This window comes from Streptomyces avidinii (genome assembly GCF_014650695.1).
Lineage (GTDB): Bacteria > Actinomycetota > Actinomycetes > Streptomycetales > Streptomycetaceae > Streptomyces > Streptomyces avidinii.
The window spans coordinates 268363-323549 of the sequence record NZ_BMVL01000008.1; the positions used below are offsets into that span (position 1 = coordinate 268363).

Below are 55187 nucleotides of genomic sequence, written 5' to 3' on the forward strand. Positions count from 1 at the left end.
CCCGGACCCCGCGCCTCAAACGCCGGCGAGGCCGGATGTGGCCCCGGCCGGTGGCCGCCCGGCCGGGGCCGGTGCGGGACGGCGGTCCGGGAAGACGCCGTCCCCGTTTCCCCGCCGGGTCAGACGGCCTGGCGGAAGCGGGTCGTGCGGTGGACCGGGTCCGTGTCGATGTGGGGGATCACGTGCTCGCCGATCAGCTTGATCGTCGTCATCGTGTCCTCGGGTGAGACACCGGTCGGCAGACCGAAGGACAGCTGGTCGGCCCCCGCCTGCTCCCAGCGCTTGCACTGGGCGCGCACCTCCGACGGGTCGCCGCAGATCAGCAGTTCCTCCGCGATCAACAGCTCGATGATCTCCGCGTTGTACTCCGGCAGGGTCTCGGGCCACTGCGGGATCGCCTCGGGCCGCGGGAAGGTGTCGTGGTAGCGGAAGACCAGCGACTGGAAGCGGTTCATGTTGGCGTTGACGGCGATCTCGACGGCCTTGTCGTGGGTCTCGGCGCAGATCGCGGTCGAGGTGACCATGACGTTGTCGTTGACGAAGGCGCCGATGGCCTTCGCCTCGCGGATGGCCGTCTTGTACTGGTCGAGGACCCACTCCATGTCGGAGACCTTCTGCACGCTGAAGCCCAGCACGCCGAGGCCCTTCTTCGCCGCCATGGCGTACGAGGACGGGGATCCGGCCGCGTACCACATGGCCGGGTGGGCCTTGCCGTACGGCTTGGGGAAGATCTTCCGCGGCGGCAGGGACCAGTGCTTGCCCTGGAACCCCTCGTATTCCTCCTGGAGGAACATCTTGGGGAACTCCGCGATGGTCTCCTCCCAGATCTCCTTGGTGCCGTTCATGTCCTCGATGCCGGGCAGGAAGCCGAGGATCTCGTGGCTGCCCGCGCCTCGGCCGGTGCCGAACTCGAAGCGGCCCTTGGAGAGGTGGTCGAGCATGGCGACCTTCTCGGCCACCTTGACCGGGTGGTTCACCGGGGCGAGCGGGTTGAAGATCCCGGAGCCGAGGTGGATGCGCTCGGTGGCGTGGGCGAGGTACCCGAGGAACACCTCGTTCGCCGACAGGTGTGAGTACTCCTCCAGGAAGTGGTGCTCGGAGGCCCAGGCGTACTTGAAGCCGGACCTGTCCGCCTGTATGACGTACTCGGTCTCCTCGATCAGCGCCTTGTGCTCTGCCTCGGGGTCGACCTTGGATCGCGCCTCAGGCACGTATCCCTGCACAAAGAGCCCGAATTCCAAGGGGGTTCACCGTCCTTTGGTTTCTGACGTTCCGTCAGATCTGATGTCTCGACTGTTCCATCGCCAGGGTGCGAGCGTCAATACCTGACGCTCCATCAGAGAATGCTGACGCCTGCCATCCAGCCCCCGTCGATCACGAACGGCTGGCCGGTGATGTACGAGGAGTCCTCGCCCGTCAGGAAGAGCGCCAGCTTCGCGATCTCCTCCGGCTGCCCCACGCGCCCCATCGGGACCACCCGCTTGTAGAGCTCCGCCATCGCGTCCCGCGCCTCGTCGGTCAGGTTCGCCGGGTCCAGCAGGCCCGGGTTGGCCATCGGGGTGTCCACGGCGCCCGGGCACATCGCGTTGACCCGGATGCCCTTGCCTGCGAGCTCCAGCGCGGCCACCCGGGTCAGGCCGAGGATCGCCGCCTTGGTGGCGGCGTAGGTGCCGACGTACGCCATGCCCGTGAGGCCCGTGTACGAGGAGGTGTTGACGATCGTGCCGCCGCCGGCCGCCTCGATCTCGGGGGCCACCGTTTTGATGCCGAGGAAGGCGCCCACCTGATTGACCTGGACCACCTGCTGGAACTCCTCCAACGGGGTCGCGGTCAGCTCGTTGAAGCGCAGGATGCCCGCATTGTTGACCAGGCCGTCGATCGGGCCGAAGGTCGCCTTCGCCACGGCGATCGCGGCCGCCCAGTCCTCCTCCCGGCTCACGTCCATCCGTACGTACCGCGCCCGGTCCTCGCCGATGTCCTTGGCCACCGCCGCGCCCTGCTCGTCCAGCACGTCTCCGAGGAGCACCGAGGCGCCCTCGGCGGCGAAGAGCCGGGCCTCCTGCTCGCCCTGACCGCGTGCCGCGCCCGTGATGATGACGACGCGCCCGTCCAGCTTGCCCATGGTCCGTCAGCCCCTAGTCGTTGAGGAGGGGGGCCACCTCGGCCCCGAAAGCGATGATCTGGTCGACGAGTTCGGCGCGGTCGCGGCTGCGGAAGCGGACCTGGATCTGGTCCACGCCGAGCGCCCGGTACTCCCGCAGGGACTCCGCGAGCGCCTCCGCCTTGCCGGTGAGGGTGCGGCGGCCGGTGTCCCAGCCGGGCTCGCCGACGTACAGCGCCTCGGTGATCGCGCCGAACTCGATGGGGTCGGTCACCCCCGCCGCCTCACGGAGCTCCCTGATCCGGGCGATCTGCTGCGGGAGCCGGTCGCGCGGGTCGCCCTGCGGGAGCCAGCCGTCCCCGCGGACCGCCGCGCGGCGCACGGCGGCGGGCGAGGAGCCGCCGACCCAGACGGGGATCCGCTCCTGCGCGGGCCGGGGCAGCTGGCCGAGGTCCTTGAAGGAGAACAGCTCGCCCTCGAACTCGGGATACTCCTCGGGGCCCAGCGCCCGGCGCAGCGCGTCCAGGGTCTCGTCGAGAACGGCCCCGCGGCGCGCGAAGTCCACGCCGAGGATCTCGAACTCCTCCTGCACGTGCCCGGCGCCCACCCCGAGGACCAGCCGGCCGCCGGAGAGGTGGTCGAGGGTGGCGTACTGCTTGGCGCTGATCAGCGGGTGGCGCAGGCCCAGGATCGCGACGTGACTCAGCAGGCGCACGTGCTCGGTGATGCCGGCCAGGAAGGACAGGGTCGCCACCGGGTCGTACCAGACGGTGCTCATGGGTCCGGCGAGCCGTCGCGGGATGGCCACGTGGTCACAGGTGGCCAGGTACCCGAAGCCGGCCCGGTCTGCGGCCCGCGCGATCTCGGCGAGATCGACGGCGGTGGCCGAGGCCTCCCAGGGTTCGGCGTAGAGGGTGCTCTGCGACTGGACCGGGAGCTGCATCCCGTGGACCAGCCGACCTTCCGGAAATACGCGCGCCATGGCGGGCCCGCCTCGCCTTCGTCTGCCGATTCGTCATATCGGTGCCGGGCCATCGTCGTAGCTGACGGATCGTCAGACAAGGGGTGCGACACACCCCGCGCGGAACGGGCCCGATCGGCAGGACGGGCCCCGGCACCGGTTCCGCCCGTTCCCCTCGCGCGATCCGCTCGCTAGGGTGCGCGCGTGGATCTGATGCTCACGCTGGTCAGCGGGATCGCCTGGACGGTCGTGTACGTGGAGGCGATCCGCGTCGGGCTGCGGGACCGGACGTACGCGATGCCCGTCGCCGCCCTCGCGCTCAACTTCGCCTGGGAGAGCACCTACGCGGTCCGCGAGCTCTCGGTCGGCGTCTCCGCGCAGGGCGTGGTCAACGTGGTGTGGGCGGTGGCCGACCTCGCGATCGTCTACACCTACCTGCGCTTCGGGCGGGCCGAGCTGCCGGAGTTCGTCACCCGGCCGCTCTTCGCCACCTGGTCCGTTCTGATCTTCGGTACGGGCTTCGCCGTGCAGTGGCTGTTCCTGGCGCACTTCGGCATGCACGACGCGACCCGGTACTCGGCCTTCCTGCAGAACCTCCTGATGTCCGGGCTGTTCATCGGCCTGTACACCGCCCGGCAGGGCCCGCACGGACAGTCCCTGACCATCGCCGTCGCCAAGTGGCTCGGAACGCTCGCCCCCACCCTGCTCTTCGGGGTGGTCGAGGACGCGCCGTTCATCCTCGGGCTCGGGATCCTGTGCAGCGTCTTCGACCTCGCCTACATCGGACTGCTGCTCCGGCCCCGGTTCGCCCGCGTCAGAAGCCTGCCGGCCCCATCACGATGACCGGCTTCGCCGCCGGGTCGAGGGTCTCCAGGACCTTCTTCATGGCGTCCTTCGGGATGCCGACGCAGCCCTGCGAGGGGCCGTCGTGGTCCACGTGGAGCCAGATGTTGCCGCCCTTGTCCTCGCCGTCCGGCATGACCGGGTCCAGCGGGGACCTGCCGGGCCTGCGGTTGAAGTCGATGGCGACGACGTAGTCGAAGGAGCCCGCCAGGGACTCCCCGTTCACACCGAGACCCGTGGCGACGAAGCCGTTGTCCCGGTCGTACGGGAACCGGGTGCCCGGGGGCTTCGGCAGCAGTCCGCCCGCATCGGTGAGCGCGAACACGCCCTGCGGCGAGGTCAGGTCACCGTACTCGCGTTCGACGGACCAGCCGTTGGCACCGTTGCGGGCGGGCCAGCTCTCGGTCCGCACCCAGTCGGCGCCGGCCGCGGGGCGCGTGTAGAAGGCGGCGGTGGACTCCGAGGAGTCCACCGCCCTCCCGGTGACCAGGATGAGCTGGCGGGACTCCGCCGGGATCCGGGCCCGGGTGTGCTCGCTGACGCCGGTCAGGCCCTGCTCGGCGGCGGCCCGCCGGGCGGCCTCCCGCTGGGCGTCGCGCGCGGCCCGGTCCGCGGCCTGCGGGCGGGCGTCCGCGCGGGCCTGCGGCCGCGCGGCGGCGGCCTTGTCCTGGTCCTGGGCCAGGTACGCCCAGCCGGCCGTGAAGGTCGCCAGGCCCAGGGCGGCGGCGAGGGCCACCCGGCGGGTCCTGCGGATCGGACGGGGCTTGCCGGACGGACGGGAGCGGGCTCGGGCGTGCTTGCTCATTCCTCCGACCGTACATCAGCAGGCCCTCGCAGCCCGGGTGGCTACGACGTGCGCGCCTCGTCGGAACTCGGGAAGCGCACACGGACGGTGAGACCGCCCCCGGGAGCCGGATTGGCCTCGGCGCTCAGCTCCGCCCCGTGCGCCCGTGCGATCGAGGCCACGATCGACAGCCCCAGTCCGGCGCCCTCACCTGCGGTGTGCTGCCGTTCGGCGCGCCTGCGGAACGGCTCCAGGAGCCCCGGCACGTCCGCCGGGTCGATCACCGGGCCGGTGTTCGACACCGTCAGTTCCCCTTGGGTGGAGGTGGACACGGCGATCCTGCCGCCGTCGCGGTTGTGACGGACGGCATTGATCAGCAGGTTCCTCAGCAGGTGCCCGAGCAGGGTCCGGTCGCCCGGCACGGCCAGCGGCGCGAGGGTCCGTACGACGGTCAGGCCCTGCTGCGGGCAGGCCGCCAGCTCGGCCGCCGCGAGCGCCGCCAGGTCCACCGGAGCGGTGGACTCCAGCCCCTGCTCCGAAACGGCGAGCAGCAGCAGGGACTCGATGAGGTGCTCGCTGGAGTCCGCGACCCCGATCAGCCTGTCCCGGATCCGCGCGACCTTCTCCGGCGACGGGTCCCCCGCCAGGCCGATCTCGGCGGCCGCCCGCTGCACGGCCAGCGGGGTGCGCAGCTCGTGCGCCGCGTTCGCCGCGAACCGCCGCTGCGCCGAGACGAGCTGCTCCATCCGGCCCAGCATCGCGTCGAAGGTGTCGGCCAGCTGCTTGAGCTCGCCGGGCGGGGCGTCGAGGGAGATCCGCTCGTCCAGGTTCTCCCCGGACAGGCGGCGCGCGGTCTCCGTGATCACGCCGACCGGGCGCAGCACCCGGCCGGCCATCCACCAGGCGAGCCAGATCGACAGCACGGCGAACACGGCCAGGGCGAGGAGGGAGTACATCAGCAGCCGGTGCCGGGTGGCGTCGGTGACGGCGTCCGAGAGGTTCTGGGTGTAGGCGTAGCTCTTGAGCTGCTCGGGCGTGGGCGTCTGGCCCGGGGGCAGCTTCCGCGCCGGTTCGCAGGGACAGTCCGGGGCGAAGGTCCGGCCGGGGACCGGCCCGGGCGACTGGAGGACGTAGCCCGGGCTGACGGTGCGGACGGCCCCGTTGACGCTCGCGTAGAGGCCCTGGCCGACCAGGAGGTAGACCAGCGCGACCAGGCCGCCGCCCGCGAGGAGCAGCAGCGAGCCGTACAGGGCGGTGAGGCGGCCGCGCTCGGTCCGCAACAGCCCCGTCGACGGGCCGGACCGTGTGGGACGGAGCCGCGTCCCCCGGCGCAGCCGCATCCGACGGAGCCTGATCCGGCGGAGCCGCACCCTGCTCGGCCGCACCCTGCCCAGCCGCATCCGGCGCCCGCTCACCGGGCCGCGATCCGGTAGCCCGCGCCCGGCACGGTCTCGATCAGCGGCGGCTCGCCCAGCTTGGCGCGGAGCTTGCTGAGGGTGACGCGGACGGCGTTGGTGGAGTAGCTGGTGTCCTGCTCCCACACCTGCTCGATCAGGTCGTCGTTGCTCACGACGGCGCCCTCGGCGCGCAGCAGCGCCTCCAGCACCGCGAACTCCTTGCGGGACAGCGCGAGCCGGTGCCCGTCGCGGGTGGCGCTGCGCCGGGCGGTGTCGACGGCGACCCCGGCGCGCTCCAGCACGGGAGGCAGGGCGGGGCGGGCCCGCCGGCCGAGGGCCAGGACGCGGGCGAGCAGCTCGTCGTAGGCGAAGGGCTTGGTGAGGTAGTCGTCGGCGCCGAGGCCGAGGCCCTCGACGCGGTCCCGTACGGTCCCGGACGCGGTCAGCATCAGGACGCGGGTCAGCAGCCGCTCGCGCACCACCTGCCGGCAGACCTCGTCACCGTGCAGGCCGGGCAGGTCGCGGTCCAGGACGAGGACGTCGTACTCGCCCAGGCGCAGCAGTCGCAGGGCCTCCGGGCCGTCGCTCGCCTCGTCGACGGCCAGCGCGTCGCGGCGCAGCCCCTCGGCGATCATCTCCCGGAGGAATTCCTCGTCCTCCACCACCAGTACGCGCATGGCGTCCTCTTTACCCGAGATCGGCATTTCGCCGTTGTAAGCAGGGTGCGAGAGGGAAGCGAAAGGCCCTTTCACCGCAGGCTCGAGGCCATGAAGCGATCCCTGATCATGACCACGGCCGCGGTCGTCACCGGGCTGACCCTGTTCGCCACCGCCTGCGCGAACGACGCGTCCGCGGGGAAGAAGGACTCCTCCGGCGGTTCGAGCGGCACCGGCAGCGGCAGCAGCGGCGGTGACGGCTCGGTGGCCGACAACGCCGTGAAGATGCGCCAGTGCCTGCGCGAGCACGGCATAGACGTGCCCGACCCCGAGCCCGGCCAGGACCCGCGCGGGATGACGCTGGGCGGGGACGCCGACCCGCAGAAGATGCAGGAGGCCATGAAGGCCTGCGGGATGAGCACCGGCGCCGGCAAGGAGCCCACGCAGGAGGAGAAGGACAAGGAGCTGGAGTGGATCCGGTGCATGCGCGAGAACGGGGTCGCCCTCAAGGACCCTGAGTACAACGGCGGCATGAAGAGCGCCACCGAGATCCCCAAGGGCCAGGAGAAGGCCTTCGAGGAGGCCCAGAAGAAGTGCGAAACCGCCCGATGAGGAAGCGGTCCAAGTGGCTGCTGGGCTCGCTGGCCGCCGTACTGGCCGTCTCGGGCGGCGGCTGGGCCGTCATCGATCGGCAGCAGGGCGACACGGACGGGCAGGAGCGGCGCGCGGCCGGCGGGCTGCCGCCGGCCACGGCACCGGTCGAGCGCGGCGACCTCGGCTCCGGCCTCCAGGTGGAGGGCACCCTCGGCTACGCGCAGGAGCGCAAGCTGAACGCGGGCGGGCCCGGGGTGCTGACGTGGGTCGCGGGCGAGGGCTCGGCGGTGGAGCGGGACGGAAAGCTCTACGAGGTCAACGGCAGGCCGGTACGGCTCATGTACGGGTCCACGCCGATGTACCGGCCGCTGAAGGCCGGCGACAAGGGCGAGGACGTCAAACAGCTCAAGCGGAACCTGCAGGCCCTCGGCCACGGCACCGGGCTCGACCCGGAGGACGGGGTCTTCACCGCGGGCACGGCCACGGCGGTCAAGCGGTGGCAGAAGGCGCACAGGGCGGCGGAGACGGGCGAGGTCGGCAAGGAGGACATCGCCTTCGCCTCGGGACCGCAGCGGGTCCGCGGGAACGACGCGGCGGTCGGTGACGAGGTGGGACCGGGCAAACCGGTGCTGACGGTGACGGGCACCGAGCGGATCGTCCGCTTCCAACTGGAGCCGGCCAAGGCGGGCGCGGTGAAGTCCGGCGACCCGGTGACCATGCGGCTGCCGGGAGGCGGCGGCGCCACCGGGAAGATCGACTCGGTGGGCGGCGCGGCGCAGCCCGACGACAAGAACGGCGGCGGCGCGGGAGGCCCCGGTGGCGGAGACAAGAAGGCCGAGGTCGAGGTGATCGTGACCTTCGACAGGCCCGCCGAGGTGAACGCGCCGGACCAGTCCCCGGTGACCGTCGGCCTGACCGGCGAGACCCGCAAGGGCGTGCTCTCCGTACCGGTCAACGCACTGCTCGCGCTCGCGGGCGGCGGCTTCGGCGTCCAGGTCGTGCAGGACGGCCGGGCCCGCGAGGTCCCGGTCGAGCTGGGCATGTTCGGCAACGGCCGGGTCGAGGTGACCGGCGACGCCCTCAAGGAGGGCATGCAGGTGGGGATCCCCAAGCTGTGACGGACATGACGAGAGCTCACCTGACGACGCATCCGACCACGCTTCCGGCGACGCACCCGGCCACCGGTCCGACGGCGCGTCCGGACACGGTCGTGGAGCTGACCGGGGTCACCAAGGAGTACCCGGGCGGGGTCGCGGCCCTGCGCGGGGTCGACCTGACCGTCACCGCCGGGGAACTCCTCGCCATCGTCGGCCCGTCGGGATCCGGCAAGTCCACCCTGCTGCACATCGTCGGCACCCTGGACCGCCCGACGGCGGGCGGCGTACGGATCGCCGGGTACGACATCGCGGCCCTCTCGGACCGTTCACTGTCGGCCCTGCGCTCCCGGCACGTCGGCTTCGTCTTCCAGTCCTTCCACCTCGTGCCCGGCATCAGCGCCCGCGCGAACGTCGCCGAGGGGCTGCTGTACAGCGGCCTCTCGCGGGCCGAGCGGCTGCGCCGGGCCGCGGAGGCGCTGGAGCGGGTGGGCCTCGGGGACCGGATGGACCACCGGCCGCACGAGCTGTCCGGCGGGCAGAAACAGCGCGTGGCGATCGCCCGCGCCGTCGCGGGCGCACCGGACCTGCTGCTGGCCGACGAGCCGACGGGAGCGCTGGACACGGCGTCCGGGGAATCGGTGATGGAGCTGCTGCGCGAGCTGAACCGGGACGGGGCCACCATCGCGGTGATCACCCACGACCAGGAGATCGCGGCGAGCCTGCCGCGGCAGGTGCGGATCCGCGACGGGGAGATCGTCGCGGACCGGAGCCCGGCGGGGGTGGCGTCATGAGCCGCGCGAGGGCTCGTACGCGCACGCAGGTCCGGCGGTTGACGCCGCCGAGGCTGTCCCCGCGGGACGTCCTGCACGTCGGATCGGCGGGCCTGCGCGCCCGCCCGATGCGGGTGTTCCTGTCCGCGCTCGGCATCGCCATCGGCATCGCGACGATGATCGCGGTGGTCGGGATCTCCTCCTCCAGCCAGGCCGAGCTGTTGCGGGAGCTCGACCGACTCGGCACCAACATGCTGGTCGCGAAGCCGGGCGAGGGCATGTTCACCGGGCAGGACACCAGGCTGCCCAAGGACGCGCCCGGCATGATCTCCCGGATAGCGGGGGTCGAGTCGGTCGGCACCACGGGCGACGTGGCCGAGTCCGTACGCCGGTCGGAGAACATCCCGAAGGGGGAGACGGGCGGCATCGTGCTCAAGGCGGCCAAGGACGACCTACTGGGCACCCTGCGCGCCCGGATGGCGAGCGGCACCTGGCTCAACGCCGCCACCGGCCGCTTTCCCTCGGTGGTGCTCGGGGACGTCTCCGCGCGCCGGCTCGGCATCACCGAACCGGGCCAGCAGGTCTTCATCGGCGGCCGGTACTTCACGGTGATCGGCATCCTGGAGCCCGTCCCGCTGGCACCGGAGATCGAACGCTCCGCACTGATCGGCTGGGACGCGGCCGAGCAGCTTCTGGGCTTCAACGGTCACCCGACGGCGGTGTACGAGCGCTCGGCGGACGACCGGGTGGCGGCGGTCCGCACGCTGATCCCCCGGACGGCCAACCCGCAGACCCCGAGCGCGGTGCAGGTCAGCGACCCCTCGGCGGCGCTCCAGGCGAAGGCCGCCACGGAGGGCGCGTTCAGCACGCTGCTGCTGGGCCTCGGCGGGATCGCGCTGCTGGTGGGCGGGGTCGGCGTCGCCAACACCATGATCATCTCGGTGCTGGAGCGGCGCCACGAGATCGGCCTGCGGCGGTCCCTGGGTGGCACCAAGGGCCAGATCCGGATCCAGTTCGTGACGGAGTCCCTGCTGCTGTCCGGCCTCGGCGGCCTGGCGGGCATCGCCCTGGGCGGCGCGGCCACGGCGGTCTACGCCCGCGCGGGCGACCTGCCCTGGGTGGTCCCGCTCTGGGCGGTGACCGGCGGCTTCGCCTCGACCCTGGTGATCGGCACTCTGGCCGGGCTCTACCCGGCGGTGCGCGCGGCCCGGCTGTCCCCGACGCTGGCCCTGGCGGCGGGGTAGGGGACGGGGTCGCGGGACCGGCTCCGGGGGGACGGGCGGGCACAGGGCGGCAAAAGGCCAGGTGCAAGCCCGTCCCCCGGACCCGATCACCGGCGTACATTGAATCGATGAGGCGAACTCCACGTCACGCGGCGCGCGTTGTCATCCTGTCCCCCACCGGATCCGTGTTCCTCTTCCGCGAGGACAACGTGGAGGTGGGCATCCACTGGCTGCCGCCCGGCGGCGGCATCGATCCCGGCGAGAGCCCCGAGGACTGCGTGCGGCGCGAGCTCCGCGAGGAGACCGGCTGGACCGACCTGGAGCCCGAACGGCTGCTCTGCACCTGGGAGCACGACTTCACGTACCAGGGGGTCCCGGTCCGCCAGCACGAACACATCTACGTCACCACGGGCCCGCGCCGCGAGCCGGTCCTGGAGGCCCCGGACATCCACTGGCGGTGGCTCTCCCCGCAGCGCCTGGCCGCCCTGGGCGAACCGGTGTGGCCGCCGCGCCTGCCGGACCTGCTGGCCGACATCCCGGCGCAGCCGGTCCACCTGGGGCTCCTGGCCTAGGTCGTCTCTTCCGGATCTTGTCGGGCCCGCAAGATCCGAAAGAGACGACCTAGGGCTTCTTCGCGGTGGCCTTGGCGTAGAGCGAGGCCGCGTACTCCCCGAGGACCGTGCTGGTCGACACGTCGTCCGTGTCCCCGCCCGTGAGGATGCCGATGATCTTCCCGTCGCGGGCGATCCACGCGCTGCCGCTGGTGCCGCCGGGGAAGTCGGCGCAGTCGAAGCGCTGCTGGGTCGCGCTCTCGCGGACGGCGACGGAGGTGCAGGTACGGGGAACCCCGCGGTCGGCGGGGTAGCCGGTCACGGTCACTTCCTCGCCCGCACGGCCGCTGGTGTCGAGCACGGCCGCACCGGTCACGTCCTCGACGGTGCGGCCCTTGTCGTCCGGGGCGAGGCGGGCGAAGGCGAGGTCGTAGTCGTCGTCCGTCCCCTCGGCCCAGCGGTCGTCCTCGAAGACCTGCTCGATCTTCCATGTGCCGTACGGGGCGACCCCGTTGGCGTAGGCGGGGGCGAAGACGGCGCTGCCGCCGCTCTGGTCCCCCTCGAGCAGACAGTGCCCAGCCGTGATGATCATGTTCCGGCCGGGGCTGCTCACCACGGTGGCCGTGCAGAAGTGGTCACTGTTCAGGCCGTCGGTGAACAAAGCCCCGGTGAAGGCCGCGGGCCCACCGGGCGGCGGCGTGACGGCCGGCGGCAGGGTGCTGCCGGGCGGGGCGGAGAGCTGGGGCTTCGCCGCTTGCGATCGCGACGACGGCCCCGTCGGCGACGCGGTCGGCGCGGCCTTCGCCCGCGCGGACGGCACCGCTTCGGGCGGCGGCACCAGCTTCGCCACGGCGGCGGACGCCCCCAGAGCCGCGACCGCACACAGCACCGCCGTCACGACGGTCCGCTTGTCCACCGGCATGATCATCCTTCCGCTTCACCCTGGCGAAGCATGCCCCGGCGGCGGGGGTGGGTGCAAGAACGCGGACGGCTCCGGGCTCCCCCGTCACACCGTTTCGACCTGCAGGTTGCACACGAATCGCAGGCCGGGGCGGCCGTCCAGGTCGACCCCTCCGACGGGCACGAACCCGGTGCGGGCCAGCACCGCGCGGGAGCCCGCGTTGTCGAGCGTCGTGACCGCCCGCAGCGCGGTCAGCCCGTACTGCGTGACCGCCAGCCCGCACGCCTTCCGTACCGCGGCCGTGGCCAGTCCCCGGCCCGTGGCGCGCTCGGCGATCCGGTAGCCGAGTTCGGCCGAACCGTCGGCCACGTCCACGAGGTTGACCCGGCCCACCACTTCCCCGGCGCCGTCCACGAGCACGTGGAAGAAGCACGCCCCGGTGGCCTGCTCGGCCATCAGCGCGGCGTGCCGCTCGTCGAAGTCGGCGAAATAGCGGTCGCCGCGGTCGGGCACCGCGGCGGCGAAGTAGGCCCGGTTCTCCCGCTCGAACGCGAGCAGGGCCGGGGCGTGGTCGAAGCTCAGCGGCTGGAGTTCGGGCATGGCTCGATGCTAGGCCGTCGCCCCGCCGCCCGCCCCTCGTAGATCTCGGCGTCAACTGCACTGCCAGTGAGCGCATTTGCCGTATTGATCTATCATCGCTTCGATTTTCGCCGCCCGTGCCGGCACGGGGCGGGCGCGAACCGGTTTCGACGAGAGGCAACACGTACGTGCGACTGACAGGCAAGCACCGGATATCCCTGGTCGCCGTGGCGGCCGCGGCCGCGATCGTGGGAAGTCTGCAGCTCCCCTCCAGCGCGTTCGGCACCGAGGACACCGGGATCACCGTGCCGCCGGCCGCGGAGGGTACCGATTCCCACGCGGCCGACTCCGCCGTCCACGGGAGCGACGGCACTGCCTTCGAGGACGGCGTCATGTCGCTCGGTGCGGAGCCTTCCCGGACCGCCGCACGGGCGGCCGCGGCGGCCGCGGACGCCGAGCCCGCACCTCCTCAGGGCGAGGGGTGGAAGCTGAGCGGTGCGACCAAGTGGCTGCAGACCGGCTACACGATCAAGTTCTACGACCAGAAGTCCGCGGACTGGCTGGCCCCGTACGTGCAGGCCTCCGCCGCCGACCTGCGGCGCATCACGAACCTGCCGGTCACCGTCGACACGAAGCCGGTCGGCTGGGACTACGTACGGCCCAGGGGCGAAGTGATCGTCGGCGTCCTGCACCGCCCCTGCCTGCCGCCCGCCGGGGAGGGCAGCATGGGCAGCACCGGCTGGAAGGTGGTCCGCGACGGGTCCGGCAGCGCCAACCTGAGCTGCGGGTTCACCAGCTCCTCGGTGGCCGCGACCGTGACCAGCGGCCACGCCTACATCGACAGCGAGTTCTTCACCTCGGCCGGCAAGCCGACCGCCGCCATGGGCGAGACGTACATGCGCAACCACATCAGCCACGAGCTCGGGCACACGCTGGGCCTGACGCACGCCAACCGCAGCCTGGAGAAGAGCGACTGCGTCAAGGGGAGCGACTCCGGGCAGTTCCCGGTCATGTGCTCGCCCGCGTACGCCTACCAGGACAAGCGCGCCGGCACCTACGTCCAGCAGTTCGACGTCCAGGGCCTGCGCCGCCTCGCGGCCGGCGCCGGAGCCGCGCTCTCCCCGCAGGGCCGGGTGACCGGAATCGGCGCCAAGTGCCTGGACGTCAAGGGAGGCAAGGCGGCCAACGGCACGCAGATCCAGCTCTACACGTGCAACGGCTCCGTCGCCCAGTCGTGGATCCTCGGCAAGGACGGCACCTTCCGCGCGTTCGGGAAGTGCCTGGACAACGCGCGGAACGCGAGCACCAACGGCAACAGGATCAGCCTCCACGACTGCAACGGATCGGCCGCACAGCGCTGGTCCGTCAACGCCAAGGGCCAGATCGTCCACGTGGCATCGGGCAAGGTCCTCGACGTGACCGGCGGCGCCACCGCCAACGGCACAGCGGTCCAGCTCCACACGGCGAACACGAACAAGCGCCAGGTCTGGGTCACACCGAAGTGACCCCGCCCCCGCGCAGCGCCCCCGGGAGCTCTCCCGGGGCGCTGCGCGTCACTGTCTAGGTCGATTGCCCGATCCCCCCGCCCCTCCTCAGAACGCACGCTGGTGCGATGAACGGTGGGGAAACGGGACGGGTCCTGCGGGACCGCAATGCTGGTCTCTATCTGTCCGGGGTGGTGGTCTCGGGCTTCGGGACGACCGCGATGTGGCTGGTCGCCGGGGTCTGGGTGAAATCGCTGACCGGCTCGGACACCCTCGCGGCGCTGACCGTGTTCGCCCTGTGGGCGCCGGTGCTCGCCGGGCCCGCTCTGGGGGCGCTCGCCGACCGGCTGCCCCGCCGGCGGCTCCTGGTCGGCGTCGGCCTCCTGATGGCCGCGCTGCTGCCCGTCCTGCTCCTGCTCGACTCCGCGGACCGGGTGTGGCTGCTGTTCGCCGTCCTCTTCGCCTACGGGGTCTGCGGCGCCCTCCACGACGCGGCGGAGGCGGCCCTGGTGCCGCAGGCCGTCGACGTCCGGCTCCTCGGTGACTTCAACGGGCTCCGGATGACGGCCAACGAGGGCATGAAGCTCCTCGCGCCGCCGGTGGGCGCGGCGCTGTTCGCCCGGTTCGGCGGGGCGTCGGTGGCTCTGCTCGACGCGGTGACGTTCGCGCTGGCAGCGGGACTCTTCGCGCTGCTGCGGGTTCGCGCGGAGCCGCCGGAGCGGAGCGCAGGCACAGGCACGGGCACGGGCGCGCGCGGCTTCCCCCGGGTGCGGGAGGGGGCGCGGGAGCTGTGGGGCTCACCCGTGCTGCGGCCGCTGGTGGCGGGCGGCGCGGCCGTGATGTTCCTGGCGGGGCTGAACGGCGCGGTGATCTACGCGGTCGCCGACGACGTGCTGGGGCACGCGCCCACCTATGTGGGGGTGTTGTACGCGGTGCAGGGCGCGGGCTCGGTCCTCACCGGGCTCGTGGCGGGTCCGCTGCTGCGGCGGATGCCCGAGCGGGTGTTCGCGGCCGCGGGCACGGCCCTGTTCGCACTGGGCATCGCGGGCCGGGCGCTGCCCTGCGACGCGGTGGCGCTGGTGTGCAGTGCGGTGATCGGGGCGGGGCTGCCGTGCGTGCTGATCGCCGCGCTGACGGCGGTGCAGCGCGAGGTCCCGAACGCGGTGCTGGCCCGCGCGGCAGCCACGGCCAACACCCTGATCTTCGTACCGAACGCGCTCGCCCTGGCACTGGGGGCCGCCCTGGTTGCCTTCGTGGACGTACGGGTGCTGCTGCCGGTGCTGGCGGTGGCGGGACTGGCGGTGGCGCTGCTCCTCGCGGCCGGGGCCCGGGCCGGGGTCGCGGCCGGAGCCGGGGCACGGGCCGGGCGGAAGTGACGGCCCGGGCGACCGCACGGGTAGCCGTAGGGGTCGCCGCACCGGCGGCCGTAGGGCGTGGCCGATCGGGGTGGGCGGGCCACGCCCTACGAGGGCGGGCTCAGGCTCCCGGCCCGGCCCACAGGCCTTCGGCCGTGAGCCCGAGCAGGTCGATCGCGTTGCCGCGCACGATGCGGTCCACCACGTCCGGCGACAGGTGGCCCATCTGCGCCTCGCCGACCTCGCGGGACTTGGGCCAGGTCGAGTCCGAGTGGGGGTAGTCCGTCTCGTAGAGGACGTTCGCGACGCCGATCGAGTCGAGGTTCTTCAGACCGAAGGCGTCGTCGAAGAAGCAGCCGAAGACGTGCTCCGCGAAGAGCTCCGACGGCGGGCGCAGCACCTTGTCCGCGACCCCGCCCCAGCCCCGGTTCTCCTCCCAGACCACGTTCGCGCGCTCCAGGATGTACGGGATCCAGCCGATCTGGCCCTCCGCGTACATGATCTTCAGGTGGGGGAAGCGCTCGAACTTGCCACTCATGAGCCAGTCGACCATCGAGAAGCAGCAGTTGGCGAACGTGATGGTGGAGCCGACCGCCGGCGGTGCGTCCGCCGAGGTGGACGGCATGCGGGAGGAGGAGCCGATGTGCATGGCGATGACCGTGCCGGTCTCGTTGCACGCCTCCAGGAAGGGGTCCCACTCGTCCGTGTGAATGGAGGGCAGGCCCAGGTGCGGGGGTATCTCGGAGAAGGCGACCGCGCGCACGCCGCGCGCGGCGTTGCGGCGGACCTCGGCGGCGGCCAGGCGGGCGTCCCAGAGCGGGACCAGGGTGAGGGGGATCAGCCGGCCGCGGGCGTCCGGGCCGCACCACTCCTCCACCATCCAGTCGTTGTAGGCCCGGACGCCGAGGAGCCCCAGCTCGCGGTCCTTGGCCTCGGTGAAGGTCTGGCCGCAGAAGCGGGGGAAGGTCGGGAAGCAGAGGGCCGACTGGACGTGGTTGACGTCCATGTCCGCGAGGCGCTCGGGAACCGAGAAGGAGCCCGGGCGCATCTGCTCGTAGGTGATGACTTCCAGTTTGATCTCGTCGCGGTCGTACCCGACAGCCGTGTCGAGCCGGGTGAGCGGCCGGTGCAGATCCTCGTACACCCACCAGTCGCCGATCGGGCCGTCGTCGCCCTTCGCTCCCATGACGGGGGCGAACTTGCCGCCGAGGAAGGTCATTTCCTTCAACGGGGCGCGGACGACGCGGGGGCCGATGTCGCGGTACTTGGACGGGAGCCGGTCCCGCCAGACGTGGGGGGGCTCAACCGTGTGGTCGTCCACCGAGATGATCTTCGGGAAGGTCTCCATGGCTCATACGGTAGCGCCGATCTGACGAACCGTCAGCTAGTTGGCCGGTGATCGGTCAAGGACGGGCTGACGTCCACGCGCGAGACAGGGCAGACTGACCACTAAACCGAACGGAAGGCAGGGGGACGACAGATGGACGGCGTACCGGCCATCCCGAGCCCGCGGAAACGCCCCGGGGCCCCTACGGCTGCCCCCGCGCCCCGCTCCGGGACAGGTACGGCCGGAACCGGTGCGGACACGGCAGCGCCGACCGGGCCCACCACGGGCAGGGCCACCACGGGTGCGGCCTCCACGAGCACGTCCGGTACGGGGGCGAGCACGGGCGGACCCGGCTCCGGCACTGCCGGGACCGCGACGGCCACCGCGGGCACGACCGGCCGGACCACGACCGCCACGGCCACGACCGGCACGGACAGGCCCGCCACGGACAGGCCCGGCACGGGCACGACCGGCACGGCCATGACCGGCACGGGCGCGACCGCCACCGGCACTGGCGGGTCCGGCACGGGCACGGCCCGCGCGGGCGGCGTCATTGCCGGGTCCGTGCCGCGGGTGGCCTCCTCCGCGGCTTCCTCCGCCGCGGCCTCCTCCGCCGCTGCTTCCGCCCCCGGGGCGGCTCCGGCAGGTGCCCGCGCCGAAGCCACCACCGCAGACGTCGTGGCCCACGGCCCCGGCGAGTCCCGTTTCGCCGTCCTCGGCCCCGTCCGCGCCTGGCGCGGCGCCGAGGTCCTGCCCTCCGGCACCCCCCAGCAGCGCGCCCTGCTCGCCGTACTCCTGCTGCGCGACGGCCGCACCGCCACCGCGCCCGAGCTCATCGACGCCATCTGGGGCGAGGACCCGCCGCAGCAGGCCCTCGCCACGATCCGTACGTACGCCTCCCGGCTGCGCAAGGTCGTCGCCCCCGGGCTGCTCGTCACCGAGTCCGGCGGATACGCCATCCGGCTGCGCTCCGCCGCCACCCTCGACCTCGGCGTCGCCCGCAGCCTCGCCGCCGACGCCGAGACGGCCCGCGCCGCCGGTGACCGCGCCCTCGCCCGTACGCTCCTCGCCCGCGCCCTCGACCTCTGGGAGGGCGAACCCCTCGCCGGGGTCCCCGGCCCGCACGCCGAGACCGAACGCATCCGGCTCGCCGAATGGCGCCTCCAGCTGCTGGAGACCCGCCTCGACCTCGACCTGGAGGTCGGCCAGCACGCCGAGGCCGTCTCCGAGCTCACCGCCCTCACCGCCGCCCACCCGCTGCGCGAACGCCTGCGCGAGCTGCTGATGCTCGCCCTCTACCGCAGCGGCCGGCAGGCCGAGGCCCTCGCCGTCTACGCCGACACCCGACGCCTCCTCGCCGACGAGCTCGGCGTCGACCCGCGCCCCGAACTGGCCGCGCTGCAGCAGCGCATCCTGAACGCCGACGCAGATCTCGCCCGCGCGGAGGACCCGGCCCCGGCCGCCGCGACCGTTCATGTGAGGCCGGCCCAATTGCCTGCGACCGTGCCCGACTTCACCGGCCGCTCCAGCTTCGTCGCCGAGCTCGGCGCCATCCTCGGCGGCGGCGCCCAGGACCAGGTCATGGCCGTGTCCGCGCTCGCCGGCATCGGCGGCGTCGGCAAGACCACCCTCGCCGTCCACGTGGCCCACGCCGCCCGCCCGCTCTTCCCCGACGGCCAGCTCTACGTCGACCTCCAGGGCACCGAGGCCCGCCCCGCCGAACCGGAGGCCGTCCTCGGCTCCTTCCTGCGCGCCCTCGGCACCCCCGACACCGCCATCCCGGACTCCGCCGCCGAGCGGGCCGCGCTCTACCGTTCCACCCTCGACGGCCGCCGCGTCCTGGTCCTCCTCGACAACGCCCGCGACGCCGCCCAGGTCCGCCCGCTGCTGCCGGGCACCGCCGGCTGCGCCGCCCTCGTCACGAGCCGGGTCCGCATGGCGGGCCTCGCCGGGGCCCATCTCGTCGACCTCGACGTGATGAGCCCCGAGGAGGCCCTCCAGCTGTTCACCCGCATCGTCGGCGAGGAGCGGGTGCGCGCCGAACGCCAGGCCGCCCTCGACGTCGTCGGCGCCTGCGGCTTCCTGCCGCTCGCCATCCGCATCGCCGCCTCCCGGCTCGCAGCGCGCCGCACCTGGACCGTCTCCGTGCTGGCTGCCAAACTCGCCGACGAACGCCGCCGCCTCGACGAGCTCCAGGCCGGCGACCTCGCCGTCAAGGCCACCTTCGAGCTGGGCTACGGCCAGCTGGAACCCGCCCAGCAGCGCGCGTTCCGCCTCCTCGGCCTCGCCGACGGCCCCGACATCTCGCTGTCCGCGGCAGCCGCCGTACTGGACCTGCCCGAGTACGACACCGAGGACCTCCTCGAAGCCTTAGTCGACTGCTCCCTGCTCGAATCCGCCGCCCCCGGCCGCTACCGCTTCCACGACCTCGTACGGCTCTACGCGCGTGCCTGCGCCGAGCGCGACGAGCAGCCGCCGAGCGGGCGCGAGGCCGCCCTGGACCGGCTGCTGGACTTCTACCTGGCCACCGCCTCCGGGGTCTACGCCCTGGAACGCCCCGGCGACCGGCTGCCCGCGCACCTGTCCGACACCCACTACCCCGGGCTGGTCTTCGCCGAACCGCGGGCCGCCCTGGACTGGCTGTACGCCGAGGCCGACCCGCTGCTGGCGTGCGTACGGCAGGCCGCCGCGCGGGGCGGCGAGACGCTGGTCCTGCGCCGGGCCGTGGACCTGCTGTGGGCGGCGAAGGACCTGGCGGAGTCCGGGGCCAACTCCCGGCAGTACGAGTCCGCCGCGGTCGCCCTGCGCGACGCGGGCCAGGCCGCCAAGGACCCGTACGCCGAGGGCCGCGCCCGCACCACCCTCACCAACGTCCACCTGGTCGCGGGCCGCTTCGCCGAGGCCGACGACGAGGCCGCCCGGGCCACCGTGCTCGCGCGCGAGGCCGGCGACCCGCTGCCCATGTGCTGGGCGCCCAACGACCGCGGGATCATCGCGCTCTACGAGGGCCGGCACGCGGACGGCGAGCGCTACCTGCTGGAGGCCATCGAGTGCTTCCGCGCCGACGGCAACAACGTCGGCGAGGCCAGCGCCCTGTGCAACCTCTCCCGCATTCACGTGGAACTGGGCCGCCTGCCCAGCGCGATAGACCTCGCCCAGCAGGGCATCGCCATCTACGACCGGATGGGGCTGAGCCTGCGCCTGGCCAACGGCCGTTACGCGCTGGGCATCGCCCTCACCCAGGCCGGACGGCTCGGCGAGGCCCTCGCACAGCTCGCCGAGGCGCTGTCGCTGTTCCACGAGAACCGCCAGCCGCTGTGGGAGGGCGTGACCCACTTCCGCCTCGCCGAGGCCCATCTGGCGGCGCGCCGGCCCACGCTGGCCGCCTCGCACGCCGAGCAGGCCATCGCGCTGCGCGGCATCGGCGGCGAGTGGCGGCGGGCGACGGTGCTGACGGTGCTCGGCAAGGCGCTGCGACGGCTGGGGCAGACGGACCGGGCGCGGGCCTGCTGGCGGGACGCGGAGACCGTGTTCAAGCAGCTGAGGTCGACCGAACTGGGCGAGGTACAGGCCCTGCTGGCGGCGGAGATCGCGGCCTGAGCTGCGGGGACGCCGGTTGAACGTGGCGTTCATCGTTCGTTTATCGCCGTCCGACACGATAGGTGCATCGACCCGGCGCGTCGGGGGACGCTCGGGCCGGTTGGTGGACTACCCGTTCGGCGGTCATCGGGGGAATCGCCGAACGGGCCCAGCCCTACCCACCCATCAGGAGAACCGATGACGACGAACGAGAACCTCAAGCCGCTCGACAACCACGCCTCGGGCGTCGAGATCGAGACTCTGGACAACCACGCCTCGGGCATCGAGATCAAGCCGCTCGCGAAGGAGCCGGCTCCGGCCGGCACCACCACCACCACGGACGAAGAGATCCAGACGCTGGACAACCACGCGTCCGGCCCGCGTCCGTAGCACGCGTACGACGTACGGGGGGATCCACGGGGGACCACCGGGGGGGGATCCACGGGGGGACAACGGGGGGACAACGGGGGAACGGCGGTCGCGGTGGCCCGGAGGGGGAGCCACCGCGACCGCCGCACGCGTGCGCCCGGTCCGGAGCCCGGCGGCGGCATAGTCTGGGGGTGTGTTCTCCTCCCACGGGCCGAGCGTCCGCGAACTGGCAGTGCAGGGCCTCTCCTCGGTGGAGCGGGGCTACGACCTCCTCGCGCCGAAGTTCGACCACACCCCCTTCCGCACCCCGGACCGGATGCTCGACGCCGTCGAGGAGACCCTCGCCCAGGTGGAGGGCGGTTTCGACGCCGGCCTGGACGTGTGCTGCGGCACGGGCGCGGGGATCGACATGCTGCGCCGCCTGTGCCGCGACCGGATCACCGGGGTGGACCTGAGCGCGGGCATGCTCGCGGAGGCCGGGCGCGCGCACGCGGACGACGACCGCGTGGACTTCGTCCGGGCAGACGCGCGGGCCCTGCCGTCCGCCCTCGCGCAGACCTACGACCTGGCGGTCAGCTTCGGCGCCTTCGGCCACTTCCTCCCGGCGGAGCGCCTCACGCTCTTCTCCGGCATCCACGCCGCCCTGCGCGAGGGCGGCGTCCTCGCCTTCCCGATCGGCGCCCCGCTCCCGCTCGGCTCACCGCTGTGGTGGGCGACGACGGGCTTCGACGCGGCGATGCGGGTCCGCAACGCGGTGTGGCGTCCCCCCTTCGTCATGTACTACCGCACCTTCCCCCTGGGCCCGGTCCGCGAGGACCTCCGGGCGACCGGCTTCACGGTGGAGACGCTCCCGCTGGAGCACTTCGGCCGCCGGCCCGACGGAGCCCCGCACTGGCGGCTGGTCCTGGCCCGCCGCACCTGAGGCCGCCGCACCTGAGGCTCCGCGCCGCCGAGGGGGCTTGGCGGAACGGCTGCGTCACCGGCGGGACACCGTGCACAATCCGTGAGGAGCCGTCAGCAGCCTGCGCACCCCCCTCACTCCATGGAGCAGCCGGTGTCGTCACAGGAAATGCTCATCACCCTCACCCCGCAGCAGGCGACCTACGGCGTGATCCTCCCCGTGGAGCTGCCGACCGGCACGGTCCGCCTGCGCATACCGTCCTGCCGGCACGGGGATCTCGTCCGGGTCCGCGTCGGCGCCCAGGAAGTCCTGCTGCGCGTCCACGTGACCGGGGCGGGCGCGGCCTGGATCGCGGGGGCCGGCGGGGTCACGCCGCCGACCGCGGCCACGGCCGCCTTCCCGGCCGGGGCGGGTGCGACACCGCCCGCGCCCGTTGCGGGGACGCCCGCGCGGACGGGCGGCGGACGCGGCGGCCTGGTGGCGCTCGCCGTCGCCGCGGCCCTGGTCCTCGGCTTCTTCCTGCTGGGCGACGGCGACGACCACGGCCGGGACAGCAAGTCCTCCGCCGAGGCCACGCCCACCTGGTCGTCCTCCTGGACGCCCTCGCCCTCGCCCTCCCCCTACGACTCCCCCGACGACTCCCCCTCGTCCGGATCGTCGGCCCCCGGCGCCGCCGCCACCCCGTACAGCCCCGAGGCGATCGCCGGGGCGAGCCCCGAGCCCAGCCCGTTCGACCGGGGCACGTGCCTCAACGGACAGCTGCCGGATTCGACGACGCCGCGCAGCGTCAGCGGTGTCTCGGAGGTGCCCTGCTCGGCGTCCGACGCGCACTACCGGGTGATCGAGAGCATTCCCGGCACCGCGGACCTGGACAGCTGCAACGACAACCCCAAGACCCAGTACGCCTTCTCCTACCGCTACATGCGCGGCTCCACCGTGCTCAACCAGTACGTGTACTGCCTGGTCGGCATCGGCTCGTACGCCCGCTGAGCCGGGTCCGGCCCCGGCGGGCGTACGGGCTCAGGAGGCGCGCAGTTCGCGTTTGAGGATCTTGCCGCTCGCGTTGCGGGGGAGTTCCGTCACGAACTCCACCGCGCGCGGGACCTTGTAGTTGGCCATCTCGCGGCGGGACCAGGCGATCAGGTCGTCGGCGGTCAGGGTGGAGCCGGGGCGGCGGACCGCGTAGACCTTGCCGACCTCGCCCAGGCGCGGGTCCGGGATGCCGATCACCGCGACGTCCGCGATGTCCGGGTGGAGGCCGAGGAGCTGCTCGATCTCGGCCGGGTAGGCGTTGAAGCCGCCGACGATGAACATGTCCTTGATCCGGTCGGTGATGCGCAGGTTGCCGTCCTCGTCCAGGACCCCCACGTCACCGGTGTGCAGCCAGCCCTCCGGGGTGATCGCGCGGGCGGTCTCCTCGGGGTCCTCGAAGTAGCCCTGCATGACGTGGTGGCCGCGGACCACGATCTCGCCCGGCTGCCCGGCCGGCTGCGGGCGCCCATCCGCGTCCCGGATCTCCACCTCCGTGTCCGGGACGGCCCGGCCGGAGGTCGAGGCGACGGTCTCCGCGGGGTCGCCCCGGCGGCACATGGTGACGATCCCGCTGGCCTCCGAGAGCCCGTACGCCGTGAGGACGACTCCGATGTGCAGCTCGCCGCGCAGCCGCTCGACGAGCCGGAGCGGGACCACGGCCGCGCCGGTGACGACCAGGCGCAGGGCGGAGAGGTCGTGCTGGCCGCGCTGGGGGTGGTCGAGGAGCGACTGGTGGAGGGTGGGCGGCCCGGGGAGTACGGAGATCCGCTCGGCGGCGACGTTCGCGAGGACGGTGTCCACGTTGAACACGGGCTGCGGGACCATCGTGGCCCCGCGCATCAGGCAGGCGATGATCCCGGCCTTGTAGCCGAAGGTGTGGAAGAAGGGGTTCACGATCAGGTAGCGGTCGCCCTCGCGCAGGCCGGCGAGCTCGCTCCACACGTCGTAGCAGCGCAGGGACTGGGCGTGGGTGATGACGGCGCCCTTGGGGCTGCCGGTGGTGCCGGAGGTGAAGATGATGTCGGAGGGGTCCTCGGGGCGGATGGCCCCGGCGCGCTCGCTGACCGCCGCGGCCGGTACGCCGTCCCCGCCCGTGAGGAACTCCTTCCAGGTGCGGAAGGAGTCGGGGGCGTCGTCGGAGAGGACGACGACCTGTTCCAGGTGCGGGAGTCCGGGCAGCGGGCCGGCGCCCGGGCCTTCGGCGGCCGCGCGGCGCAGCGAGGCGACGTAGGAGGTGCCGAGGAAGGTGCCGGTGACGAAGAGCATCCGGGCCCGGCTGCGCTGCAGGACGTACGCGGCCTCCGCGCCCTTGAAACGGGTGTTGAGGGGGACGAGCACCGCGCCCGCGGAGACGGCGCCGAGGGCGGAGACGATCCACTCCAGGGTGTTGGGGGCCCAGACGGCGACCCGGTCGCCGGGTTCGATGCCGGCGGCGATGCAGGCGGCGGCGGCCCGCTCGACGCGTTCGCCCAGCTGCTCGTAACTGATCCGGGCGCGGCCGTCGACGACGGCCTCCCGGTCGGCGTACTGTGCCGCTGCCGCCCGGACGAGCCCGGCGATGCTGCCCCAGCGGAGATCGCCGCGGAGATCCCCTGGCTGGTCCCCGGGCCGGTCCCCGCGCAGGTCTCCGCCTACGTTCTCGCGCCCGTGGTCGACCATGCGTGCCACCTTCCCGCAGACCCAGTAGCTGACTATCCGTCAGATTAGCTGTAGCCTTCGCGGCTGTCAGTACTGGCGCACCCCGGAGGTGGCGATGGCGGCAACGCTCAAGGACGCGACGGCGATAGTCGGCATCGGGCAGACCGCCTTTGCCAAACAACTCCCCCAGTCCGAAAAGGAGTTGGCCTGCCGGGCCATCCTGGCGGCCCTCACCGACGCCGGCATCGAGCCCTCCGAGGTCGACGCCTTCGCCTCCTACACCATGGAGGAGACCGACGAGGTCGAGGTCGCCAAGGCCATCGGCGCCGGCGACGTCACCTTCTTCTCCAAGATCGGTTACGGCGGCGGCGGTTCCTGCGCCACCGTCGGACACCTCGCCGCCGCCGTCGCCACCGGCCAGGCCACCGTCGGCGTCGCCTGGCGCTCCCGCAAGCGCGGCTCCGGCCCCCGCCCCTGGAAGAACACCGCCGTCCAGCTGCCCACCCCCGGCCAGTGGACCAGGCCCTTCGGCCTGCTGCGCCCCGCCGACGAGATCGGCATGCTCGCCCGCCGCTACATGCACGAGTACGGCGCCACCCGCGACCACCTCTTCAACGTCGCCATGGCCTGCCGCAACCGGGCCAACGCCAACCCGGCGGCGATGATGTACGAGCGCCCGCTGACCCGCGAGATGTACATGACCTCTCGCATGATCAGCGACCCGCTCTGCCTCTTCGACAACTGCCTGGAGACCGACGGGGCACTGGCCTGCGTGATCGTCTCCGCCGAGCGCGCCCGCGACTGCCGACACAGGCCCGTCTACGTGCACTCCGTCGCCCAGGGCCTGCCCGCCCAGCACCACGGCATGGTCAACTACTGGAACGACGACCCCCTGTCCGGCCCCGCCTGGACCGCCGCCCGCCACCTGTGGAAGCAGGCCGACTTCCGGCCCCAGGACGTGGACGTCGCCCAGATCTACGACGCCTTCACCCCGCTGATCCCGCTCTCGCTGGAGGGCTACGGCTTCTGCGGACGCGGCGAGGGCGCCGCCTTCACCGAGGGCGGCGCCCTGGAGATGGGCGGCCGGCTCCCCCTCAACACCGGGGGCGGCGGCCTCTCCGAGGCGTACGTGCACGGATTCAACCTGATCAACGAGGGCGTCAAGCAGCTGCGCGGCGTCTCCACCTCCCAGGTGCCCGACGCCGCGACCTGCCTGGTGACCGCCGGCGAGGGCGTACCGACGTCCGCGATCCTGCTGAGGAGCTGACCCCGATGACCATCGCATCCGAAGCCGCCGCCGAGGCCGCGGCCGAGCTGCTCCTGCCCGTCCCCGACGCGGACGGCGCCCCCTTCTGGAAGTACGCCGCCCGCGGCGAGCTCCGCGTCCAGGCCTGCGCCGCCTGCGGCCGGCTGCGTTTCCCGCCCCGCCCCTGCTGCCCGCACTGCCGGTCCTTCGACAGCGAGTGGCGCCGGATGAGCGGCCGCGGCCGCATCTGGTCCTACGTACGGCCGCACCCGCCGCTGCTGCCCGCGTACGCCGCCCAGGCCCCGTACAACGTGATCCTCGTGGAGCTCGCCGACGCCCCGCACATCCGGCTCGCCGGAAATCTGGTGACCTCGGCCGACGCTCCGCTCGACTCGGTGGACCCGGGCCGGCTGCGCATCGGCGCACGCGTCCAGGTCGTCTTCACCGAGACGGGCGGCATGGCCGTGCCCCGCTGGATCCTGGAGAAGTCATGACCGTGCGGGTGGAACGGGACAAGGCGACCGGGGTCGCGGTCGTCACCCTCGACCGGGAGCACCGGCACAACGCCATCGACCTGGCAACGGCGGCCGAACTGAGCTCGGTGTGGCGGGAGTTCCGGTACGCCGACGAAGTACGGGCGGTGGTGCTGACGGGCGCCGGCCCGACCGCCTTCTGCACCGGCATCGACCGCGGCGTGGACGTGCCGCAGCCCGCCTCGCCGTACTCGGCGGACGACCCGCTGATCGCCATCGGCCCCAAGGCGGGCGACCTGTGGAAGCCGGTCGTCGCCGCCGTCAACGGCATGGCCTGCGGCGGGGCCTTCTACCTGCTGGGCGAGGCGGAGTTCCTGATCGCCTCCGAGACGGCGACCTTCTTCGACCCGCACACCACCTACGGGATGGTCAGCGCCTACGAGGCCGTCTACATGGCGCAGCGCATGCCCTTCGGCGAGGCCGCCCGGATGTCCCTCATGGGCACCGCCGAACGGCTCTCCGCGCGCCGGGCCCACGAGATCGGCCTCGTCTCGGAGCTGGCCGCGCCCGACGGGCTGCTCCCGGCGGCCCTACGGGCGGCGGAGACCCTGGCCGGCTTCCCGACGGAGGCCGTGCAGGGCACCGTACGGGCCCTGTGGTCGGCGAAGCAGGCCGCACTCCAGCAGTCCCTGGCGCAGGCCCCGGCGCTGATCGCGCTGGGCAACCTGGCACCGCAGCGGCAGGCGGAGCTGTTCGGCTCGCGACGGCCCGGTACGGAGTTCAGGCTGCGCTGACGGGCCCGGCGGCGGGCCTCAGGATGCGAGCGGCCGGTCGAGCCGGCACGTCTTGACCTCGGTCGCGCGCGCGGGCTCCTTGAGCGGAACGCTGATCACGCGGCTCTCGCGCGCGCCCAGGGTCTCCTTGACGACGGTCGACTCGACGGCGGCGCCGTTCGCGCCCTCCCGGTACAGGTTCACCACGAAGGTCGCCCTGCGGTCCACGTTCGAGGTGAGCCTGACCGTGGTGACCGGCGTGCTGCCGGCGCAGGTGACCACGACCGCCGTGGCCGGGGCGCCGGTCGCACTCGCCGAGGGCGACGCGCCGGCCGTGCTCCTGCTGCCGCTGCCGTGGCTCTTCTTCTTGTTCTTGGAGCTGGAGCACCCGCCACCACTGCTGCTGCTCTTGCTCTTGCTCTTTCCACTGCTGCCGCTGCTGCTGCTCCCGCCGTGCGACGAGAAGCCGGTCAGTGCGAACACGACCGCCACCAGCACCGCGGTGAACCTGATACGACGCCCAGCCACCATGGCCCGAAACCTCTCCCCCGGGGACAACGGCGGGCCACGCTACCAGGCACCGCGCACGCCGTCAGGGCTCCTGACGTGCGGGCCCCGGGGGCCGGGCGTAGCGTCGGGACCGAGACCCCTGTATCGGAGGGCCGGGCATGATCCGCAACGCACTCGGCTCCCTGATGGGTCTGATCGGAGCGGCGGCCGCCGTCTGGAGCCCCTTCCGTGCCTGGTACGACGGCCGTCTCGGACGCGACTACCGCGTCCAGGAGCTCTTCGGCTCGACCGGGATCACCGATCACCGGGCCACCCTGCTCGGCTCGATCCTGCTGCCGTACCTCGTCGCCGCCGTCCTCACCCTGTGCGCGGTCCTGCTCCGCTCGCGGCTGCTCATGGCGCTGGCCGGGGTCGTCGTCCTCGGCTTCAGCATCCTGTGGACGGTCCGCCAGGGCCAGGCCGTCGGGAGCCTCACGGTCGGCGACGACGGCCGGGGCCTCGGTGACGGCCTCGCGAGTGCCTTCGGCGCGGGCGCCCTGATCCTCCTGGGCGCCGTGGTCATGCGCGGCCGCCCGGCCCGCAGCACCCGCCCCCTCCCTCCGACGACGCCCGCCTAGGGGTTCTTCGGCGCGATCTGCGGCTCGGCCATCACCGCACATCGCCGCAGATCGCCACAGCAAACAAGCACAGAGAGGCCGAACCAGCTTCTCCTCGTCCCGCATCGACCCCAACTGCTGACCCCTCCCTGCCGTGTTGTCGGACGCTCGTGCAAGGATGATTCGCAGAAGCTTCGGGGGAATTCCCATGAGCACGGGGGTGCGGGAAGCATGTCTGTCACGGTGCCGGACTGGGCGGACACACTGCTGGATCTGATCGGTGTGGCCTGGCCGAATGTGGACGAGGACGCCTACCGGGACATGGCGGACTCGCTCCGGGAGTTCGCCGAGGACCTGCTGGACGACGGCCAGCTCGCGAACAACCACGTCGAACGCCTGCTCTCGGCGAGCAAGGGCGAGTCGATCGAGGCCCTGAACAAGCACTGGAACACGGTCAAGGGCAAGCACTTCAGGGACCTCGCGTCCGCGGCCCGCACCATCGCCGGCGCCATGGACCTGGCCGCCGACGCCGTGGTCGCCATGAAGTCCGCCGCCCTGGTCCAACTCGGCTACCTGGCCACCGAAGCGGGCATCGCGCTCTCCCTCATACCCGTCACCGGCGGCCTGTCGATGCTGATCGGCGCCGGTGCCATGCGCGCCACCCAGGAAGTCGTCAAGCGCCTCATCAAGGAGTGCATGGAGGAGGCCGTCGGCTACATCGTCTCGGCGATGACCGAGCCGGCCGTCGCCGCCCTGGAGGGCATGGCCGCCGACCTCGTCGTCCAACTCGGCTCGATGGCCCTCGGTTTCCAGGACGGCGTGGACCTCGACCAGGCCAAGAACGCCGGCAAGGACGGCTTCAAGGAAGGCGTCCAGTCCGGCAAGGAATCCCTCCACCTCGCCTCCGCCGGAGGCGGCGGAGGCGGGGGCGGGGGCGCAGGCGGGGGCGGGGGCGCAGGCGGCACCGGCCTGGTCGACCTGCACATCGAGCACTCCGAACACGACCGCGCCGGCACCCGCCTCAACACCGTCAGCACCGGCATCCACGGCAAGACCACCTCCAAACTCACCAAGGCCAAGTCCCACCACGGCCGCACCCGGGGCCGCGACTCCATCGCCCAGGCCATCGACCCCGTCGCAGACAAAGCCCTCGCCGCCCTCACCAAAGCGACCAAGGCCATGGGCGACCACGTCGGCACCACCCTCCCCAAGGCCGTCAAGCAGATCTCCACCGACCACAAGAAGAACGACCAGGCCCTCCACGACGACTTCAACCGCCTGAAGAAGGACACCACCGGAGGCGGCAAGGGCGGAGCCGGCGGGGGCGGCAAACCGCCGACCGGCGGAGGCGGTGGCGGCGGCACGGGCGGCGGAGGTGGTGGCGGCGGCCGCCCCCTCGACCCCCAGCCGGCCTCCCACGGCCGCTCCTCGGCCGGGATGAAGCATCACCGCCGTGACGCGCTGGACGTCAGCCATCTCGACGAGCAGCAGCGGCACGCCCTGCTGCGTCACGAGGCCAGCCAGCTGTCGGAGAACGCGCAAGCAGCCCGCGGACAGCAGCCCCCCGGCAAGGAGCGGCTCAAGAGCGGCTGTTCGGGCGCCTTCCTCCACGACGATGTCATCACCTCCCACTCCAGCTCGCAGAAGTACAAGGACGGCCAGGAGAATCCGCGCGCGCACCCTGTCGTACAAGACCTGTACGACGACATCGCCCGGCGTGCCGACAACGGGGAATTCCCCAAGGGTCGTGGGCACGGCCGATGTGCGGAGGTGTCCTTGGTGTCGGACCGATTGCATCAGATGCAGTCGGAGGGGCGGAGCATCACGAACCTCGACGAAGCCAGGGAAGCCCTCAAGGGGAGCGTCATGCATACCGTGACCATCGGCGAGCAATTCGACGAGAACAACAACAAGATCCCGCACAACAGCTATATCCCACCGTGTCAAAGCTGCAAGCACGCGATGCCCGCACTCGGAATATCATTGCTGAGCTGAACGCACCCCGGAAGACGCGCACCGAAAGGCAGTACAGCAGTGAGACCACCAGCTCCGCGGGCAGAAGTCGAGGCATGGCTCCGGGACAACGGCTGGCACCCCGGTCACCGGGACCGGGAGGCGGCCGAGCAGCTCATCGAGGCGCGCGTCCAGGACTCCGTGCGGCAGGGCTTCCCGCTGACGCCCTGGGGAGAGGTCACCGATTTCGTCAGCCGCTACGCCGGCCTCGTGTTCCCCATGCCCCGTGCACCCGAGCGGAAATTCGTCCCCAATCCGACCATGGGTTACGCGGATGACGCCGAGGACATCGTCGAACTGGCCACGGACCTCGGCCGCAAACTGTTTCCCGTGGGGTACGAGACGGTCGAGGCGGGAATCGTCCTCATGGACGACATCGGGAGGTTCTTCTACCTCCACCACACGGGCCCCTACTTCCTCGGAAAGGACGAGGCCCAAGCCCTCTCCAGCCTTATGCGAGGCGATCAGGACGAAGTGGACGCCTACTATGTCTGACGACATGCCGGGCGTGGCCGCCTCGCTCCTCGTCCAGAACACCGTACTGAGCCACACCAATCTCAGCGGGGACGGAGCGCCCCGCCTCCACCCCGCCGTACAGGGCTTCTTCGACGCGCTGCCGCCCGCGCAGCGGGAGCCGTTCATCGGCCTCTGCGCCGAATCCGCCCTGGTGTCGGACCAGTTCTACGCCTTGGACGCCCAGCGCGGCGGCGGTGAGGTCACCACGCTCGACGAGGCCCTGCCCCATTTCGCCGGGGCCGCCATCGTCGCGCGCAAGATCCGCCCCCAAGGGGATCCCGAGCACGGGACCGAGTCCGTCGTCTGCCGCTCGTGTTCCGCGCTTCTCGACCGGCTCGGTATCGATGTCCTCCACGACGAGTGACGTCGACGTCCTGACCGCCGCCGGCTGGCTTCCCGGGAGGGACGCCGCCGGCCCTGCCATGCGGGCGATCCTCGAAGCCTGCGCGGTGGTGGATCCGCGTGTCGGCGGGGCGGGCTGGAAAGTGTTCCCGGCCGCCCGAGAGGCGTTGCGCGCCTACCACGGCCTGCTGGTCCGGCCCTCGGGCCCCGGCCTGGACGTCGCGCCGACCGGGGCGGTCGTGGACCCGCGCGAGGCCGCGTGCACCGTGGGCAGCTTCCACCGCCTCGGCGCGGAACTCGGTGTGCTGCTCTTCCCCCTCGGCCGGACCGACGCTGACGCCCCGCTCGCCGTCGACGAGCTCGGCCGTCTGTTCAGCGTGGACCACGGGGGCGCCCGGCTGCTCGGGGAGAGCGTGGCCGAGGGTCTGACCTCACTCGCGCGGGGGCGGATGCCCGTACGGCTCACTGCTCGGCGGGAGGCATGGACCCTCGGGCCGCTGCCCGCCGACGATCTACTGCTCGAAGCGGTCAAGGCCGCGCTGACAGCCGTCTACGTCCTGCACCGTCACGGCGCGTACAGTGCCCGCGCCGTCCGGCTGCGCGCCACCACCCTGCGCGGGATCGGTGCGCTCGCCCTCGACCGGGTCTTCCCGCTGCCCGGAGGATCGCTGGAAGCCGCAGCCGTTCCTCTGGCGCGGGACATGGCACAGGCGCTGGAAGCCGCGGGCATCCGTACCCGGGGCACCGAGCTGCAGCTGTCCGTGCCGCCGCCGCCCGCCGTCACCGGGCCGCCCGCAACCTTCGCGTGGGCCCTGACCGTGGGCGCTTCCGCGGCCCACCCGTCGACGGCCGACCTCACCCTCACCGGCGGCGCGGGGGCCTCCGTCGGCGAAGCCGCCGCCACCTTCGACGCCTGCGTCGCGGACCTCGTCCGCCCGACCGCGCCGGAGATCGTGGCGAGCCGGACCGTCCGGGACCACGGTCCGGACCGGGTCGATCACGCCGTACCGCGGGCCGCGCGTCTCCCCGAGGGCTGCGGCCCCGCGATCGACGGCGCCGCCGACGACCTGTGAGGCCACCCCGCCGCACGGCTCGGGCGCGCGCCCGACGGGCTCCGCCCGGACATGGCGGCGGCCCCGGCCCCCGGGAGGGGGCGGGGCCGACCGGCCGGGCAGGCGGGTGGGAATCAGGCAGCGCTGACGACGCCGGAGGCCGCGATCTCGACCTTGCCCTTGGGGGCGCCGGACTGGGAGCCCAGGGCCTCGATCTGGTCCACGAGCGCCTGGCCCTCGACGACCTCGCCGAAGACGACGTGCTTGCCGTCGAGCCACGAGGTGACGACGGTGGTGACGAAGAACTGCGAGCCGTTGGTGTTGCGGCCGGCGTTCGCCATCGACAGCAGGTACGGGCGGTCGTGCTTCAGCTGGAAGTTCTCGTCCTCGAACTTCTCGCCGTAGATGCTCTTGCCACCGGTGCCGTTGTGGTTGGTGAAGTCACCGCCCTGCAGCATGAACTGGGGGATGACGCGGTGGAAGCCCGAGCCGGCGTAGCCGTAGCCGTTCTGGCCGGTGCACAGCTCACGGAAGTTGCGCGCCGTCTTCGGGACGACCTCGTCGAAGAGGGCGAAGACGATGCGGCCGGCGGGGGCGCCGTTGATGTTGATGTCGAAGTAGACGTTGTCGCTCATGGGGTCCATCCTGTCACTCCCGGTGCGGTGCGCTGTCCGGCGGGGCCGCAGCCCCGCCTCCGCGCAGGTCAACCGCTCGTACGGGTGCCCGTGCCCTTGGCCGCGTCCAGGGCGTACACGCAGCGGTCCTTGCTGCATGCGTAGACCACGCCCGCCTCCGCCACCGGGGAGCCCGTGATCTCGCCGCCCGTGGCCAGCTTCCAGCGCAGCTGGCCGCCGGCCGCGTCCAGGGTGTACAGGCAGTGGTCGGCCGACCCGAAGTGCACACGGCCGTCCGCGACCGCCGGAAGGCCGGTGATCTCGCCGCCCGCCGCGAACCGCCACTTCGGGGTGCCGGTGACCGCGTCGAGCGTGTACAGCGCGCTGCCCGCGCCCAGGTGGACGTTGCCGTTCGCGACCACCACCGGGTCCGAGGACTGCCGTGCCTCCGTCGCGATCCGCCAGCGGTCCTGCCCGGTGGCCGCGTCGAGGGCGTAGACGGTGCCCAGGTAGTCGACGAGGTAGACCCCGCCGCCCGTGATGGCCGCGCCCGGCGCGAAGGCCGGGGGTGCCAGGAAGACCGCGGGCGCCTCGAAGTGCCAGCGGACCCGGCCCGAGGCCCGGTCCACCGACAGGACGCGGGTACCGGCCGCGATGTAGACATTGCCGTCCGGCGCCGGAGTGACCCGGACGGGCACGTTCCCGCAGGAGGCCGCGTCCCCGATCGGGTAGGACCAGGACTCCCGGCCGCTGCGCGCGTCCAGGGCCCGCAGCCGGGCGTCCTGCCACACGTACACCGTGCCGTCGTGGAGGACCGGAGCGGCCTCCAGGGTCTCGAAGTCGCTCTGCGCGCCGGTCAGCTCCCACAGCTTGTGGCCGCTCGAACCCTCCCGGCCCTGTACGCCGCCCCCGCGCGTGGCGGTGACGACCGTGCCGCGCTCGGCGCGCACCGCGTACACCCAGGCGTCGGTGGACAGCCGCCACCGCTCGGAGCCGTCACCGGCGTCCAGCGCGTAGAGGGACGGGCCGTCGGAGGCGTGGATCCGGCCGTCGGCGACCGCCATGGACCAGGCGACGTCGCGGGTCTTGAACTGGCGGCGGCCGCTCGCCACGTCCAGCGCGTGGACCTCGAAGGAGGTCACGTAGAGCAGGTTCCCGGCGACGGTCGGGGTGCCCCAGACCTCGTTGGACATGCGGAAGCGCCACGGCCGCCAGCGGCCGCTGTCCGGGGCCGGGCCGGGGCCCGGCACGGAGCCCGGTACGGGCTGCACCGCCGAGGGCGTGGCCACCGACCCGCCGGGCGGGCGGATCCAGCCGGTCGCCGAGTCCGAGGCGGCCGCGGAGGCATGCGCTGCCGGGGCCGCGGCGCTCGCGCGCGGCCCGGGCCCGATCGGCACCGGAGAGCCGCCCAGGCGCACCGGCTCGCCCGAGGGCACCGGCGACATCGGCGGGTGGTGCGGGCGCTGCGGGACGGCCTGGCCGGTGCGCGGGTCCACCCACGAGTCGGCCCCGCGCGGTCGGCGGTGCGTGGCGGCCTCGGAGGCCGCCCCCCGGCCGACGGAGCGCGGGCCGGGCGCCGGCACCACGGGGGCGGGCGGCGTACGGTGCCCCGCGCGCCGGGCCTCGATCATCGCGACGGCCCGGGCGGGCAGCCACGCCGAGGCGGTCCCGCTGTCGTCTCCGCCGTCGAAGAGGTGCGGGGCGAGCTGCGCCTGCAGGTCGGCCGGGGTGGGCCGGAGCGTGGCGTCCATCTGCATGCAGGAGTCGATCAGCGGCCGCAGCTCGGCGGGCAGCCCCTCCAGGTTGGGGCCCTCGCGCAGCAGCATGAAGACCGTCTCCACCGGGTTCGCCCCGTGGTACGGCGGGTGCCCGGTGGCGGCGAAGACGAGGGTGGAACCGAGCGAGAAGACGTCGCTGGCGCCCTTGACGCTGCGCGAGTCCTTCGCCTGCTCGGGCGACATGTAGGCCGGGGTGCCGACGGCGACGTTCGTCATGGTCAGGCGGGTGTTGGACACCCCGCTCGCGATACCGAAGTCGATCACGCGCGGGCCGTCCTCGACGACGAGCACGTTGGACGGCTTCAGGTCGCGGTGGACCAGGCCGGCGCCGTGGATGGACTGCAGGGCCTCGGCGATCCCGGCCGCGAGCCACCGTACGGCCTGGGCGGGCATGGGCCCGCACTCGTTGACGATCTCCTCCAGGGAGGGCGCCGGGACGTACGCGGTCGCCAGCCACGGCACGGCCGCCCGCGGATCGGCGTCGACCACGGCCGCGGTGTAGAAGCCGGACACCGCGCGGGCCGCCTCCACCTCGCGCGTGAAACGGACCCGGAAGAGCTGGTCCTCGGCGAGCTCGGTGCGCACCGTCTTGATCGCGACCCGCCGTCCGGACGCGGACCGCGCGAGATAGACCAGCCCCATGCCGCCGGCGCCGAGCCGTCCCAGCACCTCGAAGGGGCCGATCCGTCTCGGGTCGTGCTGCGTCAGCTGCTCCACCACTCGCCTCCACACCCATCCCCGTACGGGCCACTCACCGGGCCCGCTTCCACCGGCACGGGGCCCTGCCCCGTGCAGCGTCTCACCCCGGGCGCCGCCCGGGTCGAGCAACCCCGATTCTGTCAGGCCCGGACCCGGTCCGGCCCCGGCACGTCGAGCAGCGCGGTGTGATCTGCCCGGCGATCCCCCCGCGCGCCCTACGCGTCGGGCTGCGTGCGGGGCTCCGAGAGCAGCCCGAAGACCGCCCCCTGATTGTCGGCGACGACCGCGATCCGCCCGTAGGGGGTGTCGAAGGGGTCGGCGGTGACCCGGCCGCCGAGCCGCTGCACGGTGATGACCGACTGGTCGCAGTCCGGTACGGCGAAGTAGGCGAGGAAGTGCGCGGGCATGATCTCGGGGAAGGCGTCGGTGATCAGGCTGCGGCCCAGGACGGCGGTGTCCGTGCCGGGGGCGGCCCCGGGCGGGGACCAGATGCGGTACTCGACGCCGGCGTCGTCCTGGTCCTGCGGGACGTAGCCGAACACCTTGGCGTAGAAGACGTCGACGGCGTCGCGGGCCCGCGTGTAGACCTCGCTCCAGCAGTACGTGTACGGCTCCTGCTGGGCCTCGAAGCCGTGGTGGGTGCCCGGCTGCCACAGGCCGAAGACGGCTCCGCCGGGGTCGGCGGCCATCGCGGCGGTGCCGTACGGGCCGACCGGCATCGGGTCCATGACCATCTGGCCGCCGGCGGCACGGATGCGCTGGGCGCAGGCGTAGGCGTCGTTGGTGTAGAGGTAGATCCCCCAAACGGTGGGCATGCGGCCGTCGGGCTTGGGCGCGAGGGCGGCGACGTTGCGGCCGCGGCTGTAGGCCTGGGTGTAGTGGCCGTACTCGGCGCCCGCACTGCCGGCGAAGGTCCACCCGAAGAGCTCACCGTAGAACCGCTTGCCCGCCTCGACGTCCGGAAGCGAGGCGTCCACCCAGCAGGGTGCGCCTTCCACGAATGCGGCCATGGGCCCGTTTCCTTCCGTTGTGCGGGGGTGTGTACCCTCCCACCTCTCCCAGCCATGATCTGCCCGAAAACTTGTCCACAGCCTGTTGATAAGACTATTCGGGGGAAACCTTGCGGAACCGGGCGACACGCCCGGGACGGCGGCGGGGGCGCACAAGGCCCGATTTCCGGCTGGAATGCGCCCCCTCGGCCGGCCGGGAGCACCTTCCGCCCAGGCCAGGGACCCCGTAACCCCATTTGCAGGCGGCCGAATAGCGCGCCGATCACCCCTCGGTAAGCTGACGGCATGACAGGACAAGTACGCACCGTCGACGGGCGTGTCGCCGGCCGGCGCGGCCAGGCGACGCGGCAGAAGCTGCTCGACTGCCTCGGCGAGATGCTCAGCTCCTCGCCGTACCGCGACGTCAAAGTGATCGACGTCGCCCGCAAGGCCGGTACCTCCCCCGCGACCTTCTACCAGTACTTCCCGGACGTCGAGGGCGCCGTCCTGGAGATCGCCGAACAAATGGCCACCGAGGGCGCGCAGTTGACGTCGCTCGTCGAGGGCCGGACCTGGGTCGGCAAGTCAGGCTGGGCCGCCGCCGAGGAACTCGTCGAGGGCTTCCTGGAGTTCTGGCGCCGCAACGACGCGATCCTGCGGGTCGTCGACCTCGGTGCAGCCGAGGGCGACAAGCGCTTCTACAAGATCCGCATGAAGATCCTGAACTCGGTCACCAACTCCCTCACGGAATCGATGAAGGAGCTCCAGGCCAAGGGCAAGGTCGACAAGGACATCAGCCCCGCGGCGATGGCCGGCTCGCTCGTCGCGATGCTGGCCGCGGTCGCCTCGCACCAGAAGGGCTTCCAGACCTGGGGCGTCAAGCAGGCCGAGCTCAAGCCGAACCTGGCACTGCTCGTCCATCTCGGCATCACGGGCAAGAAGCCGACGAAGTAGCGGCGGACCCCCGGACGTCCTCCAGGGGCCCGCCGTCCACTCCAACCGCTCCGATCACGCCTGCGCTCACGCTGATCGCACCTGCGCTCACGTCTGAGATCACGCCCTGAAATGACGCCCTGCGATCACGTCTGAGATCACGCCTGAGATCAGCGACGCTCCAGGCGGAACAGCCGGATCTCGCGCTCGATGCGCGCCTGGTACGTCGCATACGGCGGCCAGAACCTCAGCACCGCCTGCCACGCCTCCGCGCGTTCCTCACCCGCCAGCAGCCGGGCCCGGACGGGGACGTCCCGGCCTTGCCAACTCACGTCCGCGTCCGGGTGCTTGAGCAAGTTCCCGGTCCATGCCGGGTGCCCGGGCCGGCCGAAGTTGGAGCCGATCAGGATCCACGTCGTACCGCCGTCCTCCGGCATGCAGGCGAGCGGGGTGGTGCGCGGCTCACCGGTTCTGGCGCCCTTGGCGGTGAGGATCACGCCCGGCAGCATCTGGGCACTGAGGATGACCTTGCCGCGGGTCAGCTTGTGCACCGCCTTGTCCACGGCGGGGATGAAGTGCGGCGCGATCTTGGCGAAGAGCTTGGTCGAGGAGACCTTCTGCATCAACTTGACGCCGGGAGCCATCAGACGGCCACCTTCTCCGGTGCGGGCGGGAACGGGGGCGGGGGCGCGGTGGAGGCGGATGCCGCGGCCGGCGACGCGGCCGGGTCCGCCGCTGTGTCCGCCGCTGCGTCCGCCGCTGTGTCCGTGTGCGCGGTCGGGGCACGATGTCCCGGCGGGACAGCCGCGGCCGGGTCCGTGAACAGGCCCGCACGGTCGGCGGCGTGCGCCCGCAACCGGTGGACCGGGCCGAACAGCAGCTCGTCGGCCGCCGCCCGCTTGAAGTAGAGGTGCGCGTCGTGCTCCCAGGTGAAGCCGATGCCGCCGTGCAGCTGGATGGCCTCGCCCGCTGTCACCCGGAGGGCCTCCAGGGCCTGGGCGAGCGCGAGGCCGCCCTGATCCGGGTCCCAGGCGGCGTAGTAGGCCGCCGAGCGGGCCGCCTGCACCTGGACGTACAGGTCGGCGAGCCGGTGCTTGACCGCCTGGAAGGACCCGATCGCCCGGCCGAACTGCTCGCGCTGGCGTACGTACTCGACCGTGCGGGCGAGTGCCCGGTCCGCCGCGCCGACCGCCTCGGCGGCCAATACGGCGGAGACGGTACGCCCGGTCGCGGCGAGCGCGGCCGCCACATCGGCCCCTTCGTCGCCGAGCAACTCCGCAGGGACGTCCCTCAGCTGGATCCGGGCCTGCGGCCGGGTCTCGTCCAGGACGGCCTGCCGCGTCCGTACGAGGCCGGGCGCGTCCTCCCGTACGAGGAACAGCAGCATGCGGCTGCGCGCGAAGCCGCCGGTGTGCGCCGCGACCAGCAGCAGCCCGGCGCTGTGCCCGTCGAGCACCTGCGCGGCCTCCCCGTACAGCCGCCAACCGCCTCCGGCGGCGTCGGCGTCGGCGCGGGCCTGGACGCCGCCCGCGCGGCCACCGCCGGCCCACAGCCCGGAGGCGTCCTCGCCGGTCAGCGCGAGGGCGGTGGCCAGCGCCGCGCCGCTGACGGCGAGGGTGGCGGTCAGCGTGCCCGTCGCGAGCGGCGGAAGCAGCGCGGAGCGCTGGGCGGCGGTACCGAGCGCGGTGATCAGCGGCACGCACAGTGCCGCGGTGGCCAGCAGCGGCGAGGGCAGCAGCGCCCGGCCGGTCTCCTCGCAGGCGAGCGCCAGGTCGGCGGGGGTGCAGCCGACGCCGCCGTACTCCTCGGCGACGGCGATGCCCGGCAGCCCGAGCTGCCGGGCGAGCTGCTGCCAGAGCTCGCGGTCGTGTCCGGCGGTGGTGCGGACTGCGGCCTTGACCTCGTCGGGGCCGCAGCGTTTGCCGAGGATCTCGCGCAGGGTACGGCGTATCTCGTCCTGCTCCGCGGTGAAGGCGGCATCCATCTCGGGCTCCTCCCGGGGGCACCTCCCAGCGGCGGCCGGAAGGTATCTGACGGGCCGTCATGTTAGGCCCGGCGGAGACAGATGCACAGGGGGCGGCGGGGGCGGGTTGCGTGGAGGGGTCTAGCATCTGACGTAGCGTCAGATATACCGTCCCTTCATGCCTGGACTCACATCTGGACCCACATCTGAACCCACGTCCCGCCCCCGCCGGAGGGTCGCGGTGGTCGGCGTCGCCCTCTCGGACTGCGGACGGGTCGACGGCCCCACCCCCTACGCCCTGCACGCACAGGCCGCCCGGCGCGCCCTGGCCGACTCCGGCCTGGACCGCTCCGTCATCGACGGCTTCGCCTCCGCCGGCCTGGGCACGCTGGCACCGGTGGAGGTCGCCGAGTACCTGGGCCTGCGCCCCACCTGGGTCGACTCCACCTCGGTGGGCGGCTCGACCTGGGAGGTCATGGCCGCCCACGCGGCGGACGCCATCGCCGCCGGGCACACCAACGCCGTACTCCTGGTCTACGGATCCACCGCCCGGGCGGACATCAAGGCCCGGCGGCGCACCTCGAACCTCTCCTTCGGAGCACGGGGACCGCTGCAGTTCGAGGTCCCGTACGGGCACACGCTGATCTCCAAGTACGCCATGGCCGCCCGCCGCCACATGCACGAATACGGGACGACGCTGGAACAGCTCGCCTCGGTCGCCGTACAGGCCCGCGCGAACGCCGCCACGAACCCGGACGCGATGTTCCGCGACCCGATCACCGTCGAGGACGTACTCGGCGGCGACATGATCGCCGACCCCTTCACCAAGCTGCACTGCTGCATCCGCTCGGACGGCGGCTGCGCGGTCCTCCTGGCGGCGGAGGACTACGTACCGGACACCGCCAAGGCACCCGTCTGGATCCTGGGGGCGGGTACGTCCGTCTCCCACACCACCATGTCGGAGTGGGAGGACCTCACGGTGTCCCCGGCCGCCGTCTCGGGCCGCATCGCCTTCGAACGGGCCGGCCTCACGCCCGCGGACGTGGACCTCGCGGAGATCTACGACGCCTTCACCTACATGACCCTGGTCACCCTGGAGGACCTCGGCTTCTGCGCCAAGGGCGAGGGCGGCGCCTTCGTGGAGAAGGGCCGCCTGCTGCGCGACGGGGAACTCCCGGTCAACACCGACGGCGGCGGCCTCTCGGCCTGCCACCCCGGCATGCGCGGCCTGTTCCTGCTGGTCGAGGCCGTCCGCCAACTCCGCGGCGAGGCAGGCCCGGGCCAGGTCACCAAACCCGGCGGCCGCCTCCCGGAGGTCGCCCTGGCCTCGGGCACGGGCGGCTGGTTCTGCTCGTCGGGGACGGTACTGCTGGGGCGGGGGTGAGGGGGCGGGGCGAGCGGGCGCGGGGCGGGCGGGCGCGGTGAGAGGGCGCCTCTTCCGTGACCTACTTCCCCTCGGCGAGGGTGTGGGCGACGAGCGCGTTGGCGTGTCCGTGCCCGAGGCCGTGCTCGGTCTTGAGCCACGAGACGAGCTCCATGTGCTTGGTCAGCGGCGAGGAGCGAATGAGGTCCTGCCACTCCCCGATCGGGCGCCCGTACTTCTTCTCGATCGAGGGGAAGTAGCTGACGGGGCCCTTGACTGTCTCGGCCATGGTGCGTCTCCTCCGGGGTGGGCGGGTGCGTGTGGTGCGGGTGCGGGTGCGGGTGCGGGACCGTGCGGTGTGGCGCGGTGTCTCGTTCCGTAGGTATGACTGGGGCGGGGGCGGAAACTCATCGGCCCCGGGGAAGATTCTTCGGGAGGTCGAGGCGGAGGCCGGGCAGGCGGGGTCGGTGACGTTCGGCGGTGTGGGCGGGCGGGGTCCACTCTGACTACCGCCCGAGTGAACCCCGCCCCCGCACCCCCGCCGCGCGAATCCGACCCGCCGCCCCGCCACCCCCCAGTCCCCGCCCCCCAGTCCCCGCCCCCTGGCCCCACTGGCCCCCACCCCCCGCCCTGCTGTTCCATGAGCCTCATGACCAGCGATGCCAGTGGAACCGGCCAGGCCGGTGGAGCTGCCCCCGACGACTTTCGCGCCACCCTGCACTCCCTGCGCGTGTGGGACTCACCGCTGCCCGGGTTCGATCCCGGGGCCGCACCCCGGGAGCCGTCGGCGCTGTTCCGGGAGTGGTTCGTGCATGCCGCCCGGGCCGGGCAGTTGGAGCCGCACACCATGAGTCTGGCGACGGTGGACGGGGACGGGCGGCCCGACGTGCGGACGTTGATGCTGCACGACGTCGACGCGCGCGGCTGGCACTTCGCCTCGCACGCCACCAGCGCCAAGGGCGTGCAGCTGGCCGGGCGGCCGGAGGCGGCGCTCGGGTTCTACTGGCCCTCCGTGGGCCGCCAGGTCCGCGTCCGGGGCCGGGTCACCGCCTGCGGGCCCGAGGAGAGCCGTGCGGACCTGGCGGTCCGCTCGCGGGGTGCGCTCGCCGCCGCGCTCACGGGCCGGCAGAGTGAGGTGCTCGGCTCCGTGGAGGAGCTGGCGCGGGTCTCGGCCGCGGCCTGGGAGCGGGCCGGAGCCGAGCCGGACACGCCGGCTCCGACCTGGACGCGGTACGTGCTGGACCCCGCCGAGGTGGAGTTCTTCCAGGGGGACGCCGCGCGCCGGCACATCCGCCTGCGGTACTCCCGTACTCCCGGCGGGTCCTGGGACCGCGAGCTGCTCTGGCCCTGATCCGTCAGTCCGGCGGCGCGGGCCGGAAGACCGCCACCCACACCCCGTCCGCCGCCTCGCGGAAGGTGACCGTCAGCGGCATGCCGATGCGCAGGTCCGCCGCCTCGCAGTCCACCGCTTCGGTCATCATCCGCGGGCCCTCGGCCAGGTCGACGACGGCTGCCGTGTACGGGACGCGCGTACCGAACGGCGGGAGGTCGTTGCGGTGGATCACCGACCAGGTGTAGAGGGTCGCCCGGCCGCTCGCCGTCTCCCAGCCGACGCGGTCCTCGCCCGCCCAGCAGAACGGGCAGAACTCGCGCGGGTAGTGGTGCGCCCGCCCGCAGTCGGCGCAGCGCCGCAGCAGCAGCCGGCCCTCGGCGGCGGCGTCCCAGTAGGGGCGGGTGAAGTCGTCCGCCTCGGGGAGGTCGTAGCGCACGGCGCCGGTCACAGGAACAGTCCGATCGCCGCGTCGAGGGACCAGGTCTGCCAGGACATCGCGAGGAGCGCGACGAGCGAGATGAGCGCCATCATCGCGTTCTGTCCCTGCTCGGCCCAGTCGTGGATCATCAGCACGAGGTAGAGCAGGTTCAGCAGGAGGCCGCCGACCAGGGCGACCGGGGTCAGGAAGCCGAGCACCAGGCCCAGCCCGAGTGCGAGTTCCGCGTAGACGACGATGTACGCCATCGCCTTCGGCCGTGGTGCGACGATCAGTTCGAAGCCGCCCTTGACGAAGGTCCAGCGGTGTTTGCCGGCGACGTCGGCGGCCCAGGCGATGCCGGTGCCGCGTTCGAACCAGCCCTTCTTGTCCTTGTGCCGCCAGCTCTCCAGCCACCACAGGCCGAGGCCTATCCGGAGCACGGCGAGCCATTCGGCCCCACTGAGCCAGATGGTCTGCATCGGCAGCCCCCACCCCTCTCGCGTTCGACGCGTACGCTCAATCTGACGGTACGTCAGTTGAGCGGATCCCGAGCGTTCCCGCAAGGCCCCCGGCCGACCGCGGATTCACGGGGCCCGCGCGCGTGGCGCGCGCGCCCGTGATCGATCCGCAATCGATTCCCCGCCCGACCGAGACCCATCAACCCAGCGTGGCGATACGATCACACCTCATGCCCGGAGACCCCACAGCACCCGACATGACCACCCAGCCCCGCCCCGTGTACGTCATCGGGGCCGGCCCCGGCGGCCTCGCCGCGGCCGCCGCGCTGCGCGCCCGCGGGGTCCGTGCCGTGGTCGTCGAGAAGTCCGACGAGGTCGGCTCGTCCTGGCGGCGGCACTACGACCGGCTGCGCCTGCACACCACCCGCCGCCTCTCCGCCCTCCCGGGCCTGGCCATGCCGCGCCGCTTCGGGCGCTGGGTCTCCCGCGACGACGTCGTGCGCTACCTGGAGAAGTACGCCGAGTTCCACGAGCTGGAGCTGGTCACCGGTGTGGAGGTGACCCGGATCGAGCGCGCCCCCGAGGGCGAGGACGGCTGGACCCTGCACGCCACCGGCGGGCGGGAGCTGGCCGCCGCGGCCGTCGTCATCGCCACCGGGTACAACCACACGCCCGCGCTCCCCGACTGGCCGGGCCTCGACGGGTACGAGGGCCGCCTGCTGCACGCCCGCGAGTACCGCAACCCCCGGCCGTACGCGGGCCAGGACGTCCTCGTCGTCGGCGTCGGCAATACCGGCGCCGAGATCGCCGTCGACCTCGTCGAGGGCGGCGCGGCACGGGTGCGGCTCGCCGTGCGCAACGCGCCGCACATCATGCGCCGCTCCACCGCGGGCTGGCCGGCCCAGCGCAGCGGCATCCTCGTACGCCGGCTGCCGGCGCGGCTCGTGGACCGGCTGTCGGCGGTCGTCGCCAGGGCCTCCGTACCGGACCTGTCCGCGTACGGGCTTCCGCGCCCCGCCACCGGCCTGTACAGCAGGGTGAAGCAGGGGTCGATACCGGTTCAGGACGTCGGTCTGATCGACGCGGTGCGCAGCGGCAGGGTGGAGCCGGTGGCCGCCGTCGAGGCCTTCGAGGGCGCCGAGGTGCTGCTCGCGGACGGCTCGCGGATCACCCCGGACGCGGTGATCGCGGCGACCGGCTACCGCCGGGCGCTGGAGGGCCTGGTCGGCCACCTGGGGGTGCTGGACGAGCGCGGCCGGCCCCGTACCCACGGCGCCCGCTCCCCCGAACAGGCCCGCGGCCTGTACTTCACGGGCTTCTCGAACCCCATCAGCGGCATGTTCCGGGAGATGGCCCTGGACGCGGAGAAGATCGCCAAGGCGATCGCCCGCCGCTCGCGCACCGCCGAGGCAGCCGCTCGATGAGCAATTCCGATGCCGCCGCCATCCTCACGACGCACGACCCGGCACTGGCGATCCGCGCCGTGCGCACCCTGCTGGGTATCGCGGACACCACGGGCGCGGAGGTCGACTTCGAGGCGGTGATCCGGTCGCCGGAGGTCCTGGCCCGTGTGCGTGAGGTGCTGCCCGCCCTCAAGTGGTCGGCCGCGGCCGGAGTGGAGCACGGTTCGTCGGACGCCGGCGACGACCCGGCGCGGTGCCTGCCGGTCCGGGTGTTCGACTGGTGCCACCCGCTGGATCTCGCCGAGCCGTTCATCGCCTCGCTGGGACCCGACGCCGCGGCCGTCCGGTTCGATCTGGAGGCCTGGCCCGAGGTCCCCGAGGCCGGGCTGGAACGCGTCTCGCAGAAGTACGCGTACCTCACGCTCTCGGTGAACTCCCGCGACCTCTACCAGGACGAGCCGTCCGACGACCACACCGTCCACGTGCACGTGCGGTACGCCGCCCTCGCCGAGGACACCGCCCGCATCGAGTGGCTCGCCGATCAGGTCGGCGGCCGGTTCACCGGCAGGGTGGAGACGGCACCCCTGTGAGCGACCGGGCGGGCGAGGCCCGTCCCGGTGGTCGCGTCGGCCGAATCGCGCCCTGGACCGGTCCCGGCGGGATCTGTCACCGTTCACTTCACCACACCACCTCCACACCTTTCCTGCGCAGCCCTGTTCCTGACGGCACGTCAGTTCAGTAATCTGACTACACGTCAGTTATTGAGTTCCATCGAGGTTCATCGAGCAGGAGTGGGCGGCAACGATGCTTGGATCTACTCACGGCACCCTCACCACCGACTTCCGCGCACGTGTCGAGGCCTGCGGGGAGTCTCCCAGGACCGCCGTCCACTCGTCGGCGGCCCCCTCGGCCGACGACGCGGCCCCCCTCGACGTCAGCGGACGACCGCTGCACGCAGACGTCCCCGACCTGGACCGGTTCTTCCGACCCGAGTCCGTCGCCGTCATCGGCGCATCCGACGCCGAGGGCAAGCCCAACACCGGAATCACCCGCCAGCTCATCGCCTGGGCGGAGCGCGTCGGCGCCCGGCTCCACCCCGTGCACCCCACCCGCCCCACCGTCTTCGGGCTGACCTGCCACGCCTCCGTGGCCGACCTGCCCGAACAGGTGGACCTCGCCGTCCTCCTCGTCGCCGACCCGCTGCCCGTCATCGAGGAACTGGCCGAGACCAAGGTCAAGTTCGCCGTCGCCTTCGCCTCCGGCTTCGCGGAGACCGGGGATGCGGGCGCCGCCGCCCAGGAGCGGCTCGGCGCCGCCGTGCGGCGCTCGGGCCTGCGTCTGCTGGGTCCCAACACCAACCTCAACGCCTTCGAGGAGTTCCGCGAGGACCTCGACGGCCCCGCGATCGCCCTGATCACCCAGTCCGGCCACCAGGGCCGGCCCGTCTACACCCTCCAGGAGCTCGGCATCCGGCTCTCCCACTGGGCGCCGACCGGCAACGAGGCCGACCTGGAGACCGCCGACTTCATCTCCTACTTCGCCGAGCAGCCCGAGGTCGGGGCCATCGCCTGCTACGTGGAGGGCCTCAAGGACGGCCGGTCCTTCCTGCTCGCCGCCGACCGGGCCGCACGCAACGGGGTCCCGGTCGTCGCCGTCAAGGTCGGCCGCACCGAGACCGGCGCGCGCACGGCCGCCTCCCACACGGGGAAGCTCACCGGCGCCGACACCGTCGTGGACGCCGCCATGCGCCAGTTCGGCGTCATCCGCGTCGACGGGCTCGACGAGCTCCAGGACACCGCGGCCCTGCTCGCCCGGGCCCGCAGGCCCAAGGCCGACGGGGTCGTCGTCTATTCCATCTCCGGCGGCACCGGAGCCCACTTCTCCGACCTGGCCACGGAGGCGGGCCTGTTCCTGCCCACCCTCTCGCAGGCCAAGCAGGACGAGCTCCACCAGTGGATCCCCGCTTACCTGAACGTCGCCAACCCCATCGACAACGGCGGCCACCCGGTCGGCGACTGGCGCGGCCGGAAGATCATCGACGCGATCCTCGCCGACCCCGAGGTGGGCGTCCTGATCTGCCCGATCACCGGGCCCTTCCCGCCCATGAGCGACCGGCTCGCCCAGGACCTGGTGGACGCGGCCGAGCAGAGCGACAAACTGATCTGCGTGATCTGGGGCTCCCCCGTCGGCACCGAGGACGCCTACCGCACCACCCTCCTCGGCTCCTCCCGGGTGGCCACCTTCCGCACCTTCGGCAACTGCATCACCGCCGTCCGCGCCTACCTCGGCCACCACCGCTTCACCGCCGGCTACCGCTCCCCCTTCGAGGACGCACCCCGCACGCCCTCACCCTCGTACCGCAAGGCGCAGGCCCTCATGCGGCCGTCGCAGCAGCTCAGCGAGCACGCGGCGAAGCAGCTCCTGCGCGCCTACGGGATACGCGTCCCCCGCGAGCAGCTGGTGACGAGTGCGGCGGCGGCAGTCCGCGCCGCCGGGCTCGTCGGCTACCCGGTGGTGATGAAGGCCTCGGGCCCGCAGCTGGGCCACAAGACGGAACTCGGCCTCGTGAAGATCGGCCTCACCTCGGCGAGTCAGATCCGCGACGCGTACCGGGAGCTGACCGACATCGCGCGCTACGAGAACGTGCCGCTCGACGGGATCCTGGTCTGCCAGATGGTGGAGCGCGGCGTGGAGATGGTCGTCGGCGTGACGCAGGACGACCTCTTCGGCCCCACCGTCACGGTCGGTCTGGGCGGGGTCCTGGTGGAGGTCCTCCACGACGCGGCGGTCCGCGTGCCGCCGTTCGGCGAGGACCAGGCGCGGGCCATGCTGAGGGAACTGCGCGGGCATGCGCTGCTGGAGGGCGTACGGGGGGCTCCGCCGGCGGATGTGGACGCCCTGGTCGAAGTCGTGCTGCGGATCCAGCGGATGGCCCTGGAACTGGGCGACGAGCTGTCCGAGCTGGACATCAACCCCCTGATGGTCCTCCCCCGCGGCCAGGGGGCGGTGGCCCTGGACGCCCTGGCCATCTGCCGCTGAGCCCGGTGGGGCGGCAACCGCTGCGCGGAGCCGCTCCCCGCCCCGCCCTTTCACCGTTCCTCGGGGCTCCGCCCCGAGGACCCGGGGGCGGAGCCCCCGCACCACGCACGAACGGGAGTTCAGCCATGACCGGCACCAACGAGGACCACGTCCTCCACCGCATCGACAACGGCGTCGCCTGGATCACCCTCAACCGCCCCGAGGCGATGAACGCCGTCACCCCGGACCAGCGCGAGCGCGTCATCGCGCTGCTCGCCGAGGCATCCGCCGACCCCGGCGTCCGGGCCGTCGTCGTCACCGCCACCGGCAAGGGCTTCTGTGCGGGCGCCGACCTGCGCGGCGGGAGCACCCCCGCGGGTGAGCGCGTCGCGGGCGACGTCGCCCGCATGATCCGCCTCGGCGCGCAGCGTCTGATCACCGCCGTGCTCGACTGCGAGAAGCCCGTACTCGCCGCCGTCAACGGCACGGCCGCCGGTATCGGCGCGCACCTGGCCCTCGCCTGCGACCTCGTCATCGCCGCCGAACCGGCCCGCTTCATCGAGGTGTTCGTCCGCCGCGGGCTGGTCCCCGACGGCGGGGGCGCGTACCTGCTGCCGAGGCTCGTCGGCCCGCAGAAGGCCAAGGAGCTGATGTTCTTCGGCGACGCCGTTCCGGCCGTCGAGGCCGAGCGCCTGGGCCTGGTGAACCTGGTGGTTCCGGCCGAGGAGCTGGAGGCGACCGCCCGTGCGTGGGCCGAACGGCTCGCGCAGGGGCCCACCCGGGCCCTCGCCATGACGAAGCAGCTGGTCAATGCCTCCCTGGACGGGGACCGGGCGGCCGCGCTGGCCGCCGAGGCCACCGCTCAGGAGATCAACATGACCACGGCCGACGCGAACGAGGGCGTGGCCGGCTTCGTGGAGCGGCGCACGCCCAAGTACCTCGGCCGCTGAATCCCGGACGGACCCTGATCCGAGGCCTGAGGCCTGAATCCTGAGTCCTGAATCCTGAGTCCTGAATCGGTACTACATCTGCGGGTCGGGCTTGAGCAGCGCGAACACCGCTCCGGCCGGGTCGGCCAGCCATGCGATCCGGCCGACCTCCGGGAGGTCGGTGGCGGGCATGAGCACCGACCCGCCGTTCGCCCTGGCCACCGCGACGGTCGCGTCGACGTCCGCCGCCATGAAGTACGGCACCCAGCGCGCCCGCTCGCCCTCGCCCTCGCCCCTGAAGGGGGCGACCCCGCCGAAGGAGGCGTCCTGCTGGTCCCCGTCGGCGGTGCTCAGCACCCGGTACGTCATCCCGGGGGCGGGCATCTCGGCGCTGCGCCAGCCGAACAGCCCGGCGTAGAAAGCGATGTCGGCGACGGGGTCCGGTACGTGGAGCTCCGTCCACAGCAGGGCGTTCTCGGCGGAGGTCAGCTGGAGTCCGCCGGTCTTGCCGGGCTGCCATACGGCGAACTCGGCGCCCTGCGGGTCGGTGTACTGGGCCAGCCAGCCCTCGCCCATGACGTCCATGGGCTCCATCCGGACCGTGCCGCCGCCGTCACGGACGGCTGCGGTGGTGGCCTGGACGTCGGGGGTCATGAAGTGCTGCATCCAGGCGGGGGTCGCCCCCTCCTCGGTGAGCGGCCCGAGCGCGGCGACGGTCCTGCCGCCCACCTGGAAGAAGCCGTACCCGCCCGCCTCGGGCCCGGCGGAGACGAACTCCCAGCCGAGGACCGCTCCGTAGAACGCGGCGGCGGCATCGGTGTCGGGGCTGCCGAGGTCGAGCCAGTTGGGTGATCCGGTGGTGAAGTCGGTGCCGAGCATGGGGTCCTCCCGGGGTACGGCGGCGGTACGAGGTCGCTGCCACGATGCCGAGCCTCCACCCGAGCCCGGGCGCACGGACCCACGCAGACGGGGGGTTTCACTCGTGTGGGGGTACGGACACCGGGCCCCCTCCCTCCTGCTCTGCCCCGTCCGGTCCCGCCGCGCCGCGATCCCCGCGGGTGGGCCTCACCCACCCCTTCACATCTGACGAACCGTCAGCTTCAATCGGAAGGGTGATGGGACATGCAGGGATGGCGGCCACCGTCGTCCGATACCTCAGGTCAGTCGGCTCCCCCACCTCCGCCTCGGCGCAGCGGGAACCCGAGTCCGTCGACGCCCTGCCGCGTCCCGATCTGCGGGCCGTCGGCGCGGACGAGCGCGCGCCGGTGTCCCCCGCCGAGTTCCGGGCCGTGCTCGGGAACTTCGCCAGCGGGGTGACCGTCATCACCGCGCCGCCCGGCGAGGACGAGGAGGGCCCGGCCGGCTTCGCCTGCCAGTCCTTCGCCTCGCTCTCCCTCGACCCGCCCCTGGTCACCTTCATGGTGGCCCGTACGTCGACCACCTGGCCGCGGATCGCCCGCGCCGGGGTGTTCTGCGTCAACATCCTCGGGGCCGAACAGGGCGAGCTGTGCCGGTCCTTCGCCGTCAGCGGAGCGGACAAGTTCGCCGGGGTGAGCCACACACCCGCCCCCGTCACGGGATCACCGCAGCTCGACGCCGTGCCTGCCTGGATCGACTGCCGGATCCAGGCCGTGCACACCGGCGGGGACCACCTCATCGTCGTGGGCCGGGTCGTGGCCATGGGCGCGGCCGGCGAGGGCGAGCCGCTCCTCTTCCACAAGGGCCGCTTCGGCCGCCTGGCCGACTGACTGCCCCGACGAGCCGGCCGAGCGGCCCGCCCCCGGTCCCGCTCCCGCACCCCGCTCCCGGGCACTTCGACGCCCCGGTGTCGGCTCCACTGCGTAAGCTCCCCACGGGGGCGGGCCACTTCGGAGCCCGAGCCCCCTCGGACTCTTCGATCCACGGGGATTTGACTTGATACTCGAGCTGATGCGCCGCACGCGCGGCGCGATCGCCGTCACGGTCGCCACCGGCGCCCTCCTGGTGGCCGCCTCGCCGGCCTCCTCCGCCGCGCCGGTCGCCGCACCTCCGACCACCGCTGCCGGCGCGATCCTGATCGACGGCACCACCGGTGCCACGCTCACCAGCAAGGACGCCGACACACAGCGTCAGATGGCGAGCACCACGAAGATCATGGCTGCTCAGGTCGTGCTCCGTACGCCCGACCTGAACTACGACCAGAAGGTCACCATCAAGCAGGAGTACGCCGACTACGTCGTCCGCGAGGGCGCGAGCACGGCCCACCTGAAGGTGGGTGCCACTCCGACGGTCCGCCAGCTGCTGTACGCGCTGATGCTCCCGTCGGGCTGCGACGCGGCCTACGCCCTCGCCGACACCTTCGGCAAGGGCGCGACCACGCAGGCCCGCACGGCGGACTTCATCGCGCAGATGAACGCCAAGGCGAAGTCGCTGGGCATGACCAAGACCGTCTACGACTCCTTCGACGGCATCTCGCCGACCGGCAACAACCTCACCACCGCCCGTGACCTGGGCAAGCTCACCAAGTACGCGATGTCGGGCGTCGCCTTCCCGAAGATCGTGGCGACGACGACCTACAGCACGGGCGGCACCTCGACCGACGCCACGTGGGGCAACAGCAACCTGCTGGTCCGCGAGCGCCCCACCGGCTACGCGTACCCGGGCGCCACCGGCGTCAAGACCGGCACCGGCACCGCCGCGGGCAAGTGCCTCGTCTTCTCCGCGACCCGTAACGGCAAGACCGTCATCGGCGTCCTGCTGAACGACGAGGAGCGCTACGCGGACGCGATGAAGCTCATGGACTGGGCGCTCGGTGCGAGTGCCGGCTCCGGGGCGGCGGTGCAGCGCGGCAACACCGAGCCGATCCCGGACGTCCTCGACTGACGCTGACACGGCTCACGCCTCACGCCTCGCACTTCGCGGCTCCTGCGCCGACGGGTTCGTCCCGCCGGCGCAGGAGCCGAGCCGTTTCCGGACGGGTCAGAAGGTGAGCACTCCGCGCGCCACCCGCCCGTGGTGGGCGTCGTCCGCGGCCTTGGCGAAGTCCTCCACCGGGTAGACCTCCGTCACCAGCTCGTCCAGCAGCAGCCGGCCCTGCCGGTAGAGCTCGGCGTACAGGGCGATGTCGCGCTGCGGGCGCGAGGACCCGTACCGGCAACCCATGATCGTCTTGTCCAGGTACATGGACGACACGAGGAACGACGCCTCCTCCTGGAAGCCGGGCACCCCGAGCAGGACCGCCTGCCCGTGCCGGTCGAGGAGGTCGATCGCCTGGCGGATCAGCTTGACGTTGCCCACGCACTCGAAGGCGTGATCGGCACCGGTCGGCAGGATCTCGCGGACCGCCGCCGAGGAGTCGGCCACCGCGGACGCGTCGATGAAGTGCGTGGCGCCGAACTGCCGGGCCACCGCCTCCTTCGCCGGGTTCGCGTCCACGGCCACGATCGTCGTGGCACCCGCTATCCGGGCCCCCTGCAGGACGTTGAGACCGATGCCGCCGGTGCCGATGACGACCACGCTCTCGCCCCGGTCCACGCGCGCCCGGTTCAGCACCGCCCCCACCCCGGTGAGGACCCCGCAGCCGATGAGCGCCGCCGAGGTCAGCGGGATGTCGGCCGGGATCCGCACCGCCTGCACGGCCTTGACGAGGGTGCGCTCGGCGAAGGCGGAGTTGGAGGCGAACTGGAACAACGGCGTGCCGCCCCGCGAGAAGGGCTGCCCCGGCATCCCGATCGCCTTGCGGCACATCGTCGGCCGGCCCCGGTCGCAGTCCGCACACGCCCCGCAGTTGGCGAGGGTGGACAGCGCCACGTGATCGCCCGGCACCACGTGCGTGACACCCGCGCCCACCGCCTCCACGATGCCCGCGCCCTCGTGCCCCAGCACCACCGGCGGCGGGAACGGGATCGTCCCGTCGATCACCGACAGGTCGCTGTGGCACAGCCCGGCCGCCCCGATCGCGACCAGCACCTCCCCCGGCCCCGGATCGCGGATCTCCAGGTCGTCGACCACCTGGGCCTGCTTGCCGTCGAACACGACGCCTCTCACCTGGACTCCTTAGGCAGGCCGAGCACGCGCTCGGCGATGATGTTCCGCTGGATCTCGTCCGAGCCGCCGTAGATGGTGTCGGCACGGGTGAACAGGAACAGGCGCTGCTCCTCGTCGAGCCCGAGTTCGTACGGGATCCCCGGCGCCCAGTCCGCCGGCCCGGCGGTGGCCGCCGGGCCGCGGACCGCCACCGCCAGCTCCCCGAGCCGCCGGTGCCAGCCGCCCCACAGCAGCTTGGCCACGCTGGGCGCGCCCGGATCCCCCGCCGAGGCGAGGGTGCGCAGCGCGTTCCACCGCATCGTGCGCAGCTCGGCCCACTGGCGGACCAGCTGCTGCCGCAGTACGGGGTCCCCTGCGCCCGAGGCGTCCCGCGCCGCGTAGGCGGCCAGGACGCGCTCCAGTTCCGCCGCGAAGCCGATCTGCTGGACCAGCGTCGAGACGCCGCGCTCCAGGGCGAGCAGGCCCATGGCCACCGTCCAGCCGTCGCCCTCGGCGCCGACGACCTCCGCCGCGACCGCCCCGTCGAAGAACACCTCGTTGAACTCACTCGTGCCCGACATCTGCCGGATGGGCCGCACTTCGACACGGCCGGGCTGGTCCATCCGTACGAGCAGGAACGACAGCCCCCGGTGACGGCGCGATCCGGGCTCGGTGCGGGCCAGGACGAAGCACCAGTCGGCGTCGCGGGCGAGCGAGGTCCAGATCTTCTGGCCGGTGACGCGGAACAGGCCGTCGGCCGCGTCCCGTACCGCGGCGGTACGGATCCCCGCGAGGTCGGATCCGGCGCCCGGCTCGCTGTAGCCCTGGCACCACAGCTCCTCGCCCCGCGCGATGCCGGGCAGGAAGCGGCCCTGCTGCTCGGGCGTCCCGTGGGCGATGAGCGTCGGGGCGAGGAGGTTCTCGCCGATGTGGCCGACCCGGCCGGGCGCGCGCAGGGCCGCGTACTCCTCGGCCCACACCACTTGGCCGGTCAGCGACAGCCGGCGGTTGCCCCACCCGTCGGCCTCCCAGCCCTGCCCGATCCAGCCGCCCCGGCCCAGCTCGCGCTCCCAGGCGCGCCGGACCCGGGCTCCCTCGTGCTCGCTGCCCGGTCCGCCGAGGCCGACGGCCTGCGCGTACGGGCCCACGAGGTGCTCCGCCAGCCACGCCCGGGCACGCCCGCGCAGCTCCTCGTCCTCGGCCCCGAAGCTGAAGTCCACGCCGCTCCCCCTTGGTCCAGTCCGATCCGGTCGCCGGTCCGATCCCGTCCGATCCGGTCCGGGCCTACGCGTTGGGGCGGTCCTTGGCGGCCGCGGCCTTCGCCATGGCCTCCAGTTGCGCGAGCATCGGCATCGGGTCGGTGCCCACCGTGCCGGGGAGGAAGTCGGCGATCTTCTCCGGCGTCCAGGAGCCTTCGGCGTATCCGGCGCGCAGTTCGCGCGGCTGCGCCCAGACGGCGATCTTCGGGCCGGCGATCGTGTAGACCTGCCCGGTGATGTCCTCGGCCCTGGCCCGGTCGCTGAGCAGGTACGTGACGAGGGCCGCCACGTCCTCGGGCTCGCCGATCTCCTTGAGCTCCATGGGGACGTTCGCGGACATGCGGGTGCGGGCGACGGGTGCGACGGCGTTGGCCGTGACCCCGTACTTGGCCAGGCCCAGCGCGGCGGAGCGGACGAGCGAGATGATCCCGCCCTTGGCGGCGCTGTAGTTGGCCTGGGCGACGGAGCCCTGGTGGTTGCCGCTGGTGAAGCCGATCAGCGTGCCCGAGCCCTGCCTGCGCATGATGGCGGAGGCGGCGCGGAAGACGGTGAAGGTGCCCTTGAGGTGGGTGGCGATGACCGGGTCCCACTCCTCCTCGGACATGTTGAACAGCATCCGTTCGCGCAGGATGCCCGCCACGCACACGACGCCGTCGAGGCGGCCGTACTGCGTGAGAGCGGTGTCGACGAGGCGCTGGCCGCCCGCCATGGTGGAGATGTCGTCGGCGACGGCGACGGCCTCCCCGCCCGCGGCGACGATCTCCTTCACCACCGCCTCGGCGATCTCGCTGGTGGGCTCCGCGCCCTCGATCCCGACCCCGTAGTCGTTGACGACGACCTTGGCGCCCTCGGCGGCCGCGGCGAGTGCCACGGCCCGCCCGATGCCCCGGCCGGCGCCGGTGACGGCGACGGCCTTGCCTGCCAAGAAGTTCCCCACGTCCGGCCCCTTCCCGCGATTTCTGACGGACCGTTAGATTCTATGGGTAGTCAGATACACCTGCACAAGCCCTCGTTGCCGTCGTTGCCGTATCCACGCAAGGAGCTGTCGACGCCCATGACCCTGCCCGCCGAGTTCCACGACATCGCCAAGCGCGTCAACAACTGGGGACGATGGGGCGCCGACGACGAGATCGGCACCCTCAACCTGATCACCGACGAGGTGGTCCGCGCCGCCGCGGCGGAGATCCGTACCGGCCGCCGCATCCCGCTCGCCCTCCCGCTCAAGGAGGACGGGGTCCAGGTCGGCATGATTCCCGGCCGGATCAACCCGCTGCACACGATGGTGCAGATCAACCAGGAGCTCTTCGGCCCGGGCACGGTGGCGTGCAGCGACGACGCCGTGAGCATGGGCCTCCAGGCCGGCACCCACTGGGACGCTCTCACCCACGTCTCGCACTCGGGGAAGATCTACAACGGCCGCCCGGCGGGCACCATCACGGCACACGGCCGCGCCGAGTTCAGCGGCATCGACAAGGCCGGCCACATCGTCTCGCGCGGGGTGCTCCTCGACGTCGCACGCGCGAAGGGGCTCGACCGGCTGCCGGGCGACCACGCGGTGACCCCCGGGGACCTGGCGGAGGCCGAGGAGTTCGGCGGGGTCACCGTCCGCGCCGGGGACATCGTCCTGGTGCGCACCGGCCAGATCCAGGTCTACCTGGCGGGCGACAAGCACGGCTACGGCTTCCCCTCGCCCGGGCTGTCGGTCCGTACGCCCGAGTGGTTCCACGCGCGGGACGTGGCGGCCGTCGCCAACGACACCCTGACCTTCGAGATCTTCCCGCCGGAGATAGAGAACCTGTGGCTGCCGGTGCACGCCCTCGACCTGGTCGAGATGGGCATGCACCAGGGCCAGAACTGGAATCTCGAAAAGTTGTCCACAGCCTGTGCAGAAGAAAACCGGTACGCCTTCCTCCTCTCGGCGATGCCGGAACCGTTCGTCGGCGGCACCGGCACCCCGGTGGCCCCGGTGGCCGTCCTCTGAACCCGGCGGGGCGGGCGGCGGCGGGCCGCACGACCCCGGCCGCACGCGAGCCGTGCCCAGTGGAACCATGAGGTGGACATGACGCGTCACCGTACGCGCGTCACACCCCGTCCCCACCACCTTCCCCGCAGGAGAAGCCAGCATGGCCAACCCCTACCAGGTAACGCCGCCGCCACCCCCGAGGCGCCGCTCGGGCGGCAACGTCGTCGCCGTCATCGTCCTCGCCGTGATCATCGTCGGCGGCTACTTCGCCCTGCAGTCGGTGAACAAGGACGACAGCAAGCCGTCGGCATCCACCTCGGCGTCCCCCTCCGCCAAGCCCACGGCCAAGGACCCCGGATCCCCCGAGTCCTCCTCCGACACCTCCAGCGCGTGGAAGGT

54 protein-coding genes and 1 pseudogene (1 of these 55 running past the window's edge) are annotated in these 55187 nt (G+C 72.7%); 31 read left to right on the forward strand and 24 right to left on the reverse strand.

The window, feature by feature from the left end; genetic code table 11:
* Positions 1–119: 119 nt before the first annotated feature.
* The 3 genes from IE257_RS22780 to IE257_RS22790 form a co-directional block, all read right to left on the reverse strand.
* A complete protein-coding gene (locus tag IE257_RS22780) occupies positions 120–1241 on the reverse strand; it encodes an LLM class flavin-dependent oxidoreductase (RefSeq protein ID WP_189971422.1) in 1122 nt (373 codons plus the stop codon).
* A gap of 95 nt (positions 1242–1336) precedes the next feature.
* Entirely contained in the window at positions 1337–2122 is a 786-nt protein-coding gene (locus IE257_RS22785; protein ID WP_189971424.1) for an SDR family NAD(P)-dependent oxidoreductase, read from the reverse strand.
* A gap of 13 nt (positions 2123–2135) precedes the next feature.
* A complete protein-coding gene (locus tag IE257_RS22790) occupies positions 2136–3083 on the reverse strand; it encodes an LLM class F420-dependent oxidoreductase (protein ID WP_229920591.1) in 948 nt (315 codons plus the stop codon).
* A gap of 192 nt (positions 3084–3275) precedes the next feature.
* On the opposite strand from IE257_RS22790, the gene IE257_RS22795 reads away from it, so the two are divergent.
* The gene (locus IE257_RS22795; RefSeq protein ID WP_229920609.1) at positions 3276–3905 is read left to right on the forward strand and encodes a transmembrane-type terpene cyclase; all 630 of its coding nucleotides are present in this window, start codon (positions 3276–3278) and stop codon (positions 3903–3905) included.
* Here the strand turns inward: IE257_RS22795 and IE257_RS22800 are convergent.
* The 3 genes from IE257_RS22800 to IE257_RS22810 form a co-directional block, all read right to left on the reverse strand.
* A complete protein-coding gene (locus IE257_RS22800) occupies positions 3877–4710 on the reverse strand; it encodes a L,D-transpeptidase family protein (RefSeq protein WP_229920592.1) in 834 nt (277 codons plus the stop codon). The two genes, IE257_RS22795 and IE257_RS22800, sit on opposite strands and share 29 nt — an antisense overlap.
* Positions 4711–4751: 41 nt before the next feature.
* On the reverse strand, positions 4752–6029 hold the full coding sequence (locus IE257_RS22805; protein ID WP_229920593.1) for an ATP-binding protein: 1278 nt from the start codon (positions 6027–6029) through the stop codon (positions 4752–4754).
* 71 nt (positions 6030–6100) lie between these two features.
* Positions 6101–6763 carry a response regulator transcription factor gene (locus IE257_RS22810; RefSeq protein WP_030390073.1) on the reverse strand — a complete coding sequence of 221 codons (663 nt, stop codon included), beginning with the start codon at positions 6761–6763 and terminating at the stop codon, positions 6101–6103.
* Between the two features lie 90 nt (positions 6764–6853).
* Between IE257_RS22810 and IE257_RS22815 the strand changes: the two genes are divergently transcribed.
* The 5 genes from IE257_RS22815 to IE257_RS22835 all read left to right on the forward strand — a co-directional run bounded on the left by IE257_RS22815 (position 6854) and on the right by IE257_RS22835 (position 10998).
* Positions 6854–7354: a hypothetical protein gene (locus IE257_RS22815; RefSeq protein ID WP_189971428.1), complete on the forward strand. Its 501-nt coding sequence runs from the start codon at positions 6854–6856 to the stop codon at positions 7352–7354.
* Positions 7351–8454, forward strand: coding sequence for a peptidoglycan-binding protein (locus IE257_RS22820; protein ID WP_189971430.1), 1104 nt, complete (start codon positions 7351–7353; stop codon positions 8452–8454). Before IE257_RS22815 ends, IE257_RS22820 begins: the two co-directional genes overlap by 4 nt.
* Before the next feature lie 5 nt (positions 8455–8459).
* Positions 8460–9224: an ABC transporter ATP-binding protein gene (locus IE257_RS22825; protein WP_189971432.1), complete on the forward strand. Its 765-nt coding sequence runs from the start codon at positions 8460–8462 to the stop codon at positions 9222–9224.
* Positions 9221–10447: an ABC transporter permease gene (locus tag IE257_RS22830; RefSeq protein ID WP_189971434.1), complete on the forward strand. Its 1227-nt coding sequence runs from the start codon at positions 9221–9223 to the stop codon at positions 10445–10447. The genes IE257_RS22825 and IE257_RS22830 overlap by 4 nt, the downstream gene beginning before the upstream one ends.
* 107 nt (positions 10448–10554) lie before the next feature.
* The gene (locus IE257_RS22835; RefSeq protein ID WP_189971435.1) at positions 10555–10998 is read left to right on the forward strand and encodes an NUDIX hydrolase; all 444 of its coding nucleotides are present in this window, start codon (positions 10555–10557) and stop codon (positions 10996–10998) included.
* Between the two features lie 49 nt (positions 10999–11047).
* On the opposite strand, the gene IE257_RS22840 is transcribed toward IE257_RS22835, so the two are convergent.
* The gene (locus tag IE257_RS22840; RefSeq protein ID WP_189971438.1) at positions 11048–11899 is read right to left on the reverse strand and encodes a trypsin-like serine peptidase; all 852 of its coding nucleotides are present in this window, start codon (positions 11897–11899) and stop codon (positions 11048–11050) included.
* A gap of 84 nt (positions 11900–11983) precedes the next feature.
* A complete protein-coding gene (locus IE257_RS22845; RefSeq protein WP_189971439.1) occupies positions 11984–12478 on the reverse strand; it encodes a GNAT family N-acetyltransferase in 495 nt (164 codons plus the stop codon).
* A 167-nt stretch (positions 12479–12645) separates the two neighbouring features.
* Between IE257_RS22845 and IE257_RS22850 the strand changes: the two genes are divergently transcribed.
* Entirely contained in the window at positions 12646–13962 is a 1317-nt protein-coding gene (locus IE257_RS22850) for a ricin-type beta-trefoil lectin domain protein (RefSeq protein WP_189971441.1), read from the forward strand.
* 107 nt (positions 13963–14069) lie between these two features.
* Positions 14070–15317, forward strand: a complete 1248-nt coding sequence (locus IE257_RS22855) for an MFS transporter (protein ID WP_189971443.1) — start codon at positions 14070–14072, stop codon at positions 15315–15317.
* A 100-nt stretch (positions 15318–15417) separates the two neighbouring features.
* Here the strand turns inward: IE257_RS22855 and IE257_RS22860 are convergent, their stop codons facing one another.
* Both IE257_RS22860 and IE257_RS22865 read right to left on the reverse strand, forming a co-directional pair.
* On the reverse strand, positions 15418–16644 hold the full coding sequence (locus tag IE257_RS22860) for an amidohydrolase family protein (protein ID WP_189971445.1): 1227 nt from the start codon (positions 16642–16644) through the stop codon (positions 15418–15420).
* Positions 16645–16745: 101 nt separating this feature from the next.
* Positions 16746–17105 carry a hypothetical protein gene (locus IE257_RS22865; protein ID WP_189971446.1) on the reverse strand — a complete coding sequence of 120 codons (360 nt, stop codon included), beginning with the start codon at positions 17103–17105 and terminating at the stop codon, positions 16746–16748.
* On the opposite strand from IE257_RS22865, the gene afsR reads away from it, so the two are divergent.
* The 4 genes from afsR (at position 17104) to IE257_RS22885 (ending at position 22462) form a co-directional block, all read left to right on the forward strand.
* A complete protein-coding gene (gene afsR, locus IE257_RS22870; RefSeq protein ID WP_229920594.1) occupies positions 17104–20223 on the forward strand; it encodes an SARP-family global regulator AfsR in 3120 nt (1039 codons plus the stop codon). The genes IE257_RS22865 and afsR overlap by 2 nt on opposite strands.
* Before the next feature lie 177 nt (positions 20224–20400).
* Positions 20401–20592 (forward strand): hypothetical protein, encoded by a 192-nt coding sequence (locus IE257_RS22875; protein WP_189971450.1) that lies wholly within the window; start codon positions 20401–20403, stop codon positions 20590–20592.
* A gap of 172 nt (positions 20593–20764) precedes the next feature.
* Positions 20765–21493, forward strand: a complete 729-nt coding sequence (locus IE257_RS22880; RefSeq protein WP_189971452.1) for a class I SAM-dependent methyltransferase — start codon at positions 20765–20767, stop codon at positions 21491–21493.
* Positions 21494–21625: 132 nt separating this feature from the next.
* Positions 21626–22462, forward strand: a complete 837-nt coding sequence (locus tag IE257_RS22885; protein WP_189971454.1) for an LppU/SCO3897 family protein — start codon at positions 21626–21628, stop codon at positions 22460–22462.
* 30 nt (positions 22463–22492) lie between these two features.
* Here IE257_RS22885 and IE257_RS22890 read toward each other — a convergent pair whose 3' ends face one another.
* The gene (locus tag IE257_RS22890) at positions 22493–24163 is read right to left on the reverse strand and encodes a FadD3 family acyl-CoA ligase (RefSeq protein WP_189971456.1); all 1671 of its coding nucleotides are present in this window, start codon (positions 24161–24163) and stop codon (positions 22493–22495) included.
* A gap of 94 nt (positions 24164–24257) precedes the next feature.
* Here IE257_RS22890 and IE257_RS22895 point away from each other — a divergent pair, with 94 nt between their 5' ends.
* From IE257_RS22895 to IE257_RS22905, 3 genes are read left to right on the forward strand one after another with little or no spacing between them, the layout of a single operon-like run.
* Positions 24258–25409 (forward strand): lipid-transfer protein, encoded by a 1152-nt coding sequence (locus IE257_RS22895; protein WP_189971458.1) that lies wholly within the window; start codon positions 24258–24260, stop codon positions 25407–25409.
* Positions 25410–25414: 5 nt separating this feature from the next.
* Positions 25415–25882: a Zn-ribbon domain-containing OB-fold protein gene (locus tag IE257_RS22900; RefSeq protein ID WP_189971460.1), complete on the forward strand. Its 468-nt coding sequence runs from the start codon at positions 25415–25417 to the stop codon at positions 25880–25882.
* Complete coding sequence (locus IE257_RS22905; RefSeq protein ID WP_189971462.1) at positions 25879–26655, forward strand: enoyl-CoA hydratase/isomerase family protein; 777 nt, start codon at positions 25879–25881, stop codon at positions 26653–26655. The genes IE257_RS22900 and IE257_RS22905 overlap by 4 nt, the downstream gene beginning before the upstream one ends.
* Before the next feature lie 18 nt (positions 26656–26673).
* Here the strand turns inward: IE257_RS22905 and IE257_RS22910 are convergent, their stop codons facing one another.
* The gene (locus IE257_RS22910; protein ID WP_189971464.1) at positions 26674–27165 is read right to left on the reverse strand and encodes a hypothetical protein; all 492 of its coding nucleotides are present in this window, start codon (positions 27163–27165) and stop codon (positions 26674–26676) included.
* A gap of 137 nt (positions 27166–27302) precedes the next feature.
* Between IE257_RS22910 and IE257_RS22915 the strand changes: the two genes are divergently transcribed.
* From IE257_RS22915 to IE257_RS22935, 5 genes and pseudogenes are all read left to right on the forward strand, one after another.
* Positions 27303–27761: a hypothetical protein gene (locus IE257_RS22915; protein WP_189971466.1), complete on the forward strand. Its 459-nt coding sequence runs from the start codon at positions 27303–27305 to the stop codon at positions 27759–27761.
* Positions 27762–27971: 210 nt separating this feature from the next.
* Positions 27972–29696: pseudogene (locus IE257_RS39220) on the forward strand (YwqJ-related putative deaminase); the annotation flags it as partial.
* A gap of 78 nt (positions 29697–29774) precedes the next feature.
* Positions 29775–30248: an SUKH-3 domain-containing protein gene (locus IE257_RS22925; RefSeq protein ID WP_189971470.1), complete on the forward strand. Its 474-nt coding sequence runs from the start codon at positions 29775–29777 to the stop codon at positions 30246–30248.
* The gene (locus tag IE257_RS22930; RefSeq protein WP_189971472.1) at positions 30241–30633 is read left to right on the forward strand and encodes a YwqJ-related putative deaminase; all 393 of its coding nucleotides are present in this window, start codon (positions 30241–30243) and stop codon (positions 30631–30633) included. Before IE257_RS22925 ends, IE257_RS22930 begins: the two co-directional genes overlap by 8 nt.
* Positions 30614–31684: an SUKH-3 domain-containing protein gene (locus IE257_RS22935; protein ID WP_189971474.1), complete on the forward strand. Its 1071-nt coding sequence runs from the start codon at positions 30614–30616 to the stop codon at positions 31682–31684. Before IE257_RS22930 ends, IE257_RS22935 begins: the two co-directional genes overlap by 20 nt.
* A 113-nt stretch (positions 31685–31797) precedes the next feature.
* Here the strand turns inward: IE257_RS22935 and IE257_RS22940 are convergent, their stop codons facing one another.
* From IE257_RS22940 to kbpA, 3 genes are all read right to left on the reverse strand, one after another.
* Complete coding sequence (locus IE257_RS22940) at positions 31798–32298, reverse strand: peptidylprolyl isomerase (protein ID WP_189971476.1); 501 nt, start codon at positions 32296–32298, stop codon at positions 31798–31800.
* A gap of 68 nt (positions 32299–32366) precedes the next feature.
* Positions 32367–34775: a protein serine/threonine kinase AfsK gene (afsK, locus tag IE257_RS22945; protein ID WP_189971478.1), complete on the reverse strand. Its 2409-nt coding sequence runs from the start codon at positions 34773–34775 to the stop codon at positions 32367–32369.
* Positions 34776–34969: 194 nt separating this feature from the next.
* The gene (gene kbpA / locus IE257_RS22950) at positions 34970–35764 is read right to left on the reverse strand and encodes an AfsK-binding protein KbpA (RefSeq protein WP_189971480.1); all 795 of its coding nucleotides are present in this window, start codon (positions 35762–35764) and stop codon (positions 34970–34972) included.
* A 285-nt stretch (positions 35765–36049) separates the two neighbouring features.
* Between kbpA and IE257_RS22955 the strand changes: the two genes are divergently transcribed.
* Positions 36050–36697 carry a TetR family transcriptional regulator gene (locus tag IE257_RS22955; protein ID WP_189971482.1) on the forward strand — a complete coding sequence of 216 codons (648 nt, stop codon included), beginning with the start codon at positions 36050–36052 and terminating at the stop codon, positions 36695–36697.
* A gap of 149 nt (positions 36698–36846) precedes the next feature.
* Here IE257_RS22955 and IE257_RS22960 read toward each other — a convergent pair whose 3' ends face one another.
* Both IE257_RS22960 and IE257_RS22965 read right to left on the reverse strand, forming a co-directional pair.
* Entirely contained in the window at positions 36847–37320 is a 474-nt protein-coding gene (locus tag IE257_RS22960; protein ID WP_189971484.1) for a nitroreductase family deazaflavin-dependent oxidoreductase, read from the reverse strand.
* Complete coding sequence (locus IE257_RS22965; RefSeq protein ID WP_189971486.1) at positions 37320–38660, reverse strand: acyl-CoA dehydrogenase family protein; 1341 nt, start codon at positions 38658–38660, stop codon at positions 37320–37322. Before IE257_RS22965 ends, IE257_RS22960 begins: the two co-directional genes overlap by 1 nt.
* Positions 38661–38817: 157 nt before the next feature.
* Between IE257_RS22965 and IE257_RS22970 the strand changes: the two genes are divergently transcribed.
* Positions 38818–40023 (forward strand): thiolase C-terminal domain-containing protein, encoded by a 1206-nt coding sequence (locus tag IE257_RS22970; RefSeq protein ID WP_189971488.1) that lies wholly within the window; start codon positions 38818–38820, stop codon positions 40021–40023.
* 61 nt (positions 40024–40084) lie between these two features.
* Here the strand turns inward: IE257_RS22970 and IE257_RS22975 are convergent, their stop codons facing one another.
* Positions 40085–40291, reverse strand: coding sequence for a DUF4287 domain-containing protein (locus IE257_RS22975; protein WP_189971490.1), 207 nt, complete (start codon positions 40289–40291; stop codon positions 40085–40087).
* 360 nt (positions 40292–40651) lie between these two features.
* Here IE257_RS22975 and IE257_RS22980 point away from each other — a divergent pair, with 360 nt between their 5' ends.
* Complete coding sequence (locus IE257_RS22980; protein WP_189971492.1) at positions 40652–41353, forward strand: pyridoxine/pyridoxamine 5'-phosphate oxidase; 702 nt, start codon at positions 40652–40654, stop codon at positions 41351–41353.
* Between the two features lie 4 nt (positions 41354–41357).
* On the opposite strand, the gene IE257_RS22985 is transcribed toward IE257_RS22980, so the two are convergent.
* Positions 41358–41816: a Zn-ribbon domain-containing OB-fold protein gene (locus IE257_RS22985; RefSeq protein WP_245385329.1), complete on the reverse strand. Its 459-nt coding sequence runs from the start codon at positions 41814–41816 to the stop codon at positions 41358–41360.
* Complete coding sequence (locus IE257_RS22990) at positions 41780–42232, reverse strand: DoxX family protein (protein ID WP_189971497.1); 453 nt, start codon at positions 42230–42232, stop codon at positions 41780–41782. Before IE257_RS22990 ends, IE257_RS22985 begins: the two co-directional genes overlap by 37 nt.
* Positions 42233–42441: 209 nt before the next feature.
* Here IE257_RS22990 and IE257_RS22995 point away from each other — a divergent pair, with 209 nt between their 5' ends.
* The 4 genes from IE257_RS22995 to IE257_RS23010 all read left to right on the forward strand — a co-directional run bounded on the left by IE257_RS22995 (position 42442) and on the right by IE257_RS23010 (position 47582).
* Complete coding sequence (locus tag IE257_RS22995; protein WP_189971499.1) at positions 42442–43635, forward strand: flavin-containing monooxygenase; 1194 nt, start codon at positions 42442–42444, stop codon at positions 43633–43635.
* Positions 43632–44204, forward strand: a complete 573-nt coding sequence (locus IE257_RS23000) for a hypothetical protein (RefSeq protein WP_189971501.1) — start codon at positions 43632–43634, stop codon at positions 44202–44204. The genes IE257_RS22995 and IE257_RS23000 overlap by 4 nt, the downstream gene beginning before the upstream one ends.
* A 214-nt stretch (positions 44205–44418) precedes the next feature.
* Positions 44419–46653 carry an acetate--CoA ligase family protein gene (locus IE257_RS23005; protein WP_189971503.1) on the forward strand — a complete coding sequence of 745 codons (2235 nt, stop codon included), beginning with the start codon at positions 44419–44421 and terminating at the stop codon, positions 46651–46653.
* 125 nt (positions 46654–46778) lie between these two features.
* Positions 46779–47582 carry an enoyl-CoA hydratase/isomerase family protein gene (locus tag IE257_RS23010; RefSeq protein WP_189971505.1) on the forward strand — a complete coding sequence of 268 codons (804 nt, stop codon included), beginning with the start codon at positions 46779–46781 and terminating at the stop codon, positions 47580–47582.
* Positions 47583–47654: 72 nt separating this feature from the next.
* On the opposite strand, the gene IE257_RS23015 is transcribed toward IE257_RS23010, so the two are convergent.
* Positions 47655–48440: a VOC family protein gene (locus IE257_RS23015; protein WP_189971506.1), complete on the reverse strand. Its 786-nt coding sequence runs from the start codon at positions 48438–48440 to the stop codon at positions 47655–47657.
* Between the two features lie 236 nt (positions 48441–48676).
* Between IE257_RS23015 and IE257_RS23020 the strand changes: the two genes are divergently transcribed.
* Both IE257_RS23020 and IE257_RS23025 read left to right on the forward strand, forming a co-directional pair.
* Positions 48677–49309, forward strand: coding sequence for a flavin reductase family protein (locus IE257_RS23020; RefSeq protein ID WP_372453091.1), 633 nt, complete (start codon positions 48677–48679; stop codon positions 49307–49309).
* Between the two features lie 181 nt (positions 49310–49490).
* Complete coding sequence (locus tag IE257_RS23025; RefSeq protein ID WP_189971508.1) at positions 49491–50423, forward strand: D-alanyl-D-alanine carboxypeptidase family protein; 933 nt, start codon at positions 49491–49493, stop codon at positions 50421–50423.
* Between the two features lie 96 nt (positions 50424–50519).
* Here IE257_RS23025 and IE257_RS23030 read toward each other — a convergent pair whose 3' ends face one another.
* From IE257_RS23030 to IE257_RS23040, 3 genes are all read right to left on the reverse strand, one after another.
* Positions 50520–51587, reverse strand: a complete 1068-nt coding sequence (locus IE257_RS23030; RefSeq protein WP_189971510.1) for a Zn-dependent alcohol dehydrogenase — start codon at positions 51585–51587, stop codon at positions 50520–50522.
* Positions 51584–52786 carry an acyl-CoA dehydrogenase family protein gene (locus IE257_RS23035; RefSeq protein WP_189971512.1) on the reverse strand — a complete coding sequence of 401 codons (1203 nt, stop codon included), beginning with the start codon at positions 52784–52786 and terminating at the stop codon, positions 51584–51586. Before IE257_RS23035 ends, IE257_RS23030 begins: the two co-directional genes overlap by 4 nt.
* A 64-nt stretch (positions 52787–52850) precedes the next feature.
* Positions 52851–53762 (reverse strand): SDR family oxidoreductase, encoded by a 912-nt coding sequence (locus IE257_RS23040; RefSeq protein ID WP_189971514.1) that lies wholly within the window; start codon positions 53760–53762, stop codon positions 52851–52853.
* Between the two features lie 117 nt (positions 53763–53879).
* Here IE257_RS23040 and IE257_RS23045 point away from each other — a divergent pair, with 117 nt between their 5' ends.
* Together IE257_RS23045 and IE257_RS23050 are read left to right on the forward strand one after the other, a co-directional pair.
* Entirely contained in the window at positions 53880–54806 is a 927-nt protein-coding gene (locus IE257_RS23045) for a cyclase family protein (protein WP_189971516.1), read from the forward strand.
* Between the two features lie 142 nt (positions 54807–54948).
* Positions 54949–55187: the beginning of a hypothetical protein gene (locus IE257_RS23050; protein ID WP_189971518.1), read on the forward strand. The gene runs 451 nt beyond the window's last position; 239 of the gene's 690 nt are visible here — the first part of the coding sequence; its start codon is at positions 54949–54951; the stop codon falls past the right edge of the window.

Excerpts from the sequence above, each read along its gene's own strand:
- IE257_RS22900 (WP_189971460.1), top strand. The coding sequence starts at position 25,415 with ATGACCATCGCATCCGAAGCCGCCGCCGAGGCCGCGGCCGAGCTGCTC.
- IE257_RS23000 (WP_189971501.1), top strand. The coding sequence starts at position 43,632 with ATGAGCAATTCCGATGCCGCCGCCATCCTCACGACGCACGACCCGGCA.
- IE257_RS23010 (WP_189971505.1), top strand. The coding sequence starts at position 46,779 with ATGACCGGCACCAACGAGGACCACGTCCTCCACCGCATCGACAACGGC.
- afsR (WP_229920594.1), top strand. The coding sequence starts at position 17,104 with ATGACCGGCACGGGCGCGACCGCCACCGGCACTGGCGGGTCCGGCACG.
- IE257_RS22835 (WP_189971435.1), top strand. The coding sequence starts at position 10,555 with ATGAGGCGAACTCCACGTCACGCGGCGCGCGTTGTCATCCTGTCCCCC.
- IE257_RS22785 (WP_189971424.1), bottom strand. The coding sequence starts at position 2,122 with ATGGGCAAGCTGGACGGGCGCGTCGTCATCATCACGGGCGCGGCACGC.
- IE257_RS22955 (WP_189971482.1), top strand. The coding sequence starts at position 36,050 with ATGACAGGACAAGTACGCACCGTCGACGGGCGTGTCGCCGGCCGGCGC.
- IE257_RS22795 (WP_229920609.1), top strand. The coding sequence starts at position 3,276 with ATGCTCACGCTGGTCAGCGGGATCGCCTGGACGGTCGTGTACGTGGAG.
- IE257_RS22965 (WP_189971486.1), bottom strand. The coding sequence starts at position 38,660 with ATGGATGCCGCCTTCACCGCGGAGCAGGACGAGATACGCCGTACCCTG.
- IE257_RS22905 (WP_189971462.1), top strand. The coding sequence starts at position 25,879 with ATGACCGTGCGGGTGGAACGGGACAAGGCGACCGGGGTCGCGGTCGTC.
- IE257_RS22890 (WP_189971456.1), bottom strand. The coding sequence starts at position 24,163 with ATGGTCGACCACGGGCGCGAGAACGTAGGCGGAGACCTGCGCGGGGAC.
- IE257_RS22995 (WP_189971499.1), top strand. The coding sequence starts at position 42,442 with ATGCCCGGAGACCCCACAGCACCCGACATGACCACCCAGCCCCGCCCC.
- IE257_RS22825 (WP_189971432.1), top strand. The coding sequence starts at position 8,460 with ATGACGAGAGCTCACCTGACGACGCATCCGACCACGCTTCCGGCGACG.
- IE257_RS22960 (WP_189971484.1), bottom strand. The coding sequence starts at position 37,320 with ATGGCTCCCGGCGTCAAGTTGATGCAGAAGGTCTCCTCGACCAAGCTC.
- IE257_RS22790 (WP_229920591.1), bottom strand. The coding sequence starts at position 3,083 with ATGGCGCGCGTATTTCCGGAAGGTCGGCTGGTCCACGGGATGCAGCTC.
- IE257_RS22815 (WP_189971428.1), top strand. The coding sequence starts at position 6,854 with ATGAAGCGATCCCTGATCATGACCACGGCCGCGGTCGTCACCGGGCTG.
- IE257_RS23045 (WP_189971516.1), top strand. The coding sequence starts at position 53,880 with ATGACCCTGCCCGCCGAGTTCCACGACATCGCCAAGCGCGTCAACAAC.
- IE257_RS22895 (WP_189971458.1), top strand. The coding sequence starts at position 24,258 with ATGGCGGCAACGCTCAAGGACGCGACGGCGATAGTCGGCATCGGGCAG.
- IE257_RS22975 (WP_189971490.1), bottom strand. The coding sequence starts at position 40,291 with ATGGCCGAGACAGTCAAGGGCCCCGTCAGCTACTTCCCCTCGATCGAG.
- kbpA (WP_189971480.1), bottom strand. The coding sequence starts at position 35,764 with ATGGCCGCATTCGTGGAAGGCGCACCCTGCTGGGTGGACGCCTCGCTT.
- IE257_RS22840 (WP_189971438.1), bottom strand. The coding sequence starts at position 11,899 with ATGCCGGTGGACAAGCGGACCGTCGTGACGGCGGTGCTGTGTGCGGTC.
- IE257_RS23015 (WP_189971506.1), bottom strand. The coding sequence starts at position 48,440 with ATGCTCGGCACCGACTTCACCACCGGATCACCCAACTGGCTCGACCTC.
- IE257_RS22810 (WP_030390073.1), bottom strand. The coding sequence starts at position 6,763 with ATGCGCGTACTGGTGGTGGAGGACGAGGAATTCCTCCGGGAGATGATC.
- IE257_RS22930 (WP_189971472.1), top strand. The coding sequence starts at position 30,241 with ATGTCTGACGACATGCCGGGCGTGGCCGCCTCGCTCCTCGTCCAGAAC.
- IE257_RS23025 (WP_189971508.1), top strand. The coding sequence starts at position 49,491 with ATGCGCCGCACGCGCGGCGCGATCGCCGTCACGGTCGCCACCGGCGCC.
- IE257_RS22970 (WP_189971488.1), top strand. The coding sequence starts at position 38,818 with ATGCCTGGACTCACATCTGGACCCACATCTGAACCCACGTCCCGCCCC.
- IE257_RS23005 (WP_189971503.1), top strand. The coding sequence starts at position 44,419 with ATGCTTGGATCTACTCACGGCACCCTCACCACCGACTTCCGCGCACGT.
- IE257_RS22935 (WP_189971474.1), top strand. The coding sequence starts at position 30,614 with ATGTCCTCCACGACGAGTGACGTCGACGTCCTGACCGCCGCCGGCTGG.
- IE257_RS22800 (WP_229920592.1), bottom strand. The coding sequence starts at position 4,710 with ATGAGCAAGCACGCCCGAGCCCGCTCCCGTCCGTCCGGCAAGCCCCGT.
- IE257_RS23020 (WP_372453091.1), top strand. The coding sequence starts at position 48,677 with ATGGGACATGCAGGGATGGCGGCCACCGTCGTCCGATACCTCAGGTCA.
- IE257_RS22915 (WP_189971466.1), top strand. The coding sequence starts at position 27,303 with ATGATCCGCAACGCACTCGGCTCCCTGATGGGTCTGATCGGAGCGGCG.
- IE257_RS22910 (WP_189971464.1), bottom strand. The coding sequence starts at position 27,165 with ATGGTGGCTGGGCGTCGTATCAGGTTCACCGCGGTGCTGGTGGCGGTC.
- IE257_RS22860 (WP_189971445.1), bottom strand. The coding sequence starts at position 16,644 with ATGGAGACCTTCCCGAAGATCATCTCGGTGGACGACCACACGGTTGAG.
- IE257_RS22875 (WP_189971450.1), top strand. The coding sequence starts at position 20,401 with ATGACGACGAACGAGAACCTCAAGCCGCTCGACAACCACGCCTCGGGC.
- IE257_RS22940 (WP_189971476.1), bottom strand. The coding sequence starts at position 32,298 with ATGAGCGACAACGTCTACTTCGACATCAACATCAACGGCGCCCCCGCC.
- IE257_RS22865 (WP_189971446.1), bottom strand. The coding sequence starts at position 17,105 with ATGGCCGTGCCGGTCGTGCCCGTGCCGGGCCTGTCCGTGGCGGGCCTG.
- IE257_RS22805 (WP_229920593.1), bottom strand. The coding sequence starts at position 6,029 with ATGCGGCTGCGCCGGGGGACGCGGCTCCGTCCCACACGGTCCGGCCCG.
- IE257_RS22990 (WP_189971497.1), bottom strand. The coding sequence starts at position 42,232 with ATGCAGACCATCTGGCTCAGTGGGGCCGAATGGCTCGCCGTGCTCCGG.
- IE257_RS22820 (WP_189971430.1), top strand. The coding sequence starts at position 7,351 with ATGAGGAAGCGGTCCAAGTGGCTGCTGGGCTCGCTGGCCGCCGTACTG.
- IE257_RS22855 (WP_189971443.1), top strand. The coding sequence starts at position 14,070 with ATGAACGGTGGGGAAACGGGACGGGTCCTGCGGGACCGCAATGCTGGT.
- IE257_RS22980 (WP_189971492.1), top strand. The coding sequence starts at position 40,652 with ATGACCAGCGATGCCAGTGGAACCGGCCAGGCCGGTGGAGCTGCCCCC.
- IE257_RS22830 (WP_189971434.1), top strand. The coding sequence starts at position 9,221 with ATGAGCCGCGCGAGGGCTCGTACGCGCACGCAGGTCCGGCGGTTGACG.
- IE257_RS22845 (WP_189971439.1), bottom strand. The coding sequence starts at position 12,478 with ATGCCCGAACTCCAGCCGCTGAGCTTCGACCACGCCCCGGCCCTGCTC.